This window comes from Arsenicibacter sp. R0_47, assembly GCF_057652235.1.
The window spans coordinates 173,014-230,684 of the sequence record NZ_JBYFCJ010000001.1; the positions used below are offsets into that span (position 1 = coordinate 173,014).

General features: G+C 52.9%; 47 protein-coding genes and 1 pseudogene (2 of these 48 only partly in view). 18 read left to right on the forward strand and 30 right to left on the reverse strand.

Going from position 1 to position 57,671, the window contains the following annotated elements:
* A protein-coding gene (locus AC23NW_RS00700) for a DUF4783 domain-containing protein (RefSeq protein ID WP_487447045.1) crosses the window boundary here: on the reverse strand, positions 1-147 show its 5' portion. Its footprint begins 228 nt before the window's first position; the window shows 147 of its 375 coding nt (coding positions 1-147); its start codon is at positions 145-147; the stop codon falls past the left edge of the window.
* Between the two features lie 283 nt (positions 148-430).
* Between AC23NW_RS00700 and AC23NW_RS00705 the strand changes: the two genes are divergently transcribed.
* On the forward strand, positions 431-940 hold the full coding sequence (locus AC23NW_RS00705) for a phosphoribosyltransferase family protein (RefSeq protein ID WP_487447046.1): 510 nt from the start codon (positions 431-433) through the stop codon (positions 938-940).
* Here the strand turns inward: AC23NW_RS00705 and AC23NW_RS00710 are convergent.
* Both AC23NW_RS00710 and AC23NW_RS00715 read right to left on the reverse strand, forming a co-directional pair.
* Positions 935-2,632: a DUF6044 family protein gene (locus AC23NW_RS00710; RefSeq protein WP_487447048.1), complete on the reverse strand. Its 1,698-nt coding sequence runs from the start codon at positions 2,630-2,632 to the stop codon at positions 935-937. The two genes, AC23NW_RS00705 and AC23NW_RS00710, sit on opposite strands and share 6 nt — an antisense overlap.
* Entirely contained in the window at positions 2,632-5,583 is a 2,952-nt protein-coding gene (locus tag AC23NW_RS00715; RefSeq protein WP_487447049.1) for a DEAD/DEAH box helicase, read from the reverse strand. The genes AC23NW_RS00710 and AC23NW_RS00715 overlap by 1 nt, the downstream gene beginning before the upstream one ends.
* Positions 5,584-5,794: 211 nt before the next feature.
* Here AC23NW_RS00715 and AC23NW_RS00720 point away from each other — a divergent pair, with 211 nt between their 5' ends.
* Entirely contained in the window at positions 5,795-6,406 is a 612-nt protein-coding gene (locus tag AC23NW_RS00720) for an IMPACT family protein (protein WP_487447050.1), read from the forward strand.
* 114 nt (positions 6,407-6,520) lie between these two features.
* On the forward strand, positions 6,521-7,978 hold the full coding sequence (locus tag AC23NW_RS00725; protein ID WP_487447052.1) for a leucyl aminopeptidase family protein: 1,458 nt from the start codon (positions 6,521-6,523) through the stop codon (positions 7,976-7,978).
* A gap of 122 nt (positions 7,979-8,100) precedes the next feature.
* Here the strand turns inward: AC23NW_RS00725 and AC23NW_RS00730 are convergent, their stop codons facing one another.
* The 4 genes from AC23NW_RS00730 to cysS are packed head-to-tail and all read right to left on the reverse strand — an operon-like array spanning position 8,101 to position 11,422.
* Complete coding sequence (locus AC23NW_RS00730; RefSeq protein ID WP_293838496.1) at positions 8,101-9,126, reverse strand: M28 family peptidase; 1,026 nt, start codon at positions 9,124-9,126, stop codon at positions 8,101-8,103.
* A 47-nt stretch (positions 9,127-9,173) separates the two neighbouring features.
* Positions 9,174-9,524, reverse strand: a complete 351-nt coding sequence (locus AC23NW_RS00735; protein ID WP_487447054.1) for an element excision factor XisI family protein — start codon at positions 9,522-9,524, stop codon at positions 9,174-9,176.
* On the reverse strand, positions 9,503-9,931 hold the full coding sequence (locus AC23NW_RS00740; RefSeq protein ID WP_487447056.1) for an element excision factor XisH family protein: 429 nt from the start codon (positions 9,929-9,931) through the stop codon (positions 9,503-9,505). Before AC23NW_RS00740 ends, AC23NW_RS00735 begins: the two co-directional genes overlap by 22 nt.
* Positions 9,932-9,934: 3 nt before the next feature.
* Positions 9,935-11,422 (reverse strand): cysteine--tRNA ligase, encoded by a 1,488-nt coding sequence (gene cysS / locus AC23NW_RS00745; protein WP_487447057.1) that lies wholly within the window; start codon positions 11,420-11,422, stop codon positions 9,935-9,937.
* A gap of 203 nt (positions 11,423-11,625) precedes the next feature.
* Here cysS and AC23NW_RS00750 point away from each other — a divergent pair, with 203 nt between their 5' ends.
* The 3 genes from AC23NW_RS00750 (at position 11,626) to AC23NW_RS00760 (ending at position 14,827) form a co-directional block, all read left to right on the forward strand.
* Positions 11,626-12,819 carry a hypothetical protein gene (locus AC23NW_RS00750; RefSeq protein WP_487447059.1) on the forward strand — a complete coding sequence of 398 codons (1,194 nt, stop codon included), beginning with the start codon at positions 11,626-11,628 and terminating at the stop codon, positions 12,817-12,819.
* A 55-nt stretch (positions 12,820-12,874) separates the two neighbouring features.
* Positions 12,875-13,795: a PfkB family carbohydrate kinase gene (locus AC23NW_RS00755; protein ID WP_293838511.1), complete on the forward strand. Its 921-nt coding sequence runs from the start codon at positions 12,875-12,877 to the stop codon at positions 13,793-13,795.
* A 204-nt stretch (positions 13,796-13,999) separates the two neighbouring features.
* Complete coding sequence (locus AC23NW_RS00760; RefSeq protein ID WP_487447061.1) at positions 14,000-14,827, forward strand: universal stress protein; 828 nt, start codon at positions 14,000-14,002, stop codon at positions 14,825-14,827.
* A gap of 66 nt (positions 14,828-14,893) precedes the next feature.
* Here AC23NW_RS00760 and AC23NW_RS00765 read toward each other — a convergent pair whose 3' ends face one another.
* The gene (locus tag AC23NW_RS00765) at positions 14,894-17,083 is read right to left on the reverse strand and encodes a xanthine dehydrogenase family protein molybdopterin-binding subunit (protein ID WP_487447062.1); all 2,190 of its coding nucleotides are present in this window, start codon (positions 17,081-17,083) and stop codon (positions 14,894-14,896) included.
* Positions 17,084-17,086: 3 nt separating this feature from the next.
* Entirely contained in the window at positions 17,087-17,596 is a 510-nt protein-coding gene (locus tag AC23NW_RS00770; RefSeq protein ID WP_293838523.1) for a (2Fe-2S)-binding protein, read from the reverse strand.
* A gap of 133 nt (positions 17,597-17,729) precedes the next feature.
* Between AC23NW_RS00770 and AC23NW_RS00775 the strand changes: the two are divergent.
* A pseudogene (locus AC23NW_RS00775) lies at positions 17,730-18,005 on the forward strand (helix-turn-helix domain-containing protein); the annotation flags it as partial.
* Here the strand turns inward: AC23NW_RS00775 and AC23NW_RS00780 are convergent.
* From AC23NW_RS00780 to AC23NW_RS00815, 8 genes are all read right to left on the reverse strand, one after another.
* On the reverse strand, positions 18,002-18,940 hold the full coding sequence (locus tag AC23NW_RS00780; protein WP_487447064.1) for a hypothetical protein: 939 nt from the start codon (positions 18,938-18,940) through the stop codon (positions 18,002-18,004). The pseudogene AC23NW_RS00775 and the gene AC23NW_RS00780 overlap by 4 nt on opposite strands.
* Positions 18,941-19,053: 113 nt before the next feature.
* Complete coding sequence (locus AC23NW_RS00785) at positions 19,054-19,473, reverse strand: DUF1353 domain-containing protein (protein WP_487447065.1); 420 nt, start codon at positions 19,471-19,473, stop codon at positions 19,054-19,056.
* On the reverse strand, positions 19,392-19,673 hold the full coding sequence (locus tag AC23NW_RS00790) for a hypothetical protein (RefSeq protein WP_487447725.1): 282 nt from the start codon (positions 19,671-19,673) through the stop codon (positions 19,392-19,394). Before AC23NW_RS00790 ends, AC23NW_RS00785 begins: the two co-directional genes overlap by 82 nt.
* A gap of 104 nt (positions 19,674-19,777) precedes the next feature.
* On the reverse strand, positions 19,778-20,341 hold the full coding sequence (locus tag AC23NW_RS00795) for a hypothetical protein (protein ID WP_487447067.1): 564 nt from the start codon (positions 20,339-20,341) through the stop codon (positions 19,778-19,780).
* Positions 20,342-20,516: 175 nt separating this feature from the next.
* Positions 20,517-20,963 carry a hypothetical protein gene (locus AC23NW_RS00800; RefSeq protein ID WP_487447068.1) on the reverse strand — a complete coding sequence of 149 codons (447 nt, stop codon included), beginning with the start codon at positions 20,961-20,963 and terminating at the stop codon, positions 20,517-20,519.
* A gap of 57 nt (positions 20,964-21,020) precedes the next feature.
* Positions 21,021-22,646 carry an acyl-CoA carboxylase subunit beta gene (locus AC23NW_RS00805; RefSeq protein ID WP_487447070.1) on the reverse strand — a complete coding sequence of 542 codons (1,626 nt, stop codon included), beginning with the start codon at positions 22,644-22,646 and terminating at the stop codon, positions 21,021-21,023.
* 68 nt (positions 22,647-22,714) lie between these two features.
* Positions 22,715-23,707: an MlaD family protein gene (locus tag AC23NW_RS00810; protein ID WP_487447071.1), complete on the reverse strand. Its 993-nt coding sequence runs from the start codon at positions 23,705-23,707 to the stop codon at positions 22,715-22,717.
* A gap of 199 nt (positions 23,708-23,906) precedes the next feature.
* Positions 23,907-24,716 (reverse strand): N-acetylmuramoyl-L-alanine amidase, encoded by an 810-nt coding sequence (locus AC23NW_RS00815; RefSeq protein ID WP_310587057.1) that lies wholly within the window; start codon positions 24,714-24,716, stop codon positions 23,907-23,909.
* Between the two features lie 131 nt (positions 24,717-24,847).
* On the opposite strand from AC23NW_RS00815, the gene AC23NW_RS00820 reads away from it, so the two are divergent.
* The gene (locus tag AC23NW_RS00820) at positions 24,848-27,781 is read left to right on the forward strand and encodes a putative LPS assembly protein LptD (protein ID WP_487447072.1); all 2,934 of its coding nucleotides are present in this window, start codon (positions 24,848-24,850) and stop codon (positions 27,779-27,781) included.
* A gap of 39 nt (positions 27,782-27,820) precedes the next feature.
* Here the strand turns inward: AC23NW_RS00820 and AC23NW_RS00825 are convergent, their stop codons facing one another.
* Both AC23NW_RS00825 and AC23NW_RS00830 read right to left on the reverse strand, forming a co-directional pair.
* On the reverse strand, positions 27,821-28,630 hold the full coding sequence (locus AC23NW_RS00825) for an SRPBCC family protein (protein ID WP_487447073.1): 810 nt from the start codon (positions 28,628-28,630) through the stop codon (positions 27,821-27,823).
* 142 nt (positions 28,631-28,772) lie between these two features.
* Positions 28,773-29,015 carry a type B 50S ribosomal protein L31 gene (locus AC23NW_RS00830; protein WP_293834550.1) on the reverse strand — a complete coding sequence of 81 codons (243 nt, stop codon included), beginning with the start codon at positions 29,013-29,015 and terminating at the stop codon, positions 28,773-28,775.
* A 468-nt stretch (positions 29,016-29,483) separates the two neighbouring features.
* Here AC23NW_RS00830 and AC23NW_RS00835 point away from each other — a divergent pair, with 468 nt between their 5' ends.
* Together AC23NW_RS00835 and AC23NW_RS00840 are read left to right on the forward strand one after the other, a co-directional pair.
* Positions 29,484-31,949, forward strand: coding sequence for a ribonucleoside-diphosphate reductase subunit alpha (locus tag AC23NW_RS00835; protein ID WP_487447074.1), 2,466 nt, complete (start codon positions 29,484-29,486; stop codon positions 31,947-31,949).
* A gap of 165 nt (positions 31,950-32,114) precedes the next feature.
* Complete coding sequence (locus AC23NW_RS00840) at positions 32,115-32,900, forward strand: LytTR family transcriptional regulator DNA-binding domain-containing protein (protein WP_487447076.1); 786 nt, start codon at positions 32,115-32,117, stop codon at positions 32,898-32,900.
* A 59-nt stretch (positions 32,901-32,959) separates the two neighbouring features.
* Here the strand turns inward: AC23NW_RS00840 and AC23NW_RS00845 are convergent, their stop codons facing one another.
* Positions 32,960-33,943, reverse strand: a complete 984-nt coding sequence (locus AC23NW_RS00845) for a phytanoyl-CoA dioxygenase family protein (RefSeq protein ID WP_487447077.1) — start codon at positions 33,941-33,943, stop codon at positions 32,960-32,962.
* A gap of 142 nt (positions 33,944-34,085) precedes the next feature.
* Between AC23NW_RS00845 and AC23NW_RS00850 the strand changes: the two genes are divergently transcribed.
* Positions 34,086-34,928: an AraC family transcriptional regulator gene (locus AC23NW_RS00850; RefSeq protein ID WP_293834561.1), complete on the forward strand. Its 843-nt coding sequence runs from the start codon at positions 34,086-34,088 to the stop codon at positions 34,926-34,928.
* Between the two features lie 48 nt (positions 34,929-34,976).
* On the opposite strand, the gene AC23NW_RS00855 is transcribed toward AC23NW_RS00850, so the two are convergent.
* Positions 34,977-35,981 (reverse strand): c-type cytochrome, encoded by a 1,005-nt coding sequence (locus AC23NW_RS00855; RefSeq protein ID WP_487447079.1) that lies wholly within the window; start codon positions 35,979-35,981, stop codon positions 34,977-34,979.
* 295 nt (positions 35,982-36,276) lie between these two features.
* Positions 36,277-37,776, reverse strand: a complete 1,500-nt coding sequence (locus AC23NW_RS00860) for a peptide MFS transporter (RefSeq protein ID WP_293834565.1) — start codon at positions 37,774-37,776, stop codon at positions 36,277-36,279.
* Positions 37,777-37,888: 112 nt separating this feature from the next.
* Here AC23NW_RS00860 and AC23NW_RS00865 point away from each other — a divergent pair, with 112 nt between their 5' ends.
* The 4 genes from AC23NW_RS00865 (at position 37,889) to AC23NW_RS00880 (ending at position 42,614) form a co-directional block, all read left to right on the forward strand.
* Positions 37,889-39,142, forward strand: coding sequence for an MFS transporter (locus AC23NW_RS00865; protein WP_487447081.1), 1,254 nt, complete (start codon positions 37,889-37,891; stop codon positions 39,140-39,142).
* A 230-nt stretch (positions 39,143-39,372) separates the two neighbouring features.
* Positions 39,373-40,998, forward strand: coding sequence for a phosphoenolpyruvate carboxykinase (ATP) (pckA, locus tag AC23NW_RS00870; RefSeq protein WP_487447083.1), 1,626 nt, complete (start codon positions 39,373-39,375; stop codon positions 40,996-40,998).
* A 73-nt stretch (positions 40,999-41,071) separates the two neighbouring features.
* Positions 41,072-41,710, forward strand: coding sequence for a peptidoglycan DD-metalloendopeptidase family protein (locus AC23NW_RS00875; RefSeq protein ID WP_487447721.1), 639 nt, complete (start codon positions 41,072-41,074; stop codon positions 41,708-41,710).
* Between the two features lie 31 nt (positions 41,711-41,741).
* A complete protein-coding gene (locus AC23NW_RS00880) occupies positions 41,742-42,614 on the forward strand; it encodes an Rpn family recombination-promoting nuclease/putative transposase (protein ID WP_487447085.1) in 873 nt (290 codons plus the stop codon).
* On the opposite strand, the gene truA is transcribed toward AC23NW_RS00880, so the two are convergent.
* A complete protein-coding gene (truA, locus tag AC23NW_RS00885; RefSeq protein ID WP_487447086.1) occupies positions 42,587-43,387 on the reverse strand; it encodes a tRNA pseudouridine(38-40) synthase TruA in 801 nt (266 codons plus the stop codon). The genes AC23NW_RS00880 and truA overlap by 28 nt on opposite strands.
* 51 nt (positions 43,388-43,438) lie before the next feature.
* A complete protein-coding gene (locus tag AC23NW_RS00890; protein ID WP_487447087.1) occupies positions 43,439-43,771 on the reverse strand; it encodes a winged helix-turn-helix domain-containing protein in 333 nt (110 codons plus the stop codon).
* Positions 43,772-44,185: 414 nt separating this feature from the next.
* Between AC23NW_RS00890 and recQ the strand changes: the two genes are divergently transcribed.
* A complete protein-coding gene (recQ, locus tag AC23NW_RS00895) occupies positions 44,186-46,318 on the forward strand; it encodes a DNA helicase RecQ (protein ID WP_487447088.1) in 2,133 nt (710 codons plus the stop codon).
* A gap of 228 nt (positions 46,319-46,546) precedes the next feature.
* Here the strand turns inward: recQ and AC23NW_RS00900 are convergent, their stop codons facing one another.
* The 5 genes from AC23NW_RS00900 to AC23NW_RS00920 form a co-directional block, all read right to left on the reverse strand.
* Entirely contained in the window at positions 46,547-47,074 is a 528-nt protein-coding gene (locus tag AC23NW_RS00900; RefSeq protein WP_293834576.1) for a hypothetical protein, read from the reverse strand.
* Positions 47,075-47,118: 44 nt separating this feature from the next.
* The gene (locus AC23NW_RS00905; RefSeq protein WP_293834578.1) at positions 47,119-47,475 is read right to left on the reverse strand and encodes a PadR family transcriptional regulator; all 357 of its coding nucleotides are present in this window, start codon (positions 47,473-47,475) and stop codon (positions 47,119-47,121) included.
* 163 nt (positions 47,476-47,638) lie between these two features.
* Complete coding sequence (locus AC23NW_RS00910; protein ID WP_487447090.1) at positions 47,639-48,157, reverse strand: hypothetical protein; 519 nt, start codon at positions 48,155-48,157, stop codon at positions 47,639-47,641.
* Positions 48,158-48,263: 106 nt separating this feature from the next.
* Positions 48,264-51,287 carry a S9 family peptidase gene (locus AC23NW_RS00915; RefSeq protein ID WP_487447091.1) on the reverse strand — a complete coding sequence of 1,008 codons (3,024 nt, stop codon included), beginning with the start codon at positions 51,285-51,287 and terminating at the stop codon, positions 48,264-48,266.
* 157 nt (positions 51,288-51,444) lie between these two features.
* Complete coding sequence (locus tag AC23NW_RS00920; RefSeq protein ID WP_487447092.1) at positions 51,445-52,908, reverse strand: hypothetical protein; 1,464 nt, start codon at positions 52,906-52,908, stop codon at positions 51,445-51,447.
* Between the two features lie 192 nt (positions 52,909-53,100).
* Here AC23NW_RS00920 and AC23NW_RS00925 point away from each other — a divergent pair, with 192 nt between their 5' ends.
* Positions 53,101-55,884, forward strand: coding sequence for a DUF1553 domain-containing protein (locus AC23NW_RS00925; protein ID WP_487447094.1), 2,784 nt, complete (start codon positions 53,101-53,103; stop codon positions 55,882-55,884).
* Between the two features lie 2 nt (positions 55,885-55,886).
* A complete protein-coding gene (locus AC23NW_RS00930) occupies positions 55,887-57,359 on the forward strand; it encodes a DUF1501 domain-containing protein (RefSeq protein WP_487447096.1) in 1,473 nt (490 codons plus the stop codon).
* A gap of 114 nt (positions 57,360-57,473) precedes the next feature.
* On the opposite strand, the gene AC23NW_RS00935 is transcribed toward AC23NW_RS00930, so the two are convergent.
* Positions 57,474-57,671, reverse strand: partial view of a TCR/Tet family MFS transporter gene (locus AC23NW_RS00935; protein ID WP_293834590.1) — the final stretch only. It continues 1,020 nt past the right edge of the window; only the last 198 of its 1,218 coding nucleotides appear in the window; the start codon falls outside the window, past its right edge; its stop codon occupies positions 57,474-57,476.

The window sequence follows — 57,671 nt, forward strand, 5'->3', positions numbered from 1 at the left end:
ATCAACTGTCTCAGATTCAATGACTAATTCAATCTGTTTGTCGAACAGCATGGAGAGCTGATGGGCCTGTCCTTTCTGGAGTGACTGTTTTAAGAGTTCAACGGTATTGCTGTCTGATGAATTACCAAGGGTAACAGTAAGAAACAACAGCGCTATAAAAGCTGTGTAACATTTTTTTGCAATACGGTTCATAAGCAATACAAAATTAATACTGACTTTGCTTTAGTGATAAATCAAATGAGATCTGGTGTTACTGTTAACTTGAAAATTATCATTTGATATACACTTCTGCTCGGCGAAAATTGTGCCAAAGGCTGTATCGTTTACGAGGATATTTTTTAGAATTTTGCGTCTCTGCACAGCCGGAGAGAAAAAACGCCGCTTTTTCCGGGGAAATTTCAGGCCCGTGATAAGCTAAACAAATTAAGAAATGACTACTTCTGCGCAATTGATATTAACAGCAGAGCAGCTTCGTCAGAAGATCCGGCGAATTGCTTTTCAGATTTACGAGAACAATTTTGAGGAATCTACCCTGGTGCTGGCCGGTATTTCGGGCGAAGGCTATGTATTTGCCCGCCGTTTGCAGGAAGCACTGGCCCATATTGCCCCTTTTGAGGTGTCGTTGTTACGGATTGATCTGGATAAGCAGCAGCGTGCCCAACCGCCGGTACAGCTGAGCGAAACGGCTGTTACGTTGGCGGATAAGGTGGTTATTGTGGTTGATGATGTTCTGAATACCGGCCGGACATTAACGTTTAGTCTGCAGCCGTTTCTGACCACTCCGGTACGGAAATTGCAGGTAGCCGTGCTCGTTGACCGGAACCACCCGCTTTATCCTGTTGCGGCTGATTACAAAGGGTATGCCTTAAGTACAACGCTTGCCGAACACGTGCAGGTGGTGCTGAGTGATACCGAACAGGAAGGCGTATATCTGCTATAAAACAGCATACAGGTAAATCCGCCAGTATGATGTACTGTCATTGAGTACCCGAACCAGTTTCAGGTGGTTCATCGCTGCATTCCGGATGGGTATACCGGCAATCAGGTAACGTCCGCCCAGCTCGCGGAAGGCCTGCATGTTGAGCGCAAGCGCATTAACCTGCCGTTTGCTGGTTTTCCCGCACAAAAATGCAGACTCATTCATGCCGAGTTCGGCCACGTAGGTGTAGCACCGGCAGGCGTAGGCATCGTAGTACGTGCGGATGCGGGGAGCCTTGTCCAGTTCGGCGGCAATCACCTTACGGAAGGCATGCTTGTAGCTGAGCAGATAATTATTCTGGTAGCTGTCGAGGGCATAAAAACCGTTGTAAAGCGAAACCGCCGGACTGATGCCGATACTGGCCACCCGGTACGCGGATTGCGGCCGCTGAATATAATCCCGGAGCCGGGCAAACTGGTCTGTGGCGTAAAACGACCGGTACGATATGGCACCCGGCGTTGGTAACCGGAGTAATGTACGCAGGTTTACCCGCCACTCCCGGTTGGCATCAACCATAACTGCGGCCTGACCCAGCACCAGGGCATACAGAAACCAGCGCGGCTGCCGGATAACCCGCAGGGCCATTGCAAAAAGACCCAGCCAGATAGCGGGCAATAGAAAATAAAACCGGTCAAACTGAAATGACTGGAGCAGATTGCCCTTCCCCAGCCAGATCGCCGGAAAGCGGTAAAACCCGCTGAAAAGACAAATACCGATGATCAGCAGCAGGTATGCCGTCAGTTGCCGAAGTGCTTTAAAATCCTTATAGAGAAAGGCATAGGTAGCGGCCACCATCACCGTACCCCGTATCCATCTGGTTGAATAGCCCCCGCAATGGTACTGAATATCGCTGAACAGCTGTACGCTCTTGCCCCAGCTGTGGACGAATGTTTTGGGTAGCAGCCGGGCATAATCGTATTCGGTGCGGTGCGACACATACAGTTTGGCGGCGAAGGAATAGATCATCTGCCATTCGCTGAGACCGTACCCTAGACCCAGCAGCACAAGGGCAAGTAATGACGGAAGATGAAACCGGCGTTGCACACTCATAAAATAGAGGGCCAGTGCACCCAGCGCAACGACAATGAACAGCCCCGCCCACACCAGAAAGGAGTAAAACGGGAAAAAGGCGATGATGAGCCAGTCTTTCCAGGTTTGCCGGTCCCGGGCAATGTTGAGAAACGCATACAGCAGCAAGGGCTGGCCACTCACCGAAATGCCATGGACGACATAGCCCGGCACGATGGCAAAACAAACCGCAATCCCGGTCCGGATAGCCGCCCACGCGGGGCCCGGCAGCAGGTACCGGCGTAGTAACAGCCACATGCCGACAAAACCGGTCAGGCGGATCAGCACCAGATTGACGACGTAGGCAGTGTAGGAGGGGAGAAAGTAAAACAACACCACTTCCAGATTCAGGCCCGACCGCAGGGCTGCGCGCGGAATGCCGTTCATCATGTTGGGCACAATCGCCATCGGATCCATGGCAAAGGCAGTCCGGGAAATTTTCAGAATGTGCAGATAGAGGAAATCACTGTCGAGGTTGTCGTGAATTGTTACATATGCATCCTCACCGAGCAGCAGGTAAGGTAAAAAATAAAGGCCCAGGAGGGCCAGTGCAATCATAAAATACGTTTTTTCGGACCGGAACATTATTCTAATAAAACCAGCAGATCTTCTTTTGTCAGCGATTTTACGAAACTTTCTTCAGTTGTAATTAAATCACTCGCCAATTTCTGTTTCGACCGCTGTAAGGCCAGAATTTTTTCCTCAACGGAATTCTTTGTGATGAATTTGTAAGTAAACACTGTTTTCTGCTGCCCGATGCGGTGCGCGCGGTCAACAGCCTGGGCCTCGCTGGCAGGGTTCCACCACGGGTCAAGGATAAAAACATAGTCGGCGGCGGTCAGGTTGTGGCCCTGTCCGCCCGCTTTGAGCGAGATCAGAAACAGCTTGATGCTTTCGTCTTTCTGGAAGAGTTCGATCTGCGATTTCCGGTCGGAGGTCGAGCCGTCCAGGTAAGCATACCGGATCTTTTTTTCCTTCAGGTATTGCTGAAAAACGTTCAGGTGTTTAATGAACTGGCTGAAAATAAGGATTTTGTGTCCTTCTGCCATCGCAATTTCCATCCGCATCAAAACGTCGGAGAGCTTACCGGAGTCGCCCTCGTAGGCTTCGTCAATCAGGCGCGGGTGGTTGGCAATCTGACGCAGTTTGGTCAGGCCCTGCAACACCACCATCTGCGATTTGGCCATACCATCTTCCTCGATCCGTTCCAGAATCAGGTTGCGGTAATACGACTTGGCTTCCTCGTACTGCTGCTCCTGTTCCGGCGTCATCTCGCAGAACAGCACACTTTCGACCTTTTCGGGCAAGTCCGTGGCCACCTGCCGTTTATTCCGGCGGAGCATAAACGGCTTGATGATGGTATACAACCGCTGTGTTTTCTGTTCATCGCTGCGCTTCTCGATCGGAATCTGGAACTCATTCCGGAAGAACGTCTGATTACCCAACAGTCCGGGGTTGATAAAGGTCATCTGCGACCACAAATCCATCGTGCTGTTTTCCAGCGGGGTGCCGGTCAGGATGAGCCGGTGTGCCGCATTGAGCTGCATCACTGCTTTGGTAATGTGCGAAGACGGATTCTTAATCGCCTGTGATTCGTCGAGAATGACATAATTGAACCGGTAGGTTTTCAGGATGTCAATATCGATACGGACAATACCGTAAGAGCTCAGAATCAGGTCGTAGCCGTCGAACTGGGCCGTATTTTTGTCGCGGTAGGTTCCGGTATAGAGCATCACCCGCAGGTCGGGTGTAAACTTACGGGCTTCCAGCTCCCAGTTGTAGAGCAGCGAGGTAGGCATGACCAGCAGCGTAGGTTCCTGCGCACCCAGTTCTTTCTGCTGTTGCAGCATGGCCAGGGTCATAACGGTTTTGCCCAGACCCATGTCATCGGCCAGGCAACCGCCGAACTGAAACTGCCGCAGAAAGTGCATCCAGTCATAGCCGGCCTTCTGGTAGGGGCGCAGGGTGCCTTTGAAACCGGCAGGCATCGGATAACTGTCGATCGACTCAAAATCGCGGAGGCCTTCCAGCCGCCGGCTCATCACGGCCGATGCCAGGCTGTCTTCTTCCAGTTGCTGTACCAGGGCCAGGTGGTGTTTGCGCAGAATCAGCTGATCCTGATCAAGCTGGTCGTTTTCCAGAAATGAAAACAGCTCAGAGTAGCGCGTAAACCAGACTTCCGGAATGACCGCTATTTCACCGTTCGGTAGGGCAAATTCCCGCTTTTTGTTCAGAATGAGCGACCGGAGCTTCACAAACGGGATCTCAAATTCCCCGAACCGGACGTTGGCGTAAATGTCGAACCAGTCGTTGCTCTCGCGGATCGTTACGTCGATCGAGGAATAGCCGAGGAAGTATCGTTTTGCATCGTCGGCACTCTGGCGGAGCACAAAGCCGTTATCTGTCAGAAACGACTGGTTGCCGGACAGCCAGCTGAAGGCTTCGGCTTTGGGCAGTGACAACCGCCCCTGCCGAAGGTCCAGGCCGTTGCTGTGAAGCTCGTTAAGCCGGTTCCGTTCGGTGCGCAGATCGCGGCGGATTTTATGAAACAGGTACTCATCGCCTTTTTTTTCCAGACTGACGTTGGACTGAGTCGAGAAGCTGTCGAACCGGAACGTGAAGTTGCCGTACTGAAACGCCAGATCAAACATAATCCGGCTATCGTCGTCATCGTCATCGGCCACGGCGGTGGCTGATTGGTTAAAAAGCGTCAGCGAAGCGGTCTGGCTGGTTGTCCGGTGTTCGGCCAGGGTAATGATTGGCACCGGTTCCATGGCCTCGCTCCGGATTTCAAAGCCTTTGGCAAACACATCGTAGTTGGCAATCAAGGGTACGACAAACTTGCTGTAGTACTGATCCTCAATATTTTTCGGGATAACGATATGGTTCTTGTTCAGAAATGGCCGCAGCTTTTTGCCGTCGACATTCTGCGCAAAGTGGTACAGCTTTTTGTCGATGAGCATCCAGGCGGGGTCGTCGCACAGGAGCATGGCATTTCTGAACTGAAACTGCACGCGTTCGCCGTTATGCCGGATAATCGGGAAATAATGGGTCGCGTCGGGGTTCCGGACAAAGTGAAAATGTACCCGTGCCGGTTCATCGACCCATTCGACGGGCATCCAGGCCGGATTGCTGTCGGAGCCCATGATGTAGAGCGGTTTGCCCCGCAGCCGTTCCAGAATCCGCGCCTTTATTTGTTCGAGGTATCCGGCAATGGCTTCCTGAATTACTTTGTCGCCTTTTTGCGGATCGTAGAGTTTCAGAAAGAAGTCAACAGAGGGTAATTTGCGGGTATTATATTTCTTAACAATTGTATCTTGCTGAATCGCATCGATGAGACGGATCAGTTCAAAGTCGCGTTCGTCGAGGCCTTTGGCAAACTCTCCGGCGTTCTGACTCGACAGCGTCTGGTTGAGCAGCGTCAGTTCGCCTTTGGAGTTGCGTTGTACCACAAAGGCTTCGATCAGGTAGCCCAGGAATTCGTGTTCGAGCAACGAATACACGAGTTGAAAGGGTTGGGTTGGCGAAACTTTCATGGTCTATGCGGTATTAGGATAGATCGCTTACAAGACCAAACCGGTCTGAAGGAAGTGAAACAAAAAAGCAGTTTATAACGCCGGAATCAGGCTATTTTGCAATAGGAACGGTTTCAAATATACGACTCCGGCCCAGAAACTCCAACCTTGCTCCGGCAGAAAGGGATTTTTTTATTGCCTGCCGGCGTTGGGTAAACATAGTTGCCAGATTATGCTTTTTGACGATACCTACCGAACCATTGCCAGACCTGCCGAAGGACTTTTCCGCGACAAAGGCAGTAAGTTTTTAGCGTTTGCCTATCCTGTCCGCAGTGAAAGTGAGGCCAAAACCTACCTGGATGCCCTGCGTAAAGTGCACCCTAAAGCCAATCACCATTGCTATGCCTACCGGTTGGGTCTGGACAAAAATAACTACCGTGCCAGCGACGACGGCGAACCCGGTGGTACGGCAGGCCGCCCGATTCTGAACACGTTGTATTCGCATGAGCTAACCAACATTCTGGTTGTGGTCGTCCGGTATTTTGGCGGAACCCTGCTGGGTGTTCCCGGCCTGATTAATGCCTATAAATCGTCGACGGTTGAGGTGCTGTCGGTCGCCGAGGTAATTGAGAAAACCGTAAACGAGCGTTACCGGATTGTCTTTGGTTTCGAACGGATGAACGATGTCATGAAAATTGTCAAAGACATGCAGCTGACGGTACTGGGCCAGACGTACGACAACGAATGTACCCTGCGGATTGAGCTCCGGAAATCGCTGGTGAATCAGGTGCTCGGGCGTTTCGAAAAACTGGACGACGTTACAACCAGGTGGATTGATGAATGAATAATGGTTAATGAATAATGTTAATCGATGACCCGGGCATCATTATTCATTTCACATTGTCCATCACTCATTGTCTGTTCTCCATTGTTCATTTTATATTATCCATTACAGAATATGCATATTACGATAAACCCGACAACGGCGGATACCTGGATTGTACCGCTGGTGCAGACCGATACACTGGCTGCCGCGCTGGAGGAGATTGCTGCTGAAACAGGGCTCTCTGCCGAGCGGTTGCAACAGGATTTTAAAGGTGATGCCAAAGAGGCCTTACCGCTTTATATGCCGGACGGGCAGAAAACCTATCTGCTTGGCCTCGGTAAATCGCCCGAAACGATGGACTGGCTGAAAACCTTCCGCGAGTTTTTCTTCCGGAATAAAGCCAAATTACCGGCTACGATAAGCATCGACCTGACCGGTTTCGGCAGCGATGTAGTCGAAGCGGTGGTTCTGGGAGTTCGGGCCGGCGGGTATGATCTGCGGCTTTACCAGACCGATAAGGGTGAGGCGCCGGTGTTTTACAGCGAAGCCGGTACGTTAGGCATCCGCGTTGATGAGTCTGCAGAGACCACAACAAAAACTGCCGTTGACCGGGCAGAAGCCATTGCGCAGACGCGGCACGAAATGCTTGATCTGATGAATGCGCCGGCCAACTACAAAAATCCGCAAACGTTGGCCGACTGGGCGCTGGCGTCGGGCCGGAAACACGGGTATGCCGTTACGGTTTTTGATAAGGCAGCTATTGAGCAGCACGGGATGCATGCCCTGCTGAGTGTCAATAAGGGTAGTGACTTACCACCGGCGTTCATTATCATGGAGTATAAACCGGCCGGTGTCGATAATGCCCGGAAGGTTGGGCTGGTCGGTAAAGGCATTACGTTCGACACGGGCGGGATTTCCATTAAACCGTCGGCCAGCATGCACCTCATGAAGAGCGACATGGGCGGGGCGGCGGCCGTGCTCGGAACGGTCGAAGCGGCGGCTAAGCTGAAACTGCCCGTGCACCTGATCGGTATTATTCCGACGACGGAAAACATGGTCGATGGCAGTGCGATGAAGCCGGGCGATGTGATCGGCTCCTATATCGGCAAGACCATTGAAGTGATTGATACCGATGCGGAAGGCCGGTTGATTCTGGCGGATGGCATCGGGTACATGGTCCGCAATTTTCAGCCCGATGTGCTGATTGACCTGGCGACCCTGACCGGTAGTGTAATCGGTACGTTCGGCTACCATGCCGCAGGTATGTTCACGCAGAACGATGCCCTGGCCGCCGAACTGGCACAGGCTGCTGACCGGACGGGCGAGCGGGTGTGGCGGTTGCCGTTATGGGATGTCTACAAGGAAGATATCAAGTCGGATGTGGCCGATCTGCGTAATTACAGCGGCAAGCCGTTTGCCGGTGCCATCAGTGCCGCGAAGTTTCTGGAGGTATTCACCGAAGGGCATACCGCCTGGGCCCACCTCGACATTGCCGGTACGGCGTTCTCCGACAACGAATTCGGCGCCCAGAAAAACGCCAGCGGCTACGGCATCCGGTTACTGATTGACTGGCTGGAGGGTAAAGCCTAGTTGAAGGCGCTTATTATAAATGATTTACCACATAGTCACACAAAAAATCTTTGTTTTCTATGTGACTATGTGGTAAAATAACATATTGATAATGAGGCGTATTATTTTGGAAATACAATGCCCTACTCATTATAAACCGCCTGCAGTAACGTCTGGCCGACGGCTTTCAGCGTGTTGCGGTCAATGTTACTCATGTCGTCATTATCGGTATGCCAGGCCGGAAAAAAGGCACCGGTCAGCACATTGGTATGGATAATGTCGATCATCGGGATTTTAGCGATAATATTCGGGGCAATGTGGTCGTCGGTAATGGCGCTGCCTGACTGATCTACGAAATACTGGCTGTAGCCCAACTGACTGGCTGTCTGCCAGATGGTCGTTACCACACTTGGGGCAAGCTCCACCGAATACCCTTCTCTGGCGAACGTAGCCCCTTTGGCACCAACCATGTCGAGCAAAACACCGTAATACGCCGAATAGCCGGGCTTGTGCGGATTACGCGCCCAGTAGCGGGAGCCCAGACAAAACCCTACGAAATCGACATTCGGGCTTTCTTTCTCGGTATCGCCGCTGGCCTTTTCGCCATTACCCCAGTCTTCGGCATCGAAGAAAATCAGATCGACACCGACCGTTGGTTTGTCTTTAGCCTGCTGAATGGCACGGGCCATTTCCAGCAAAACGCCTACACCGCTGGCACCGTCATTGGCAGCGGGTACCGGTTTTTTCTGATCGGCCACAACGCTGTCCTGATCGGCATGCGGGCGGCTGTCCCAGTGCGAGGCCAGCAGAATGCGTTTGGTGGCCTGCGGATTCAGGCTGCCGATGATGTTACGCGCATTCAGCTTTTTGCCGTCCCAGGTAGTCGCCACAAACGACTGTACGGTCACCTCAAAGCCAAACTGCTTCAGCTTTGCAATCATGTAATCCCCTGCCTTCTGGTGGGCCGGCGTATTGGGCACACGCGGTCCGAACGCGACCTGCTGCTCAATGTATTGATAAGCCGAATCGGCATTGAACGCCGGTGCCGGTGTCTGTGTCGTTTGCGTCTGACCTTCCGATTGAGACTGCTGCTTGCTGTTACAGGCAGCGATGAACAGGCTTGCACCCAGAAACAAGCTGAGTGCTATAGAAAAAGAGCGTTGTTGCATGAAAAAAAATGTTGTGTCAGCAAAGCGGGAATGAGCATTTGAGTTGTTTACGCAACGGCATAACCAGAAAGCGCGCGATACTGCGGCGGATGAAAGCCCAGTACAATATCTGTTTTAGCTATACCTCGCTTGACAAGCTCTTCTGCAACGTGTAATTCCGTACTGTTTTCAAGCAACCACACTTTGCCATCCCGTTTAATGTGCAGATGAATGAGCAAATTGTCGACGAACCGGCTTGGTGTAACCCAACCTATTGCCATTAACTGGTAGTGTCGATTTTCACGGTCAGTAATCAGCGTACGCTGATATACATCTGAGCTATCAGAAGCATCCTGATATTCTGCTAAATAATCGATAATTACACATTCATACCGGTTTATTTGCTGTGACGTATCCATTGAACAAGATGTTGAGTTATTGGATCGTATACTAAGAAATTAACACTATATCTTCTGGCTACAACTTCAAAAACCTGCTGACGTGTCATGCGCTCATAAGCCGGCTGCGGAATTGCCAGATAAAGAATGCGTTCAGGCTCCTGAATATCGATATTGACCTGATACACCAGTAGTTGCCCTAAAGCACCATGAAAATCATAAATCAGAGAGTCACCTAAAAAGCTTTTTACTTCAACAGCAATCTTTTCAGTACCTCGTTCGGCTGTAATCAATTTTTCGGCCGCCAGATCAATCGTTAAAGCGTCTTTCAGTAAGTGCGTAAACAGCCGGTAACCATCATGGGTTATTAGCCAGCCGTCTTTTTCGAGCGCTATCCGGACAATATTATGAAAAACGTCACGCGCCATGACTTACTCCTCGTAGGCCCAGTCGATCCGGTGTTTCATATCCTTAATCACCAGCCCCTGCTGTTTGAAATAAGAACGAACTTCGTCAATCTTATCGTATTGCTTCTGCTCTTTGTACTGCCGGTACAGCACCAGCATGCCTTCGACTACACCATTGCCTTCGCTCTTTTCCTCTTTCAGGCCAAGAGCATCTTCGATAAAGGTAACGAACGATTCTTTCAGCAGCGTAAAGAGCTCTTCGCCCAGCGCTGCCGGCTGCAGCTGATTCATGTACAGCATGTTGACGTACTTCAGCATGTTAAACAGGTTGGCGAGCGCTACCGCCGTATTCAGGTCGTCGTTCATAGCATCGTAGAAACCCTGAACGGATTTGCGGATGTCCTCCTGCTTTTTCGGATCGGCAGCGACCTCATCACCGGCGTTGTAGGTAAGTGTTTTTACCACCCGAAGGCCGTTGACCAGGCGTTTGTAGCCTTTCTGCGCGGCTTTGAGCGCCTCGTTCGAGAAGTCGAGCGTACTGCGGTAGTGTGACTGCAACATGAAGAAGCGCACCGTCATCGGTGAGTAAGCCTGCTCCAGAAGCGGGTGGCTGCCCGCAAACAGTTCGGCCGGCAGGAACGAGTTACCCAGCGATTTCGACATTTTCTGGCCGTTGACGGTCAGCATGTTCGAGTGCATCCAGTACCGGACCGGCTCCCGGCCGTTGAGGCCGCTGCCCTGCGCAATTTCGCATTCGTGGTGCGGGAATTTAAGGTCCATCCCGCCGCCGTGAATGTCAAACTGAGTGCCCAGGTATTTAGTGCTCATGCAGGTACACTCCAGATGCCAGCCCGGGAAGCCGTTGCCCCACGGCGACGGCCACCGCATGATGTGTTCGGGTGAGGCGTTTTTCCAGATGGCAAAATCCAGCGGATTCCGCTTCTCCGACTGCCCGTCGAGCTCGCGGGTTTCGTTCAGCAGGTCATCCAGAATCCGGCCCGAGAGCTTGCCGTAGTTGCCGCCCTTCTGGTTATACGACTGAATATCAAAATATACTGATCCGTTCGATTCATACGCCAGCCCCTGATCAATCAGCTGACTGACCGCTTCGATCTGCTCAACCATGTGGCCGGTTGCGGTCGGCTCAATGCTGGGCGACAGCGCGTTGAACGTTTCCATAACCTTGTGGAAATCGTTGGTATACCGCTGCACAATCTCCATCGGTTCCAGCTTCTCCAGCTTGGCCATCCGCCCGATTTTATCTTCGCCCTCGTCACCGTCGCCGACCAGGTGGCCGACATCCGTCAGGTTACGTACGTAGCGGACTTTGTAGCCGATATGCGTCAGGTAACGGAACAGCGTATCGAAGGTCAGAAACGTCCGGACATTGCCTAAGTGCACGTAATTGTATACGGTCGGGCCGCAGACATACATACCGACATACGGGGCATTAATCGGCTCGAACAGGTCTTTTTGGCGGGTAAGCGTATTGTAAAGCTTCAGTGGCTGCATTATCTCTTACTGGTTTGCGTTCCGATGGCTGTAAAACTCCCGTTATGCCGGAAAAGTGCGGTCTGCGGAGGACATTCGGCTACCGGAACGGCTCATTTTAACTGGTTGCGAAGTTACAGAATGTTAGTCTTAAAACGCTACCCTTCCGACTTTTCCGTATTTTTGCCGGTCTATTGGCCAAAAGATCCGTTTTTCTTCGTTTTATGCAACTTGTTGAAGTAGGTACAAATGCTGATTATCAGCGGGAATTTATCATGTTTCCGGTCCGGTTATATCAAAACGATCCTAAATGGACACGGCCGCTCGATAATGACGTTGCTGATGTCTTTGATCCCGAAAAAAACAAGTTTTTCCGGAACGGGGAATGTACCCGCTGGCTGTTGCTGAATGAGGCAAAGGAAACCATCGGGCGTGTTGCTGCCTTCATTAACCGGAAAACGGCTACGGTAGGCAATGACCAGCCAACCGGCGGCATGGGCTTTTTTGAGTGTATTGACGATCAGCAGGCAGCGGACCTGCTATTCGATACCTGCAAAAACTGGTTGGCTGAACGCGGTATGGAGGCCATGGACGGGCCGATCAACTTCGGGGAACGCGACCGCTGGTGGGGCGCCCTCGCCGAAGGCTACGACAGGGAACCCAACTATGGTATGCCCTACACCAAACCGTATTATATCCGGCTCTTTGAGCAGTACGGTTTTCAGGAATATTACCAGCAGCATACCTATTACATGCCGCTGGATGAGCAGGGGGTACGCAATGCGCTCCATCCGACGGTTTTTGAGCGGGCCAACCGGATTCTCAATGATCCGTCATTTACGTTCGAGCATATCCGGAAAACTCAGTTGGCTAAATATGCCGAAGACTTCCGGACTATCTATAACCAGGCCTGGTCGAATAACCTCAATGCCGGCGAAATGACCAAAGAACGGGCCCTCGCCCTGATGGAGCGTATGAAGCCGATTCTGGATGAAAAACTGATGTGGTTTGGTTACCACGGTCCTGAAAAAGAGCCGGTTGCTTTTTTCATCATGCTGCCGGAACTGACCCATTACTTTAAGCGCATGAACGGGAAACTTGACCTGATCGGGAAGCTTAAATTCCTGTATCATAAAGTGATGCGTACCAATAAACAGGCATTTGGTGTTATTTTTGGCGTAATCCCGTCCTTTCAGGGCCGGGGCGTTGAATCGGCCATTGCCATTGCGTTTCCGACGGAAGCGTGGAAGACCAAAGGATTTCAGTATGAGCACCTGGAACTGAACTGGATCGGGGATTTTAATCCGAAGATGCAGCGCTATGCCAAACTGCTGGGCGCCACCATTGCCAAGCGGCATATCACGTTCCGGTATCTGTTCGACCGGACTAAACCATTTAAACGGCATCCGAACATTTAAGCGGGCTGTCCGGAATACACAAACGTTGAAACTATACTAAATTATAGCACTAATAATGAGTCTGTTAACTGTCGGCTCCGTCGCATTTGATGCATTGGAGACTCCATTTGGCAAAACCGATAAAATCATCGGGGGAGCCGCCACATATATTACCCTGTCGGCGTCGTATTTCACGAAGGCAAACAACCTGGTTGCGGTCGTGGGCGATGACTTTCCGCAGAGCATGATCGACATTTTTAAAGATCACGGCATCAACACGGAAGGACTGGAAATCCGCCAGGGCGAAAAAACGTTTTTCTGGTCGGGTAAGTACCACAACGACATGAACAGCCGCGACACCGTAGAGGTGCAGCTGAACGTGATGGGCGACTTTAATCCGGTGATTCCGGATGCGTACCAGAACTGCGAATACCTGATGCTGGGTAACACGGCCCCGGCGGTGCAGCGGATGGTAATTGAGCGGCTGACAACGCGGCCGAAACTGGTCGTGCTCGACACGATGAACCTCTGGATCGACATTGCCAACGACGACCTGAAGGGTCTTTTACCGCTGGTGGACGTGCTGGTGCTGAACGATGAAGAAGCGCGGATGCTGACCGGCGACTATGCACTGGTACGGGCGGCGGCCACGATCCGGGCGATGGGACCGAAAACGGTGATTATCAAGAAAGGCGAGCATGGTGCGTTGTTGTTCCAGGACGAACACATCTTCTATGCCCCGGCCTTGCCGCTGGCCGAAGTCTTTGATCCGACCGGAGCGGGTGATACGTTCGCCGGTGGTTTTATTGGTTACCTGGCCAAAACCGGTGATCTGTCGTTCGATAACATGAAGCGGGCCGTGATCTACGGATCGGCCATGGCGTCGTTCTGCGTAGAGAAATTCGGCGCCGAGCGGATGCTGAACCTGAGTCAGGACGAAATTTACGACCGTGTGAAGCAGTTTGTCCGCCTGTCGGCGTTCAGTGTTGAGCTATAAGTAAGCGGTTGTCAAGATAGCAGGGGCGGTACAGGAGACATTATGTTCCTGTATCGCCCCTGATTTGTTAGAGACCGGCGAAAACTTCAGGTGGTGAAAACATCTGTCATGTGGCCGGATGACGGCGGTCATCCCCTGATAATCTGGTAGCTGTACCTTTACAACAGATTAACCAGCACAGCAGAGAGGGTGCTTTACATCATCATGAAAACAATTCTGGTTCCGGTCGATTTTTCGGAAAATGCCGCTAACGCCCTGCATTTTGCCATTCGCCTGTCGCAAAAACTTCAGGCGAACCTTGTTCTCTTTCACTCATTTCATACGTTTCACGTCAATCCATACGGGTCTGCCAGGGCACTGGATGACGAGATGCGCGGCGGAAAGCAGTATGCCGATGAGCAGCTACGGCAATTCTACCTGAAGGCAGGCGGCAATCCCCTCCATACGCCTGCGTTAATCAGCAGCCCCAACGAGCTGCGCGATGAAATCATGCAGCTCGTTACGGATAAACACATCGACCTGATCGTGATGGGGACGCAGGGGGCAGGCAGTAAGCTGGAAGGCATGCTGTTTGGCACCAACACCGCCTGGGTAATCGAAAAGGCGCCCTGTCCGGTCATTGCCATTCCGGAACGCCTGCATCTGGATACGCTGAGTGAGATTGTGTACGCCACTGACTACCTGCCGGGCGATGTCGTGAATCTGGGTTTGCTGGCTCCGGTCGCGGCCCTGTTCAACGCTCACATTACGGTTATTCACGTGGCGAAAGACGAGTCATGGGCGGCTGTGCAGGCATTGGCGGCGTTTGAACAGCAGGTTATGGCCAACACGGATTTTAGGGACATCAGCTTCCGGTTATGGAAAGGCAACGGCGTGGAACGGAGCCTTGACCAGTACCTGGAAACCAACCATGTGGATTTACTGGTGATGACAGCTCATCAGCGCACTACGACGGAAAAACTGTTCGGCAAAAGCATGACCAAAGCCATGACGCTGCACGCCGCTACCCCGCTGATGGTGTTTCATCAGTGAAATGTAGCCGCATTGTTCTCGCCTTAACGATGGCAGAGAACAATGCGGCTACATTAGCGAACAGGCCTAGGCGTTCAGGTTGTCAATATCAAACGGCATCTTCCGCACACGGATACCGGTAGCAGCGAAAATGGCGTTGGCCAGGGCAGGGGCTACCGGTGGTAAGCCCGGTTCACCAACCCCTTTGATGTTTTTGCCGCCTTCGGCCAGAATATGTACCTCGATGGCCGGCATTTCGTTGATGCGCAGGACCGGATTGTCGTGGAAATTGCTTTGTTCGGTCTTGCCGCCGGCAAACGTGATGCCGTTCTTGATGGCCGCTGTAATGCCCATCACAACTGCCCCTTCGACCTGTGCCTTTACGTTGTCCGGATTAACGACGGTTCCCAGATCAATAACGGCATAGACCTTGTCGATTTTAACCGAGTTATCCGACCGCCGCGATACCTCAATCACCTGACCACCTAAACCGGCGAAGAAATCCCACTGCGCCACGCCGCGTCCTTTTCCTTTCGGCAGCGGGGTGTCCCAGTTTGATACTTCTTTCAGTTTCTGCAACACCCGTTTGGTATCCGAATCTTTGGTGAGCATACTGAGCCGGAACGCCATCGGATCTTTACCGGCGGCATGAGCCAGTTCATCCAGAAAACATTCGTGCGAAAAGGCCAGGGTTGAGCTGGTTACCGAGCGCCACCAGAACATCGGTACGTGAATGTCGGCATAGACAAACAGGTTCTTCGTGTTCGGTATTTCGTAGGCCTGATGGCTGATGCCCTCGGTCATGGTCTGATCCAGTTTGGTTTTATCGTTGGCAGGATTCAGAAACGACATGATGGTCGGCGAAATCACCTTGTGCTGAAACGCCACCAGCTTGCCATCGGCCGAGATGCCGCCTTTCATTGCCGAGAAGGTTTGCGGGCGGAACGGGCCCAGTTGGGTATCGTCTTCGCGGGTCCAGATCAGTTTGACCGGCTTTTTAATGGCTTTGGTCAGGTTAACGGCTTCGATGATGAAATCAATCGCCAGCCGGCGGCCGAACCCGCCCCCGCTGAAGGCGGTGTGCAGTGTAACATCACTGGCTTTCAGACCGAATAGAGGCGGCAGATCGCGCAGAATGTCTGATGGCACCTGCGTCGATGTCCAGATTTCCAGCGTATTATCCGCTTTCCAGTGGGCGGTACAGTTCATGGCCTCCATCGGTGAATGTGCCACAAACGGTGTTTCGTAGAATGCTTCGATCTTTTTGCCTGCCTCACCGAAAGCCTTGTCAAAGTCGCCGGTACCGGCATCCAGGACGCCCTCTTTTTTGGCCAGATCACGCAGGCTTTGCGAATAACCGGCTGAGTTAAACGCCTCCTTGCCCTGATAGTCCCACGCAACGTTCAGCGCCTTACGGCCTTTGAGGGCAGCCCAGTAGTTTTTGGCAATTACCGCCACACCGGTGGATTTGTAGACGCCGAACACCCGCTCCACTTCCAGTACCTGTTCAACACCGGCAATCTTCATGGTGGCGGTTTTGTCGTAGGTTTTCAGGGTAGCACCGAAGACCGGACAGTGTTCCACCGAGGCATACACCATCCCCGGCACGTCGGCGTCGATACCAAACACGGCTTTGCCCGAAACTTTCAGCGGCACATCCTGCCGCTTGACGGACTTGCCGATCAGTTTAAAATCTTTCGGGTCTTTCAGGACCGGGCTTTTCGGCACCTCAAGTCTGGAGGCGGCTTCGGCCAGTTCGCCGTAAGAGATCCGTTTGCCGGATGGCTTGTGGACCACCGTTGCCTTTTCGGCATAACACTCCGATGCCGGAACGCCCCACTGCTTGCCGGCGGCGGTAATGAGCATTTCTTTGGCGGCAGCACCGGCCTTCCGCATGTCGTTGTAGCTCGACCGTACGGAAAAACTACCTCCCGAAAACTGGGCGTCCCCGAACGTACTTTCGCCTCCGGTCTGTAACACGGTATACTGGTCAGGAGCAAGCTCAAGCTCCTCCGCAATCAGGACGGGAATGGACTGGAACGTGCCCTGGCCAATCTCCGGTTTTGAATTAAACAGGGTGATTTTACCCGACTTTTCGATGATGATGTAGGGCGTAAACGTATAGCCCGGTGCCGGTGCCGTTGACCGCAGCGTCTGGACGGTAGCCATATCCGTGGCAGTGGCCGACGAAATCCCGAGCACAAATGCGGTGCCCGACAGCCCTGCATACCGCAGGAAGTCACGGCGGTTGACAGTAGTGTTTTTCTGAGCAGACATAGGTTAGCGGGACGCTTGTTTAGGTGATTTTTTTACGGTACCGGCTTCGGTCTTCAGCGTGGCCGCTGCCGAGTGAATCGCTTTCCGGATGCGGTTGTAGGTACCGCAGCGGCAGATGTTGCCGGCCATGTAGGTATCAATATCGTCGTCGGTCGGGTTAGGATTGCTTTTCAGCAACGCCACAGCGCTCATGATCTGCCCCGACTGGCAGTAGCCGCATTGAGGCACCTGCTCTTCGATCCAGGCTTTCTGGACGACATGGTCAACGTTTGCCGAAATGCCTTCAATCGTGGTGATTTTGCTGGTCGCCTTCACGGCCGAAACCGGTGTCTGGCAGGAGCGGACGGGCTGCCCGTCGAGGTGAATGGTACAGGCCCCGCAAAGGCCCATGCCGCAGCCAAACTTAGTGCCTTTCAGGCCCGCATAGTCGCGGATGACCCACAGCATCGGCGTATCCGGTTCGGCTTCGATGGTTGTTCGTTTGCCGTTGATGGTAAGCGTGTATGTTTTCACGGAAGTACGTGTTTATTATTCATCTAAGATAAGGCGTTTACGGAAATTATACGCTGGTATGACATTCCATGTAAAGTTTTTGTTTTTCGGAATGTCAGGTGTAACTGTTTGGCTGATAGTGGCGTCGTTCTTTGCCGCTGAATTACATCTGTCGCCGAACTACTTCGGGGATTTGATTAAGAAAGAAACCGGTAAAACAGCCCTGGAGTACATTCAGCTTCAGTTGCTGGATCTGGCAAAGGAGCGGATGTTTGACACAACCAAATCGGTCAGCGAAATTTCCTACGAGTTAGGCTTTAAATATCCGCAGCATTTTACGCGGTTTTTTAAGCAAAAAACGGGCCTCTCCCCGAACGAGTACCGGAGTAAGCGGGTAGCGATTGACCGGCTGGCCGCAGAACAAGGCTAGTCAATCAGCGTAGCCTTACCGGTTTTAAAGTCGAAGATCAGGATATGGTCGAGAAAAAGCTTGTTGCCAATCGCACCGGCGACGTTAGCTTCGTCGAAAATGGCTGATTCCCCTTTTTCGACGTACACCACGATGTTGCTGTAGGTCTTCCCGAGAATCTGCACCTTTTTGCTGATTTTACCGCCCAGTGCATTATAAACGGCTCCCGATTCACCGTTGTTGATGTTGTACAGGGTATCTGTCAGGGCCTTAGGCGCAAAAGAGACCGACGATTTGGGTGTTGTATTCAGGGTAAACATACTTGCTCCGCAATCATACATAAAGTCTTTCGACTCCGTACCGATTCTGACTGGCAGGATAATCCGGTTTTTGTAAAAACGGAAGGGCGATGTGTTAAGCTTCTGCCTGTAAAATCCGGCCGACAGCTTATCACAATAGCCGATTTTGCGGTGCTTAAAGTCGAGAATGAGGACCTTGTCCTTAAAGATATCGACCCCGATAGTTCCGACACTGAACCCTTTGTATTTATCGAGGTAATCCTGCGGGAAATTGCCGCCTATTTTGTCATTTTTCAGGATAACAGGCGGTAATACCGGAACGTCAAACCTGAACGGAGGCGTTGCAATTTTATACCAGTTGCCATTGCTGGCTGAATCAACCCGCCGGATCATTTGGCTCAGGTAAGGAAATTTCGTCTCGAATTTTTTGAATGTGCCCCCTTCCAGATACGTATATGGGCTGCCTGTGTCCAGCTGCCAGCGGAAAAAATAACTTAGGGTATCGAGGCGGGCCGTGACCAGCATCACATCGCGGGTATCGGGATCCGACCAATCAAAAGGAACCCACGTTATTTTCTCCTGATTAAATGTAGCCTGCCCGAAAGACAGTAAGGCGACGTGCAGACAGAGTAAGGTAGTAAGGATTGGCTTTTTCATGGAGGGTCCGGATCGGAGCTTTATTTTGTCACCCAATATACGAATCGGAGACAAAATAAACCAACAGGTTTTGCCTCTGCTCGCCGGTAAAAAGGCTAACCGGCCTGTCAATGTCAGCGCGTCCCCGTCCTGATGGCGGCAAAGGTGAGCTTTTCTTTGATCCGTGCGTCAATGGCTGTCAGCGATGGGTTTGTGTCATTTATCCATTGCCGGTCGTCCGCAAAAGCTGCTTCGGGGTAAAGCGTTTCATAAGTAGTAACGATGCGTTTCCGTACGCCTGCTTCATAGTCAATAACAAATTTTGTCTCCCAGCGCGGGCCATAGGCATACATGGCCGCATACATGGCTTTGGCCATGTGCTCATCTGCTCCGGTTGTTAAGCACGCTTCAAAAAACATGCGATGGACGGCCTGCCACGTTTCCTGTTTGTGGTCACAATGGTATTTATGAACTACAAATGCGTTCCGGTAAGCAGCAGTATAAGGTGATCCGGCAATTTGCCGGACCTGCTGTGGCAATGATGTGCTGTCCACCAGAACATTTTGCGGAACAACCCATATTTTTCCGGTACTGTCGATAAAGGCAAACGGAGCTTTACCCTCAGGACCTGTATAACGCCATTGTTGACCAGCGGTTCAATACGGATATCGTCGGAAAAATGGCGTTTCTGCCCGTGAAAAGCAGTTGCGCATAGCAAGAGGATTAAGCAGGAAAAGAAGGCATTGCGGGTCATGGATGGCTAAACAGATAAGATCAAAGAGTCAATTTGCAATATATGGCAGGTTGAGGTTCAGTAATCTGAACCTCAACGTTTTTTTTTCAGCCTCTGTGGCGCTGCTAAAAAAAAGCGCTTAGCCCGGCTTGTGGATAGCCCTGCCAATTTCGCTGGACTAGCGGCGCGGGAGAGAAGCGGTCCGCCTGGTAGTTATACGCCAGCTCAAGCCGGAAGGCCTGCGTCAGCCGGACGCCTAAACCACCGGTAAACGACAGGGTGTTGGCCGAATGACGGATTCCGGCTTGCCCCATGTTGTAGGGCGACGAGATCATAAACTGGCCGAACTGGTAACCGGCCTCGGCAAAGGGGGTAACACGGGATGAGGTCAGGTAATAGCGGATAAACGGACCTGTAAGCCAGGAGCTGACATGGCCTTCCACCGTATTGCTCCAGTCAGTAGCATATCCTCCGTTCAGACCGAGCAGCAGCTTATTGGCGATAAAATAGCCGCCGTACGCGCTGAACTCCAGCTGATTGCCGATGATTGGGCTGGAGCCATAGTTGGCGTAAATACCAACGGCACGGGTCTTTTTCTGCAGGGATCGGGTGGCTGTTTTCAGATTAGTTGATTGAGCAATGGCCTGGCAGGAGCAGATAAGGAACAGGAATAAGGTAGTGGTTTTCATACTGCTTTCGTTAATGGTGATATTTCGAAAACGTGAATGTCCCCGGATTCGTATACAGCAGATTGATTGTTTTTACGGATTGTTAATAGGAGGTAACCGGCACTCAGCAAAGCATAAAAAAAGCGGCAGGTCGCTGAGACTTTGCCGCTTCGTATACTGTACAGATACCTGTTTGTTATTGCTTCTTCAGGAACTGGTAGGCAACGCCGAAATGAGCGTAGAAAACGCCGCTCTTGAAGTTAGCGCGTGCATAGGGCGACAGTTCAAACGCAACCCGCAGGTTCGGTAGGCTGTGGATGGGCGCTACCCGGACACCGGCATGCAGTGAATAGCCTTCCAGAATGTCGGCATCGTTTAGCTGATTTAACGCATTGAACCGTACGCCAAGCCCCGTGTAATAGTTCACAAACTCCTTCCGGCTGACGTTGACCATCGGGGCTACCGTGGTGCTGAGCGAGCCGAAGAGGGTGTTAAACTGCATCCGGCCATCGAGCCAAACCGCTTTGTTGGGGTTGGTGCTGACCGTAAACAGGGAACTGAACGGATAATAGGCCACCGAAGCCTGACTAAAAGCCGCGAACGATAGCAGCACGCCGGCCGCTGACAAGACAATACGTTTCATGCTGCGAATAAGGCGTTTTTTAGCCATCCGTCCAATCTTTTTTAGGCAATGACCGCCCTAGGTCTGGATCACACCGACGTTGAACGGCCGGGTGATCGGGGCATGATTGGCGGCGGTAATACCTTCCGACAGGATCTGACGGGTTTGCAGCGGATCAATCACCGCATCGACCCACAACCGCGATGCCGCGTAGTAGGGCGATAGCTGGGCATTATACTGATCGGTGATTTTCTGCAACAGCGCCTGTTCTTCGTCCGGGGTCAGGGGCTGACCTTTGGCCTTCATCGTCGCGACCTGAATCTGTACCAGGGTTTTGGCCGCCGATGCCCCGCTCATGACTGCCATCTGTGCCGTAGGCCAGGCCAGCATCAGGCGCGGATCGTAGGCTTTGCCGCACATGGCGTAGTTGCCGGCTCCGTAGCTGTTGCCGACCACCACCGTAAATTTCGGCACTACCGAATTGGCCATCGCATTGACCATCTTGGCGCCGTCTTTGATAATCCCGCCCTGCTCCGAACGGCTGCCGACCATAAAGCCCGTTACGTCCTGCAAAAACACCAGCGGAATGCGTTTCTGATTGCAGTTCATGATAAACCGCGCTGCTTTATCGGCCGCATCGCCGTAAATCACACCGCCCATCTGCATTTCCTGTGCCTGACCGGTGCGCCCTTTGGCCTTAACGACTTTACGCTGGTTGGCCACAATGCCGACCGCCCAGCCGTCAATCCGGGCATAGCCGCACAGCAACGATTTGCCGTAGAGGGGTTTATATTCGTCGAATTCGGAGTTGTCGACCAGCCGCTCAATGAGCTCAAGCATGTCGTAGGGCTTTACCCGGTCGAGGGGCAGGAGCTGATAAATAGCTTCGGGGGCTTTGGCGGGAGGCACTGGCGCCGCGCGGTCGAAGCCGGCCGTTTCGGAATGGCCCAGTTTGTCAAACATGCGTTTGATCGCGTCGAGGCAGCTTTGGTCGTCGGGGTATTTGTTGTCGGTAACGCCCGAAATCTCGCAGTGCGTACTGGCTCCGCCCAGCGTTTCGGCGTCTACGTCTTCGCCGATGGACGCTTTGACCAGATAAGGACCTGCCAGAAAAATAGATCCGGTGCCTTCAACAATCAGCGCCTCGTCGGACATGATAGGCAGATAAGCGCCGCCGGCCACACAACTGCCCATGATCGCCGCAACCTGCAGAATGCCCATCGACGACATCATCGCATTGTTGCGGAAGGTACGGCCGAAATGCTCCTTATCGGCAAACACCTCATCCTGAAGCGGGAGATACACCCCGGCACTGTCGACAAGGTAGATGATGGGTAACCTGTTTTCCATGGCAATTTCCTGCGCACGGAGGTTTTTCTTGGCCGTAATCGGGAACCAGGCACCGGCTTTCACGGTAGCGTCATTCGCGACAACCACGCATTGCCGGCCCGACACATAGCCGATACCGGCCACCACGCCTGCCGACGGGCATCCGCCGTGCTCGGCATACATGCCCTCGCCGGCGAAAAGGCCGATTTCGACAAAAGGCCGGTCATCGTCGGTCAGGTATGCAATCCGTTCGCGGGCGGTCAGTTTGCCTTTGCGGTGCTGATCGTCAATTTTCTTTTGTCCGCCGCCCAGTTGGGTTTGGGCCGTTTTCTGGCGGAGCTGCTCCAGTAATGAGTCAAGTGATGAAGTGTACATAGCAGTAGCGCGGACGTTTCGGTCCGCATTAAACGTAAGCAGACAACCGGAAACGTGCGACAAAAACGCTACTTTGTGGTATCAGCGGTAGCCGTTGCCGTGCGGCCGGGTGTAACGGTCTGACTGGCAGGGGCGCCTTTGTCTTTCCGGCCAAACAGTGAAAAATGTACGTACCGCTTCGGGTTTTCGCGGAAGTCGGTCAGGAGCCGTTCCAGGCTGACGGTCGTGGCGTTGACGTTGGCATACAACGCTTCGTCAGACGTCAGTTTGCCGATAGAACCTTTGCCTTGCTGAATACCAGCCAGCAGTTTCTGCAGGTTGGCTACGGTCTGGTTGGCCGTTGCCAGCGTCTGCCGCAGTTGCAGGGCGTTCAGCGAATCCGCAAAGCTGCTGGCTTTAGCCAGAATCGGTTTTACCTGTTTTTCGGTCTCCGACAGTGATGCCGACAGGCGGTTGACGTTCGCGAGCGTGGCGCGCAGAGCGGCCCGGTTTTCCTGAACGGTCAGGTCGAGGGTGCCGGTTACCTTGTTCGCACCGGCCAGTGTCTGGTTCAGAATGGCGGCAGTTTTATCAAACGACAGCACAATCCGGTTCAGGTTGCGGGTCAGGGAGTCAACGTTGTTCAGTACCGGTGTGGCCTTGTTGCTGAGGGTTGCCACCATGCCCGATTCCTTGACGGCCACGAGCTTACCACCGTCTTCCATCGCCTGCGCCTTCTGGTTGAGGTCCAGTTTAATGAGCTTGCCACCCAGCAGGCCGTTGTCGGCCAGGATCGCTTTAGAGCCTTCGCCCACGGCCAGGTCCTTCCGGATGTCCATCGTTACCAGCATTTTATTCTGCTGATCCTGCAGGATTTTAATGGTCTTTACGCGGCCTACCGTAAATCCGTTTACCTGCACCGGATTGGAAACGGTTAAGCCGTCCACATTATCGTAAATAGCCTCGTATTGCCGGTTGCTTGAAAAGAAATCAGAGCCTTTTAAAAAATTAAAGCCAAAATAAAGCATCGCCAGCGCGACGACTGCCAGTATACCTACCTTCGTTTCCTGCGAAAATTTCATAACCAATAGTGAACGTGTGAAAGAGCGTTAGTGTGAGGTAACTATCCGGAAGTCTGCTGTTTGTCAGGCTCCGTTTTCGCTCAGTTCACGACCTCAATCTTCAGATTTGCTGCGAAAGTACAACATCCCGGAGAGTTTGAATAGTTTGATCCGAGTGAAACTTTCTTAACACTACAACCAAAACTGACCGGGGTACTGTTTAATCAGCCGATTCAATTTCCTGTTTATATTGGGCAAAGGCTTTGAAAAGGGCATAGGCAATCTCTTCCTGCCCTTCTTCAGAGGCCAGATAGGCTTCTTCATTCGGGTTGGTCAGGAAGCCCGTTTCGACCAGTACGCTCGGCATGGTAGTCCGCCACAGCACCACAAATCCGGCCTGTTTCACGCCCCGGCTATGCCGTTCCGCGTGGCTGTTGAAGCTGCGCTCCACCTTTTCGGCAAAGTTGATGCTGCTGCCCATAAAGGCGTGCTGGTAGTTGGCCAGCATAATGTGGGCCAGCGGCGAATTCGGGTTAAAGCCCTTGTAGGTCTGCTGGTAGTTCGCTTCCTGCAGGATAACGGAGTTCTCCCGTTTCGCTACTTCGAGGTTGCCTTCGGTTTTATGCAGACCCAGTGTATAGGTCTCTGTACCATACAGCCGGCTCGACTGGGCATTGGCATTGACGTGAATCGAAATAAACAAATCGGCGCGGTTGCGGTTGGCAATGGCGGAGCGTTCGGCAAGTTCGACAAAGTGGTCACTGGCCCTGGTCAGGATCACCCGCACGTTCGGCATCTCGGTTTTTATCTGGCGTGCCAGCTGTAATCCGATCTTCAGCACAATCCGTGACTCCCGGTTACGTTTTGTCATACAGCCGGGGTCTTTGCCGCCGTGGCCGGGGTCGATCACAACCGTGCGCAGCCGGTTCGGTCCGCCTTCGGTTGTCGCCGGCTGGCTGTTTGAGATGGTGTCCTGAAATACGGGCTGTTGCTGAACCGTGAGCGCCAGCAGCGGCCATACCAGGATCATAACTGGTCCGCCGATTGTGCCAAACAGGACTTTAATAATTTTTAACGGCACAATCTGTTTGAAAGTAATGATAGGAAAAGCCTTCGTCATAACTTTGCATAACCCGGGTTGTGGGTATTTTAGTAAATCTAATGTCTTTGACAAAACTGGTAAATACATACTTTATTATACGGACCATATCAAAACGCTTGTCGGGAGCGGTTTTGATGGGGCTGATGTTTCTGTTCCAGATCACTCAGGCACAGACGGTACCGCAGCAGCCGGCAAAAGGCGGCATTCCGGCGCCGCCCACACCGGCCCAGACGGTACCGGATAAACCAACCGGCTCGCCGGGCGTAATCCGTGCCCTCTCCGGCCGTGACTCATCGGCGGTTTCCCGCCGGGATTCCTTACAGCAGGACTCCCTTAAAACGGACGATAGTTTCCGGACAACGGTCACGTATTCTTCCCGTGATTCAACCATTTATTCGGCAGATGGTCAGATTATGGAATTATACGGCGATGCAAAGGTAACATACGGAGATATAGCACTCAACGCTGATTACATCCGGCTGAACTATACGACCAATGAAGTGTATGCCAAAGGCCGCTATGATTCAACGTCCCGGAAGATGGTTGGCCTGCCGGTTTTTAAGGACGGTTCCGAACAGTATGATACCAACGAAATCCGGTACAATTTTCGGACCAAAAAAGGAAAAATTCAGGGCGTTGTTACCCAGCAGGGCGAAGGCAATATCCGGGGGAAGGATGTTAAGAAAGATGCCGACGACAATATGTATATCCGGGGGGCTATCTATACCACCTGTAACCTGGCAACACCGCACTTCCACATTAACGCCACCAAGCTGAAAGTTGTTCACAATAAACAGGTGATTGCAGGGCCGTTTAATCTGGTTGTCAATCAGATACCGCTGCCGATCGGGTTGCCGTTCGGGTTCTTCCCGTTCCCGAAGAAAAAAGAAAACGGGGTGTCAGGGATTCTGATGCCGCAGTATGGCGAAGAGCCGAACGGACGCGGATATTACCTGCGCGACGGCGGGTATTACTGGGCCGTAAACGAGAACATCGGTTTACAGTTCCGCGGGCAGATTTATTCAAAGGGAAGCTGGGGTCTTGGCACGACGGCTGCCTACAACAAACGCTACTATTACAGCGGCGGCTTTGACCTGCGGTATGCCCGTAACCGCTCCGGCGACCGCGTCGATACAACGCAGAAACCACGGAACGATTTTTCGATTACATGGTCCCATTCTCCGGTGCCGCGCGGTCGGGGAACGTTCTCGGCCAACGTAAACGTAACCAGCAACAGCTACAATTCGACCAATTCGTATGATTTACAGCGGTATACATCAAACGTAGCGGGGTCATCGGTCCAGTACAACCGGACGTTCGGGCAGTATATCCGCTCGGGAGCAAGTTTCCGGGTGAATCAGCAGTTTGGAACCACTACTCCCGGATCAACCGTCAGACAAAATGGTAAAACGGATATATCGACGGATTTCAACCTCGGGATTAACCAGATTTCGCCGTTTGCGTTGAATGGTGGTTCGGGCCGGTGGTACGAAAGCTTCCGGGTGGGGTTTGATTTCCGGGGGCAGGCTACCATTAATAACACCCGCCGGACGCAGGTAGATACGACAGGGCTCGGTTTTAAAGTAATCCCTCCGAGCGGGGTGACACTGAAAAGCCGCGCAGAATACATTGCTGACAGTATCGCCCGGGCGCAGGCAATCCGCGATGGCCAGGTAATTGCCGACCCGAATATATTTGCCTTCAGCTGGGGGAACCGTGAAACAATCTGGCGGAATGGTACCATCCAGAGCTCGTACAGTATCCCGATTTCACTGCCAAACGTTAAACTCTTCAAGTACATCAACCTGACGCCGGGATTCTCGCTGGCCGGTGATCTGTACACTAAAAAGCTGAATTACACGTACATACCAGCCGAAAAAGGCGTTCGTATTGATACGCTGAAAGGCCTGTTCCCGACTTATAACTTTGCGGTCAATGCCAGCATGAACACGCGGGTGTATGGTACATTTTTCTTCAAAGGGAAACGCCTGCAGGCAATCCGGCATACGCTGGCACCGTCTATCGCGTTCAGCTACGTACCGGATTTTTCGAATCCATCGTTCGGAATGTTTCAGGAATTGCCGGAAGAACTGGGCCTGCCGTCGTATAAGCGCCGGATCTCGCGGTTCCGCGGGTTAGGTGGTGCCGCCGGTTCGGCTACGTCGGGGCAGTCGGCGTTTATCTCGTTCGGATTTGTCAACCAGCTCGAAATGAAAGTGCGGTCGCGCAGCGATTCGGCAGGCAGCGAGTTTAAGAAAATTCCGATTTTCGACAACATCAGCATGACCGGTAGCTACAACATGCTGGCAGCTGAGTATAAGCTGTCGAACATCAACGTGAGTGCGAATACCCAGATTTTTAAGAATATCAGCTTTAACTTCTCGGCGACCTTTGATCCGTATAGCTATGTGGAAGCTCCAACCAGCTCAACGGCATCTACCCCGGGTGTCCGGAATTTCGTCCGTGTCAACCGCTACGCCGTAACGGAAGGGCAGGGACTGGCTCATCTGCAAAGCGCGCAGGTCTTCCTGAGCGGCCGGCTGGCTCCTCCGGGTGCTGACAAAACGAAGCGGCCAGCACCGGGTGCATCCGAAGCAAACATGCGGGCCATCAATGCCAATCCAGACCTGTATGTCGATTTTAACATTCCATGGTCGTTGAATGCCAGTTATTCATTTGGGGTCAGTAATTATCCGGGGGCGCCGAGTGCCATCATCCAGACCCTCAACCTGACCGGCGATTTTAGCCTGACACCAAAGTGGAAATTTACGTTCAGCACCGGTTTCGACTTCCAGGCCAAACGCCCGTCGCTGACAACCGTCGGGGCCACGCGCGATTTACACTGCTGGGATATGTCGTTCAACTGGACGCCGTTTGCAGGCAGTGCCCAGCGGGTCAGCAACTACTCATTTGAGCTGCGGGCGCGGTCTTCTCTCTTACAGGAACTCAAGTTAAGCCGTCGCCGGAGCTTCTACGACCGGGGTGGTTTCTAAAAACAAAAAGCGGGTAAGGAGCACTTACCCGCTTTTTTATTAATGAACCGGCGTTTGCCACGAAGGAGCGGGTTCATCGAGCGATGGGTTGATGCGTTCCTGCACCGGGTTCATCGGCCCCGTGTTGGTTTCGAGATAGTGCTTGAAGCGCTTGATATCGTCCTTAATCATTTTCTTAAAGACCGGATTGAACAGGCTGGCCAGTGCTTCGCCAACCAATCCTTCCGGAGCCCGGTATTTGATGGTAACGATGATGGTTGTCCCGCCATTGGGTGCGTCAATAAACTGAACTTCGCCCGAGTTATCGACGGTTGCCCCCGGCACTGAGCGCCACATCAGCCGGTTATTAGTATCTTCTTCGGTGATTTCGGCATCCCACTCAATTTTTGACATCGACTGAACGGTCTGGTTCTGAACGTCAAGGCGCGCGACCCAATGTGAGCGTTTGGCATCCAGCTGTTCTACGCGTTCGAGGTGATGCATGAAGCGGGGCAGGTTTTCCAGCTGCCGCCAGTGCTGATATACGTCGGCGCGGGGCTGATCAACGGTGACGGTCTGATTGATCTCCATCACCCTGGTTTCGGTTTTACCGTCGGCCGTATCGCGGCCAATCGCCTCGTTGACCGGACAGTGGCCGGTTGCCCCGCGAAAGGCGAGGGCCCCGCCGATAGCGGCCAGTAATGCGCCGCCAATGCCGCCACGACGCAGCCCGATGGTGGCCAGCAGCGCTCCACCGCCCATGGAGGCCCATCGTTCATTTTTTCCAATATTAATCCGGCTTGAGCCACTTGCAATCGGATCGACCGGTACTGTCCGCAGCACCAGTGCGTTTTTGTTGTTCGTTGCCATAGTCGTCAGGTTATGTATTACTCTATTTGTTAACTTGACTACTGGCAAAATGTTGGCGTTAAATCAGGGAGCGGGATTGGGGTAAAACTAAAACGCCCCGCTACAGGTCATGCAGCGGGGCGTTTTGTAAGCTGAGTACGTGTTATTTCTTGCCGTATTTCTTACGGAACTTGTCAACACGACCAGTGATGTCAAGAAGAACGTTCTTACCGGTATAGAAAGGGTGCGACTGTGAGCTAACCTCGATCTTTACCAATGGATACGTCTGACCTTCGAATTCGATCGAGTCTTTTGTCTGGACTGTCGAACGAGTTACGAATTTATAATCACTCGACAGATCGTGGAATACCACGTCGCGATACTCCGGGTGAATGCCTTTTTTCATAGTATTTCTTTGATTTTCTTGCCTTTGCTCGGTTGCCGACCGAAAAGGACTGCAAAAATAACTAGTTTTGGGCTGGTTTACAACAAATTGCCGCCGGATTTCTTTTTTATACCGCTGAGTAGAATTCAAGTCAGCTTATTTTGGGCCAAACCGGATTATTTTTTAATTTTCGATAACAGTTTACGGCACCTGCCGGCATACTTTCAGCCTCTTCCGGAAATTATACTATTCGAAGTTTTTACGATTTCGATATGATATTCATCACAGCCTTCCTTAAGTGGCTAGTGATTAGCACTTACTAGTTGTCAGATAAATGCACTAGAGTTTGATTTTTCGAAGGAATTGCAAAAACATGACACCTTTTCGTTTGCTTTTGCGTCTATCGGAATAGTACCTTTAATGAATTTTCCATTTTGGCGGGGAGCCACTTTGCGATAAACAGATCACTTACGATAAATAACAATCACCATGTACGTTATTAAACGGGATGGCCGGCGCGAATCGGTAAAATTTGACAAAATTACGGCTCGGATTGAGCGACTCTGCTACGGGCTCGACCCGGTTCATGTGCAGCCCATTGAGGTAGCCATGAAGGTTGTTAATGGCTTGTATGACGGGGTTAAAACAACCGAATTAGACAACCTGGCCGCTGAGACAGCGGCCTCGATGACCACCAAACACCCGGATTATGCCATCCTGGCGGCACGGCTGGCCATCTCAAACCTCCACAAGGAAACCCAGAAGTCGTTCTCCGGAACGATTAAGCGGCTCTACAACTACGTGGACCCGAAAACCGGCGAAAGCGCAGCCCTCATTTCAAAAGAGGTGTATGACGTAATCCGGAAAAATGCTTCCCTGCTTGATTCGTCGATCATCTATGACCGCGACTATGGCTATGATTATTTCGGCTACAAAACGCTGGAAAAATCATACCTGCTGAAAATGGAAGGTAAGATTGCCGAGCGTCCGCAGCACATGCTGATGCGGGTGGCTGTCGGCATTCACCAGGATGATATTGATGCGGCCATTGAGACGTATAACCTACTGAGTGAGAGATGGTTTACGCATGCTACGCCAACTCTTTTCAATGCCGGTACGCCGAAACCGCAGATGTCAAGCTGCTTCCTGCTGACGATGAAAGACGACAGCATCGAAGGAATTTACGACACGCTGAAGCAAACGGCCAAGATTTCGCAGTCGGCCGGTGGTATCGGGTTGAGCATCCATAATGTGCGGGCCACCGGAACCTACATTAAAGGCACCAACGGTACGTCGAACGGAATTGTGCCGATGCTGCGTGTCTTCAACGACACGGCGCGGTACGTTGACCAGGGCGGCGGAAAACGGAAAGGTTCATTCGCTATTTACCTTGAGCCATGGCATGCCGATATCTTCGACTTTTTGGATTTGAAGAAGAATCACGGTAAGGAAGAACTCCGTGCCCGCGATTTATTCTTTGCCCTTTGGGTACCTGATCTGTTCATGAAGCGCGTAGAAGACAACGACACCTGGTCGCTGTTCTGTCCGCACGAATGCCCTGGTCTGGCCGATACATACGGCGACGAATTTGAGGCATTGTATACGCGTTACGAGCGCGAAGGCAAAGCCCGGAAAGTAGTGAAGGCGCAGGACCTGTGGTTCGAAATTCTGGAATCACAGACCGAAACCGGCACACCATACATGCTGTACAAAGATGCAGCAAACCAGAAATCGAACCAGAAAAATCTCGGTACCATCAAGTCGTCGAACCTGTGTACTGAGATCATCGAATATACATCACCGGATGAGGTGGCGGTTTGTAACCTGGCCTCAATCGCGCTGCCTAAATTTGTCGTTGCCGGCCCTGACGGCGTGCTTCGGTTCGATCATCAGAAATTGTACGAAATCACGAAAGTGGCTACGCGCAACCTGAACAAAATTATCGACCTGAACTACTATCCTGTCGAAGAAGCCCGTCGCTCAAATATGCGCCACCGGCCGATCGGTTTGGGCGTGCAGGGGCTGGCTGATGCCTTCATTCTGCTCCGTATGCCGTTTGAATCGGATGAAGCCCGCCGCCTGAACGAAGAGATTTTCGAGACAATCTACTTCGGTGCCATGACGGCGTCGATGGAACTGGCGAAAGTCGACGGTGCGTACGAAACCTGGAAGGGCTCACCTATTTCGCAGGGTATTTTCCAGTTCGATATGTGGGGGGTAACGCCGCAATCGAACCGCTGGGACTGGGAAGAGCTGCGTAAGGACGTTGTGGAACACGGTGTCCGGAACTCCCTGCTGCTGGCACCGATGCCAACGGCATCAACCAGCCAGATTCTGGGCAACAACGAGTGCTTCGAGCCGTATACCAGCAACATTTATACCCGCCGGGTATTGTCAGGGGAATTCGTGGTGGTGAACAAACACCTGCTGCGCGATCTGGTGAAACTGGGCTTATGGAACGATAGCATGAAGAACATGCTGATCGCAGCCAACGGTTCGGTACAGGCGATCCCGACGATTCCGCAGCACATCAAGGACCTGTACAAAACCGTTTGGGAGATCAAGCAGAAACATATCATCGATATGGCTGCTGACCGCGGGGCATACATCTGCCAGTCACAGTCGCTGAACATTCACATTCAGGATCCGAACTTCGGTAAGCTGACGTCGATGCACTTCTACGCCTGGAAGCGTGGCCTGAAAACAGGTATGTACTACCTGCGTACGAAGGCTGCTGCGGATGCCGTTAAGTTCACCGTTGAGAAGCAAGCCGAAGCGCAGATTAATCCGGCGGTTGTTGCTGTTCACGAGCAGCCGCTGAACTACCAGCAGTATGCGCAGGAGCACGCGGCTCAGGCAGTAGCCGCGCCTGTCGTTACGGATCTGGAGCAGCAATATGCCGCCATCGCCTGTTCGCTCGACGATCCGGAAGGCTGCGAAATGTGCGGAAGTTAACAGAGTATCATGTTTATATCCCAAACCCCAGCCTGTCAAGGCCGGGTTTTTTTGTGCCCACAGGATAGACAAATCAGTTTATTCCGGAATCCGCTAATCTAAAGATGTACCTTTGTTGTTAATGAATAATTGTAATTAGTAACAACATGGCAAGTGATAAACGGTATGAGCTTTATTAATGACGTTATTCGGCATCCTGTACTAATCAGTCATTTATCCGGAGCAAACAACTATACCTGGGTTCATTTCAGAGCGGCGTCGAAACTGTTAATCAGCAAGCCGTTACGCTATTTCGAAGAGCGGTTTCCTGATTTTGTCAGGCTTCATAAAGTAGTGCTGGCCAATCCCCGGTGCATTAAACAGGTTATACCACCGCCAACGCTGAAAAAAAGCGGAGAAGTAGAACTGGAGGACGGTACGAGGCTGCCCATTAGCCGTCGCCGCTGGAAAGAAATCGCTGAGACCATTACGTCCGATACCGGGCACATGCAGAACCCGGACGATGATCCCGTGATTTTGTTTGTTTCCGCCGACCGGCACAAAGGGCTGTTGCTGCAGCAGGTAATCGAAAGCACGTACAGTCCGTACCGTGTCCATATCATGCCCCATGCCAGCCTGGTTTGCGGCTTGCTTCGGGAACTGCCTCCCGCCGACCTTCCGGTGCTGATGATCGTAGATGCGCGTCAATCGTTTCAGGAGCCGCTTAATGTGCTGCGGCAGCTAAAAAACAATAAACACACGTCATACCTGCCGATTGTGGTTCTGGTGCGCGAAGAAGAAAAAGAAACGGTTTATCAGCATTATGTACGCTATGCCAACTCGGTCGTATCGGTTCCTGAGTCGAATACATCGTTTGTGGAAACGATTAAGTGGCTATGCCAATACTGGCTCAGATTCAACAGATTACCAGGCAGGGTAGTGCTTGAAGAATGGGGGATGGTAAGCGAATAGGTGTTAACATGCGTAAACGGCGGGCCACATGTGGCCCGCCGTTTACGCATGTGTGAGGATCACCACGGAGTACTGCCCAGCAGTTTTTCGCCCAGCGGCGATAATGATGCCGTTTCTTGACGGGTTTTCTCCCAGTTACGCGGGTCGCCCGGAAAAGCGTAACCGTCCGGAGCAATGCGGTCTTTCCATGACCGGATGCGCCATTGCCGGAGTGCTTCGTTGTCTTCTTCGGCTGGCATCATCGAAATGTACTGCGCAATCCGCACCTTATTGCCCGAATGGTTGGGACGGATACCGTGGGGCTGGGTGCTGTTGAAAATCAGCAGGTCACCGGCTTCCAGTTTTACTTTCACGATCTTATCCTCAAAACCGGTTGTGTCGGGCCGGAAACGGTTGCGGTCTTCGGGCTGGGTGAGTTTCCAGGTATCATAAGTACGGAACAACTCCGGAATGCACTGAAAACCGCCCATGTTTTCGTCGGTCTGGTCGGCAAGGGCCAGCACGCCCTGCACATTCTGCGGGCGGGTTTCCGGATCATAATCCCAGTGAATAAATCCTTTGAATGTATCCTGGGGCCGCAATGGCATATTGAGGTTGCAGCGGTCGATGGTTACCCAGAGTTTTTCGGTACCCCAGATGTCCACAAAAGCATCGTAGACCCGTTGCGTCTGGCGGTTATCCCACAGATACTGATGGTTATAGAGTTCGACCATGCCGCTGCCGATCAGCTCTTTCATCTGCATATCGGCCCGTGGCGGCGCATACCATGTCTCCGGGTCATTCGGATTTTTTTCTTCAAAGTCCCAGATAAACCGGGCCAGACGTTCGGCCTGTTCTTTCGGAACCGCCTGTTTAATAACAATATAACCATTATCAATCCAGAACTGCCAGTCTTCTTCCGACAATACCCGCAACGGTACGCCGTTTGACCGGTCATTTAATTGCTGGCGGCTGCTGGTTGCAGTCGAGGGATTGCCTGGAATATCCTTATGAGCCTGATTAGGGCTCATCGTCGGTGCCATTGTCGGGGTCATTGTTTGCATCGGAATAGTAATTTATCATTATTGGATAAGACAAAAGTAGGCGGACTACTAACGGATTACTACACCGGTAATGGCTGGTATTTGAACAATATTGATAATTTTGACGAAAAATCAGCGTATATAAAAGCAAGTACGGACAAAAATGAAGCTAATCCGTGAAGATGTCCAGCCCGATCTGAACAGTTCGTTCAAGCTCTTTACACCCAGACTGAACGATTTTTACTATTGGCATTTCCATCCGGAATATGAGCTGGTTTACATTGAGGGAGCTGACGGACCGCGGCATGTGGGGGATCATCTATCGCGCTACAGCGGCAGTGATCTGGTCCTGATCGGACCCTACATCCCGCACCTGAATTTTGATTACGGCGTGCGGACGGCGTACCGGAAAGTGGTCGTACAGATGCTGCCTGACTTTATGGGCATGGCCTTTGGCCAGACACCTGAGCTTTCGGACATTGCCCGGCTGCTTCAGCTGGCCCGGCAAGGCATTGCCTTTGCCGGCAAAACAAAGCAGGAAGCCGGTGAAAGGCTGCTGGCGTTGCATACGCTCAGCCATTTCCGGCAGTTGATGGAGCTGCTGGCTATTTTTCAGTTGCTGGCCACGTCGGCAGAGACAGAGCTGCTCCACAGCCGGCCGGTTGAACAGGCTTACAACCAGCGGCAACAAGACCGAATTCAGCAGATTTATCAGTTTATTGACCAGCATTATCAGCGCCGGATGGAGGTAAGCGAAGCCGCCGATCTGACCAACCTGACGCCGGCCGCCTTTTGTCGTTATTTCCGGCAAATGACGCGGATGACCTTTACGGAGTATGTCAATCAGTACCGGGTGGCACAGGCTAAGAAAGGGCTGCTACAGGGGCAGTCGGTAACGGAAGCTTGTTTTGAGAGCGGTTTCGAGAGTCTGTCGTATTTCAACCGCGTTTTCCGGCGGGTAACGGGCCAGAATCCGCTGCAGTTTAAAAAGGAAATGCGGCGTTAGCACATTAACCTTCCAGGAAGTTCAAAACTTCCTGGAAGGTTGACATTATTAGTTCGCCGCTACAGCCGGCGCCGCTCCGTTAAACACAACTACTTTGTTTTTGATCGGCTTTACGGTTCTGAGGTAGGCATAAATCGCACCCAGATCGCGCTCGCTCATGCCGGCATACATCGTCCAGGGCATAATCGTCTGCATTTCGCCCTTATTAACTTTGTGCGGCTGGTAGCCCTTCGACAGGTCGTATGACTTGAAGCGGGCAATAAACGCTTCTTTGGTCCAGCGGCCGATACCGGTTTCCGGATCCGGCGTGATGTTGGCCGTTTGCAGCGGTCCCATCGGGCTCGCCATCGGATTGCCGCCGGCAAAATCCATCCCCGGTACCGGTTTCCCTTGCTCGGCTTTCGTATGACAATCGCCGCAGGCTGCTGCATTGGTCAGGTAACGGCCCAGCGCCACCTCGTCGGTAGTATCTGGCATGGCTTCAAACGCTGGTTTCTGCGGAATGGTGTTCACGATAAAATTCAGCGGGAAGTCAAGGTGCGAATCCGGAACGGGGTTCTGGATCGGTTGCAGGCTACGCACGTACGCCACAATCGATTCCACATCGTTGCGGTCCATGTGGCCATAGCGCGGGTGCGGCATGATCGGGAACAGGGCGCGGCCGTCTTTGTTGACACCTGACGTTACGGCCCGCAGAATTTCGCCGTCAGTCCAGTTTGTTAAACCGGCTGGCGTAATGTTGCGGGAGTACACTTCGCCGGGAACGCCGGCTTCGGGGCCGAACCGCTCACCGCCTTTGCCCAGGCTACCCGGTATCAACGGCGCGGAATACAAGGACCAGTCGCGGGTACTGTGGCAGTCCATACAAACACTGACGTGGTTGGCCAGGTATTTCCCGCGTTCAATTTTAGCAGCAGTAGCCTGGATTTTTACGTCTTCGGCCGCACCAACCGAGGCACCCGGCAGTCCTACCTTGACAAACGTCAGCACCCCGGCGACACCAACGAGCAAAACGCCCAGGCCAATACCGGCATAGCGGATAATTTTTTTCATGTTCTGAGTACTTATTGAGGTTACAAAAGGAGGTATTTATTGAATTAAATAGTGTTTCAGTGACAAGTAGTAAAATGGACTGATTTACTGATTAATAGCTTGGTTTTACCTCCGTTTTTTTATGGTCAATTCAAAATAAATGCCCCATCCGGCGGTTATCAATCGTAAAGGCAGTGAACCGGAAAAGTGGGTAGGTAAACCGTGGTAAGTCCGGAATCAATTGTATGGCTGAATAGTCATAAAAAAGCCCCGGTCGATCAGGATCGCCGGGGCTGTATATTTATGTATGAATAGTTTACTGAATGCCGCCCATCCACTTCTTCAGTGGTTTGGCAAAAAGCAGCATCAGGATGCCGAATGCGAGACTGAAATAAGCTACATTCTGGAACATAGCCGGCATTTGCTGTACATTTTCTTCGTCGAAACCGCCCGCAAACAGACCGGCAATCAGGTTACCCAGCGACGCGCCTACAAACCAGATACCCATCAGCTGGCTGACATACCGTTTTGGCGAAAGTTTGGTAAATGCACTCAGCCCTACCGGACTCAGACACAGCTCGCCGAGGGTATGGAACAGGTACGTAAACGTCAGGAATACCGGCGAGGTCAGCTGACCGGTCACCGCAATTTTAGATGCTACCACCATGATCAGGTAGCCAAGTCCTAACAGGAGCAGACCGGTTGCCAGCTTGGCCGGTGCCGGGAAGCTGATGTTGCGGTTGGCCAGGAAAATCCAGAGGCCGGCCATTACTGGCGAAAAGGTCAGGATAAACGCAGGGTTAAAGTTCTGAAACCAGCTCGACGGCATTTGCCAGCCAAACAGGTTCAGGTCCGTATGCCGGTCGGCAAAAATCTGAAGCGAAGACCCCTGCTGCTCAAAACCGGCCCAGAACAGGGCAGCGGCCAGGAAGAACGTAAACAGCACGGCCACCCGTTTTTTCTCTACCGGGGTCAGACCACCGGCGGCCAGGATGTAAATAAAGTAGCTGACGGCCACCAGCGAAATAATGGTGCCCATGGCTTTGGCCAGCCCCTGCGCAGTCGACATGTCGATTACACCTGAAAACTGTAGAATCACCAGAATGCCGGCCAGACCAACCAGAAATCCAATCAGTGATTTGTTACCGCCGCTTGCGGCGGCTTCGTCGCTGCTGCCGGTCTTTTTCGGTTCGTTACCGTACTGGCCGAGGTATTTCTGGCCCAGCGTACGGAAGGTGATCATACCGAGTCCCATGCCTACAGCCGCTGCACCAAATCCATAATGCCAGCCTACTTTCTGGCCCAGATACCCGACAATGGTAATGCCGAGGAACGAACCCAGGTTGATGCCCATGTAGAAGATCGAGAAGGCCGCATCGCGCCGCGCGCCGCCTTCAGGGTACAATTCGCCGACAATCGAACTGATGTTTGGTTTGAGCAGTCCGGTACCGAGGGCTACCACACAGAGGCCAAGGTAGAAGATAGCCGTTCCGGCCGGAAAGGCCAGAATGATGTGGCCCAGCATAATGATCAGGCCACCGTACCAGATGGATTTGCGCTGACCCAGAATGTTATCGGCGATCCAGCCGCCTGGCAGCGACAGCAGGTAAACGGATGCCGTGTATAAGCCATAGATGGCTGCACCTTCTGATTCGTTGAGGCCCATGCCACCGCTGATTTTGTCGAGCAGGAAAAGCAGCAGAATGGCACGCATGCCATAGTAGCTGAAACGTTCCCACATCTCGGTGAAAAACAGCACGTAAAGCCCCGGTGGGTGACCCTGTTTACGGGCAGGTGCATTGAGAGTTGATTCCATCAAAAAAAATTGGGTTTTAGTCGTGTTGTAAACGATAAAGTTTGGTAATTAACGACGATATAATCCCTAAAGATACAGTTCGGCCCTAAATCTGCCAAAACCCGACCTTGCTATGAAATACCGGTACCGTGTTCTCGGCTTTCTTTTTCTGCTGTCGATCATTACCTATCTCGACCGTGTCTGCATCTCGGTGGTAGGGCCGCGGATGAAAAAAGAGCTGGACCTCACCAATGAGCAGTTTGGCTATGTGCTCAGTGCGTTTGCGCTGGCGTATGCCCTTTTCGAAGTGCCGACCGGTACACTCGGCGACCGGATTGGTCCGCGCCGGGTGCTGGCACGGGTCGTGAGCTGGTGGTCGGCCTTTACGATGCTGACCGGTACGGCTTTCAATCTTGCTTATCTAGTGGTGATCCGGTTTTTGTTTGGTATGGGCGAGGCCGGTGCCTATCCCAACAGCTCCATCGTCATTGCGCGCTGGTTCCCCAAAACCGAAACGGGGCGGGCCCAGTCGTTCATCTGGGGCGCAGGCCGGATCGGCGGTGCGTTGTCTCCGCTGATCGTCGTACCGGTGGCAGCGGCGTTTGGCTGGCGGGCTTCGTTCTGGGTCATGGGCGGAATCGGTCTGGTCTGGGCGCTGGCCTGGTATATCTGGTTCCGCGATTTCCCGCACGAAAAACCTGACCTCTCGCCGGAGGAACTAACCGAAATTGAAGCTACCCGCAGCTATCAGGTACATGGGGCCGCCCGCAGCCACCGCATTCCGTGGGGGGCTATTTTCCGCAACCGGAATATGTGGGCCATCATGCTGATGTTTCACTTTTACATGTACGGGGCGTATTTCTTTACCGGTTGGCTGCCAACCTATTTGCAGGAAGGTCGTCAGTTTTCGGAGAAGGACATGACACTGTTTGCCACCCTGCCGTTTCTGCTGGGCGCACTGGGGTGTTTTACCGGCGGCTACGCCAGCGACTGGCTGTCCAAACGCTATGGCCTGCGCTTCGGCCGGCGGGTGGTCGGGCTCGTGGGCATGTTTGCGTCGAGTATGGTGATGCTGTCGGCAGCAATGGCCACCAGTAACCAGACGGCGGCCCTGTTGCTGGCGCTGGGTATGGCGTTCAAAGACCTGACCCTGCCGGTTTCGTTTGCAGTTTGTGTGGATGTCGGCCGGAGCAAATCCGGTACGGTGTCCGGTGCGATGAATATGGCCGGGCAGCTGGGGGCGTTTTTCCTGGGCATTCTGTTCGGCAAAATCGTGGACGCTACCGGTGACTACAACTACCCGCTCTACCTCATTGCTTTTCTGCTCTTGTGCAGCAGCCTGCTCTGGCTGATCATTGACCCTACCCGGGAAGTGGAACTGGAGTAAAGAGTGAAAGGGTGAAAGAGTGAAAGAGCGAAAAATGGTGATAGCCGGCAGGTAAAGAATTAGCCCGTGGCAATGGATAAAGAACGGATGATTGGTACGCATTAGCCAGATCAACGCTATGCGGGTCGCTCTTTCGCTCTTTAAAATTTAGATCAGTTTTCGGGGTGATTGTCGGCATAGGGTGCCGAAAGAGGTTATACTTATTTCGCCCTTAACAAACGACTCCGACTATGACAATCGCCTATGCTGCCGACGTGACCGATACACGCACCGGCACTCCCCAACCCGATGCTGTTTCATTTTCGTGCAAACAGCGGTTTGATAATCTGAGCGCAGCCGAACTGGTTGAACAGGCCATCCGCAATGGCGAAGGCACGCTGACGGCTACCGGTGCGCTGGCCTGCGATACCGGTGAGTTTACCGGACGGTCGCCGAAGGACCGGTATATTGTGAACGATGAGACAACGGCCGATGAGGTGTGGTGGGGCGAGGTGAACATTCCGTTTAAGGCGGATAAATTTGAAGGACTCTATCAGAAAATGCTGGCCAATCTGGCCGATAAGACGGTATACACCCGGTCGGCATACGTCTGCGCCCTGCCCGAATACCGGCTCAATGTGGAGGTGATCAACACAAAGGCGTATCATAACCTGTTTTGCTATAACATGTTCCTGCGGCCAACGGCGGAGGAGCTGAAAGACTTTACCCCTGATTTTACCATCATCTGCGATCCCGACTTTCTGGCTGACCCGGCGGTTGACGGGACAAAAAGCGCCAACTTTGCCATCCTGAACCTTACCCGTCACATGATTCTGATTGGCGGAACGGGGTATACCGGCGAAATGAAAAAAGGCATTTTCTCGGTGCTGAATTTTAAACTGCCCGTTGAGCGGCATACGCTGTCGATGCACAGCTCGGCCAACGAAGGCGAGGCCGGTGATGTGGCGGTATTCTTCGGCTTATCGGGGACGGGTAAAACCACGCTGTCGGCTGACCCGCACCGCTCGCTGATCGGTGACGATGAGCACGGCTGGGCACCCGAAGGCGTCTTCAATTTCGAAGGCGGCTGTTATGCCAAAGTCATTGACCTGTCGGCCGAAAAAGAACCGGAAATTTACGGGGCAATCCAGTTCGGAGCCATTCTGGAAAACACGCGATACAACGAAAATACCCGCAAAGTAGATTACACCGACCGGTCAGTTACGGAAAATACAAGGGTTTCGTACCCGATTCACTTCATCAACAATGCCAAAGCGCCGTCGGCCGGCGGGGTACCGAAAAACATCTTTTTCCTGACGGCCGATGCATTTGGCGTGCTGCCGCCCATTGCTAAACTGACGACCGGACAGGCGATGTACCATTTTATTTCGGGTTATACGGCGAAAGTGGCGGGTACCGAAGTGGGTGTTACAGAGCCTAAAGCTACATTTTCGGCCTGCTTTGGCGCAGCCTTTATGCCGCTCCATCCGACCCGATACGCCGAAATGCTGGGTGAGAAAATGAACGAACACGAGACCAATGTCTGGCTCATCAACACGGGCTGGACCGGCGGGGCGTATGGTACGGGCGAACGCATGAAGCTCCGATACACCCGCGCCATGATTACCGCCGCCCTGAACGGTGAGCTGGCCGATGTCGCCTATACCCATCATCCGGTATTCGGCGTGGCGATTCCCCAAAGCTGCCCGAACGTCCCGGCTGAGATCCTGAATCCACGGGATACGTGGCAGGACAAAGATCAGTACGATGCGACGGCGCAGAAACTGGCCGGCTTGTTCCGCGATAACTTCGGCAAGTACGAAGAATTTGCCAATGACGAAATCCGGGCGGGTGGGCCTGTGCGTCCGCAGGCATAACCGGTGGCGGTAATCGTTGTGAAAACGCGGATTGTTTGGCAACTTTGGCTGGCTAAACAATCCGCGTTTTTTGATGCATCATCCTGTGGTTATTTCGATCCCCTCGTACCTCATTCTCGACTTTTCGGCCACCAATCCGGACCTGGCTACGCTTGAGCTGACCGATACCGCCGTGTTTTCGGACTATGTGTTCGACAAGCTCCGGAAGTCGGGGGCAGCCGTCGGCGTGGGTGGGTATAATGAGCATCGGGTAATTTACCGGCGGAGTGCGCATTTCCAGCGAACTGCCGACCCCCGTGAAATTCATCTGGGTATTGATTTGTGGGCCGAAGCCGGTACGCCGGTGTATGCGCCGTTGGATGGCGTTGTGCACAGTTTTCAGGACAACAACAACTTCGGCGACTATGGCCCGACGATTATTCTGGCGCATCAGTATGAAGGCAAGCCGCTGTATAGCCTCTATGGACACCTGAGCCGCACGTCGCTCGAAGGGCTGTATGAAGGTAAGCCGGTGCAGGCAGGGGAGACGATTGCGGCGATCGGGCCGTATCCGGAGAACGGCAACTGGCCGCCGCACCTCCATTTCCAGCTCATGACCGATATGCTTGGCCTGAAAGGTGATTTCCCCGGCGTGTGCAGCCTGCGCGACCGTGACCGCTACCTCGCCATATGCCCCGACCCGAACAGGTTTCTGGGAATTGACGGGCTCTGACAGTTGTTTTCCTCCAAACCGTTATTGAATCATGACTGAATTCAGCGAGAAATACGTCAATCCATTTACTGATTTTGGCTTCAAGAAACTGTTCGGCGAAGAACCTAATAAGGACTTGCTGCTGGATTTTCTGAACGAACTTCTGCGGGAGCAGGAGGGTACTATTACCTCACTGACTTACCTCAAATCCGAGCATCTTGGGGCCGATGCGCTCGACCGCAAGGCTATTTTTGACCTTTACTGCGAAAATGAGCGGGGAGAGAAGTTTATTGTAGAGCTACAGAAGTCAAAGCAAAACTTCTTCAAAGACAGGACGCTTTATTATGCTACATTTCCGATTCGTGAGCAAGCCAAACGAGCTGACTGGAATTATGAATTAAAGGCGGTATACACCATTGCTATTCTTGACTTTGTTTTTGATGATGACAAAACAGACATGGCTAAATATCGCTACGATGTCAAGCTGACTGATGTTGAGACCTGTAAGGTTTTCTATGATAAACTAACGTTTATCTATCTGGAAATGCCTAAGTTCCGGAAGCAGATTCATGAACTGACAACGCGCTTTGAGAAGTGGCTTTACGTAATCAAAAACCTGAACCGGCTTGAGCGGATACCTGATGCACTGCGGGAAAAAATCTTTGAGCGACTTTTTGAAGTGGCGGAGATTGCCAAACTGAGCCACCGCGAGCTAATGTCCTATGAGGATAGCCTGAAATATTATCGGGACCTAAAAAATTCACTCGACACTGCACGTTTGGAGGGGCGCATAGAAGGTGAAACAGAAGCTAAGCTGGACGTAATCCGTAATGGATTGGCAGCGGGTTTGGCAGTAGATGTACTGGCCAAACTCACCGGAATGACCGAACACGATATTCAGGCACTAATCAGAAAAGGGCTCTGACCCATATCTTCCCGTGCCGGGCGGTTGGTTAATACGCCGTCGGGATAACTTACTTCGACCAGATACAGCCCGTTGGCGGGGGCCGGCGCACCCAGCTGGCTGCGGTCTCTGGCAAGAATCAGCTCGTCAAACCGGTCGAGCGACAGGCGCCCTTGCCCGATTTCCAGCATCGTTCCAACGATGGTCCGCACCATACCCCACAGAAACCGGTTGGCTTTGATGTGAAATGTCAGACAGCCGGGCGTGGTATACTGCCAGTACGCAAAGGCCAGGTCGCATTCGTAATGCATCACATCGGGCCGGAACTTGCTGAACGACCGGAAATTACGGTGTCGCAGCAATACGGCGCAGGCCTCATTCATTAGCTCAACGTTTACTTCCGGCCGGAAATGGAGGGTCTGCTGCTGAAGGAAAGCGTCTTTCCGCCGCGTGATGTGGTATTGGTAATAGCGGGATCGGGCCGAAAAACGGGCGTGATCCGTATCCCGGACCGGAAAAATTGCGTGGATGGCAATGTCAGGCGGTAACATGCAGTTCAGCGAATACAGAAAATCATCACTCAACGGCAGCGGGCTCTCCGTGTCAAGATGCACAAACTGCTGCCGGGCATGTACGCCCGCGTCGGTGCGTCCGCTGGCAACGACATATACCTGCCTGCCCAGCCGTTTCGACAAAACATCACTGAGCGTGGTCTGAATACTGGTGCCGTTCGACTGGGTTTGCCAGCCGCTGTAGTTTGTGCCCTGATAGGAAAGCTCAATGAAATAACGCATGGGGCAAAGGTACAACTTCTGCCGGTGCAGGATGCTCCGCCGAAGACTACGTTAGTCGGGCAACTGCCGGGTTTCCTGCTCCAGAAAGGCCCGGAAACGCTCTTGCAGGCCCCGGAAATGATCAAGGTATTTAAGCCCTTCCTCCGTTACGATGGCACCGCCGCCTTTCTCGCCGCCGGTCTGGGTCGACACCAGCGGGGTTGCTGCCTGGGTGTTCATGGACTGAACAAGGTCCCAGGCCCGTTTATATGACATCTTCATGGCTTTAGCGGCCTGATTAATGGAGCCTGTCTGCTGGATATGTTCCAGCAGTTCCATGCGGCCGACACCAAAAAAGCGGTCGTCGGCTTCGAGCCAGATGCGGCCGTTAATACGTAAGTTCATAGCCATTGTGCGGCTAAGTTAAAAAAAGAAAGCGTACCGGCATCCTGTGCACCGGTACGCTTTCCGTTAATGCGTTGTTTACTGTTAACTACCTGATAGTAAGTGACAATGTGATCGACGGAGATTTGATGTTTACTGATACTGCTGGTGGTATAGTTGTGGAACCATATCCTTTATAGGCCATTAAAAGACTAACAATCAGCGCAATTAATGTGATACGTTTATTCATGATCAGTGTTTGTGTGAGTCGCTTTACTGGATTTATTCTTGTGACGGAGGGAGGTTCAGAAAATAACGCAGGGGTACAGCGTTCCGCGCAAAATTTTGTAAATTTGACTAGCCGATATGCAGTAACGAAACTTCTGAACAGACCATTCGTCTAATAAACTGCATACACTTTTTACTCTTTTCAGCATGATTGCCAGTGCACCGCTTACGTCTGATAATCCTACCGACTATCTCAAACGCTACTACGGTTACGACCGCTTCCGCCCGATGCAGGAAGACATTATCCGCTCGGTTCTGTCGGGACGGGATACGGTGGTGTTAATGCCGACGGGGGGCGGTAAATCGGTTTGTTTTCAGATTCCGGCCGTCATGAAGCCGGGGGTATGCGTGGTGGTTTCACCGCTGATTGCCCTGATGAAAGATCAGGTCGAGGCGCTGCATCTGAATGGTATTTCTGCCGCATACCTCAACAGTACGCAATCGTCCAAAGAGCAGCGGCAGATTGAAACCGATGCGCTGGCGGGTAAGATCAAGCTGTTATATGTCTCTCCCGAGAAACTGCTGAGTGAAAGCATGTTTATCTTTCTCCAGCAATTACAGCTGTCCCTGTTCGCAATCGACGAAGCCCATTGTATTTCGTCCTGGGGGCATGATTTCCGGCCGGAATACACACAGCTGAATGTGCTGAAAAAACATTTTCCACATGTAACAACAGTGGCGCTGACGGCCACGGCCGATAAACTGACGCGGCAGGACATTGCCCAGCGCCTCAACATGAACGATCCGGCCGTATTTATTGCTTCGTTCAACCGCCCGAACCTGAGCCTGCAGGTATTGCCGGGGACCAACCGCTTCCAGCAGATTGTGCGGCTGCTGAATATGAAACCTGATACGTCGGGGGTGATCTACTGCCTGAGCCGGAAATCAACGGAGTCACTGGCGGCGAAGCTGCAGGAAAAAGGGTTTATGGCGGGGTTCTACCATGCCGGTATGAGTGCACAGGAGCGGTCGATGGTGCAGGAGATGTTCCTGAAAGACGATATCCGGATCATGTGCGCGACCATTGCCTTCGGGATGGGGATTGATAAGTCGAATGTGCGGTGGGTAATCCACTATAACATGCCCAAAAACATCGAAAGCTTTTATCAGGAAATCGGACGGGCCGGCCGCGATGGGCTTAACTCGGATACGGTCCTGTTTTACAGCTTTGCCGATGTGGCGACGTACAAGGAGATGCTGACCGAAAACAATCCGGCGAACCTCGGGCTACAGCTCGCCAAGCTCGAACGGATGCAGCAATATGCCGATGCGCATACCTGTCGCCGGCAGATTCTGCTGAGTTACTTTTCGGAAGAACTGACCGAGCCGTGCGGCAACTGTGATGTCTGCCGGAATCCGCGGGTTACCTTCGATGGCACCATCATTGCCCAAAAGGCGCTTTCGGCCATTCTGCGGCTGAAGGAACGGGTACCGATGAACCTGCTGATTGATGTCTTGCGGGGTTCCCGCAGCCAGCAGGTGCTCATGAACGGCTACGATAAAATTAAAACCTACGGGGCCGGTGCGGATCTCAAATTCGACGAGTGGCGGAATTATCTTCAGCAACTGATCAATGTCGGGGTTATTGAAATTGCCTATGACCAGCATTATGCCCTGAAAAAAGGCATTCTGGGCGACGGGGTGCTGTTTCAGGGGAAAAAGGTAGACCTTGTCCGGCCCGACGATGCGCCGAAGGTGGTGGTTGAGAAGCCGAAAACCAAAACCGAGCAGGCCAAAGACGAACTGCTCGACCGCCTCAAAGCGCTCCGGAAACAAATTGCCGACGAGCAGAATGTGCCGCCGTATGTGGTCTTTACCGATACGACCCTCGAAGACATGGCCCGGCTGCGGCCGACTACGCCCGATGGCCTGCGCAATGTCAGCGGGGTGGGTGAGCGGAAGCTCCAGTTATTTGGCCCTCGCTTCCTGAAGGAAATCGTCGGCTACGTAACCGGCAAGGCCAAAGACGGCAACACCCTCCGTGGTTCCACGCAGCTGCTGACGCTGGAACTCTATAACCAGGGAATGAGTATGGAAGAGATTGCTGCCGAACGAAAGCTGACAACCGGCTCGATTGCCAACCACCTTGTTCACCTCTTCAAGGCAGGGTATAGCATTGATATTGAAGCGCTCATCAGCCAGCAGGATGCGCTCGAAATCGAAGCGGCCATTAACGAGGTCGGGCTTGCCGAGGGGCGGCTGAAGCCGGTATACGACTACCTGAACGGCCGCTATGATTACGGCAAAATTCAGCTTGTTGCCGGGTTGATGGAAGGGTGATTCTTGGGTTCTGGTGGTTGTTATGTTCTGATTTACTGGTTGTTGCTGTGTTCTGAGTTACTGTTGGTTCTAATGGTTCTGCTGGTAACTAACAACAACCAGTAACCACCAGCAACCAAAAAACTACCAGTAACCACCAGAACCACCAGCAACAAAAAAACTATCAGTAACCAAAAAAAAACCAGTAACCGGCAGAATGAATTGGGCTGTTAGTGCTTTTGTATTGGTTCAGTCGTTAACGACCATATATTTCTGCTTCATGTTCTGGATAAACCAGGAGAAGCCGCTGAAGGCGACACACGAAATGCCCACCAGCCACATAGCTCCGCTCAGAGTCATATACGACCATTTCCCCTGATTCAGGCCGGAAATCAAACCGATCAGCATCAGGAAAAAACCAGCACCGCCCAGCAGCGCATCACGCAGGCTGTTGCCGTAGTTCTGGCGGAGGTAATACGCCCCGTACGCCTTGTTACGCGTTTCGAACACAATATCATCCAGACTCGCCTGGGCCATATTCTCCTGCTTAAGGGTCAGGGCATCGCGGTAGGTCTCCTGCAAAGTACCGACGGCATCAGAGCTGGCTTCCAGCATGGCCTTGTCGATAGCGGTTTCGAACGGCAGGCCAATCCACATATAGTATTCGACCTCACAGGCCATATGGTCCACTAGTTCGCTGAGCAGCGATTCATCAGAACCATTCTGGATGAGGTGATGGCGTAACCGGGTGATTTGTTGGGAAGAAAGCTTTTCCATAAGGCTACTTCATTTTTGTGTGCGTATGAAAAGGTCGTTTGGAATCAGGAATGCCCCAGCGATAAGGATGAGGGCGGAAAGAGGAGCGCACGCATGGCGTCCATAAAACGTTCAAAATCAGAAACTTTTTGAATGGCAGTTTCAGTGCCACGCGGGGTAAGCGAATAGTACTTCCGCAAACGGCCATCGACTTCTACGGATTTGGTAACCAGCAGACCGTCCTGTTCCAGTTTGTGGAGCACCGGATAAAGCGCGCCGAATGTGAGCGTAATCTGCCCCTTGGTACGTTCTTTAACCGCTTGCGTGATTTCATAACCATACATTGTACCCCGCTCGGCCAGAAGCTTCAAGACGATGGTCTTGAGTACCCCGCGTAAAAATTCACTGGTCGAAGATTCCATATGGCATTGTCTAGTTTGGTACAAATATATATAGTTAAATTATATATGCAAGAAAAAGTGTGGATATGTCAGCTATAGCTTACCGGCTTGTATGGAATAGATACAAAAACGCCGGTAAATGCACAAAGCATACCGGCGTTTTTTACAAAAAACAGTATCAGGCTTATGAAACCTGTTTAAAGTCCTCCACGGTAAGGTGTTGTCCCTTATCACTGGTAAACGACAGTGAATAAAGGCTGTTATTTTGATTCTGCTGGGATACACCCGTCAGGCGATGCGGAGCAACCGAATAGGTAGTGACCGTACCGCGCTGATTGTCAGTAATGACCAGCAACGACTTTTCCCGATAGTAGTTGACCGTCAGGTGATTCTGGGTGGAAACGATACTTGGTTTACCCAGTCCGTCTGTTTCCGATTTTGCGTCAATGGTCTCCGGTGCCCCTTGCTGTGTGTATAGCTGAACAAGGTCAGCAAAAACACCGGTCAGTTTTGCTTTCAGGGCATGATTCGAAAAGTCGGAAATCATCAGCATTCCGTTCTGCCACTGGCCCATACCACCCAGCGCGGGGTGATTAAACTGGGCCTGTTTACCGTGCCCCAGCGAGAGCTGGTTAAACAAATGTGTTACCACTTCTTCGCTGAGCGTATGGGTCTGCGCAATCTGCGCGATGGATGTTGCCATAGCATTGTTGTTTATAGTATAACCGCCTGAAAACGAAAAACGTTTTCGGGACCGGCTACAGAGCTGTCATGAAAAAGCCCTCCTGATGATCAGAAGGGCTTTTTCTTTAATTCGTTTCGCTGTCCGAAAGCGTGGCAATCCGCTTTTCGATGTGCTCATCGAGGTCGAGCTTCTGAACCCCTTTCAGCCACCATTCAGGCGCTGGTTTGCCTTTCAGGTGGTAGTCAAAAAACTCCATCATCCGCAGTGCGTAATCCTTACGGTTCGGCAGTTTGGCCAGACCGTGGTTTTCGCCTTTGTACTGGACCATCACGACGGGCTTTTTCTGACGGCGCAGGGCGTTATAGAATTCAATGCCCTGGGTAAAGTCAACAGCACCGTCCTTGTCATTGTGCAGCATCAGCAACGGCGTCTGTACATTTTTGACATGGTACATCGGCGAGTTACGGTGGTAGGCTTCCCAGTTTTCCCACGGAGCCACCAAACGACCCTGTGAACCCTCGAAAATGGCCCCGTTACCGCCACCGGAGTTCCAGTAGATCAGGTTGTACATCGAAATCATGTCGGTCAGCGGCGCACCGGCCGCGGCAGCCTTGAACATGTTGGTCTGGGTAATCAGGAAGCTCGTCTGATAACCGCCCCACGAGTGACCGTGAACACCAATTTTGGTCTCGTCGATAACGCCGGTTTTCAGTGCCGCCTTCACCCCCGGCAATACGCACCAGACTGCCGACATGCCCGGGTCGTTCATTTTGTAGACGATATCCGGAATAAACACCGCGTAGCCGTTTGAGGTATACAGGCTTGGGTTCCAGCCCGTTCCTGAATAAGCAGGGTTCGCAAAGCTGTGCAGTGTCTGCGACAGTTTTTCGTAGTAATATACCACAGTCGGGTATTTTTTGCCTGTTTCGTAGCCCGCCGGCAGGAATAAAGCTCCCTGCAATGAATCGCCTTTGTCGCTCACGTAGTTAACCAGCTGCACGCCTGGTGACCAGGCATACTTATCGAAGGCCGGTGCATTTTTTGAGACTTGTTTGCCGGCTGCCAGGTCAGCACTGGACGATACGAAATACTGACGGGGCTGGGTAAAGCTCTCCCGGCCGAATACATACACACCGGCTTTCTTGGCTTTGTTCAGGCTGCCGATAGAGGCATCTTCCCACAACAAGCGCGTTACCTTACCGTTTTCGATGCGGCTGATACCGCTTTTCTTGGTCCATTCACCGTAGGTCCGGACGTAGACAGGCTGCTTCAGATCGATGCCTTTTTCGTCCGGGTCAAGCGAGAAGCGATTCTGGAACCGGATTTTCTCGCGTTTGCCGGTTTGGGTCAGGTTCAGGGCGGTCAGTGGTTTGCCTTTGGCATCCTTGCCGTCCATAGCCGGTACCTGCCAGATATCCCAGCCGTCGCTCAGCAGCACGTATTTGCTGTCGCTCGACCAGCCGATGGGCGACTGAGGCGGGGTTGTCTGGTTGTGATCGTCGTCGGTATCGACAAATGATGTTGGCAGGCCTTTGGTAATATTCCGGCTGGTGCGGGTTGCCATGTCATACACAAAGAAGTGAATGCCTTCCCAGTACAGAAACTTTGTGCCATCCGGTGAGGGCTGCGGACTTGCCGCAAAGCCAGGCAGGTAGTGCTTTTCGCGGATTTTCTCGCGTTTGCCGGTTTTCAGGTCAATCAGGTAATAGTCGGCGTAGTTATGGCCGTCGAGATTGGCGTCAAGTTCGTAGTTGCTGTTGTCGCTGCCAAGGGCGTATAGCTCTTTCGGTGCAACGCTTACGGTGCGGAGGCTGCTGTCGGCCAGACGCGTAAAGGTTTTCGTGGCGGCGTTGTACATGGCCAGGTAGCTGTAGTTTTTATCCTGCGCTTCCTGCACCTGCTGCCGTGATTGCAGGCGCTTGTCCTGCCAGTGCCAGATCGTTACCTCCGGTTTGTCGGCATCGTCTTTTTTGTCGGCTATCGCGACCGGAGCCGTTTTGGTCGAGTCGGCCGGTTTTAGCCGGGCAAGCGCTTTCTGTAGGTCTTCGAGTGACTTGATGGTTGTGTCCGCCTTGATTTTCGCCCAGGGCTCGGTTGGATTCGGCTTCGCGGCTTTAGTAGTATCCTTCTTTGCGGTTGCAACCGGTTTCTTATCGTCTTTTCTAGCCGGTTCCAGCTTATGAATGCCGAAGAACACACGGCTCAGGTCTTCCGACCAATAAGGTGTACGGTTCGGGCTGATGGTCATGCCTTTGGGGAATGCCAGGCTATCTGTCTTAGGATTATAAACCACCAGTTCAGGCAGGCCGGTCAGGTTCTTTACCCCCAGTACGCTCGTAAGCTCTGCCTTGAACTTCTCGTCTTTTACGCTTTTGAGCAGCGCCAGGGCGTCGCCTTTGTCGGTCCAGTTCAGAGACTGGTAACGGGCCTTATCACTGTCCATGGTCAGCACCACACCCGACTGCATGTTGCGCAGCTGCAGGCCGTTGCCTGCCCGCTCGCCGGCATCAACAGCGAGGGCCAGCCAGTCGCCTTTCTTCGAAAACGACATTTCGGCGATGTTGCCGATATTCTGGGTTTTGGCCGTGCTGAGGTCATACAGCAGCAGGTCGCTTCCTTTGGCAGCATCCGCTGAGGCACCACCAGGGCCTGCCGGTGCACCGCCCATGGCCGGTGTGCCGGTCAGCAGAATGGCCAGGTGCGAGGCTTTTTCGCCGTTAAAGGCAAAGCTTTTCACGCGGTCAAATTCCGTTTTTTTATTACCGCTCAGGTCTACAAGAAAGAGCTTGTCGGGTACCGGTTTGCTGCCGGGTTTGGCCGCCGCTTTTTTGTCCTTGTCTTTCGCAAAAACCTTGAACGCAATCCACTTACTGTCGTCCGAAAAAGTGATTTGCGGCATCGTTACCGAGCCAATCGGGTAGGAGTACCGCGTGGTATCGGCGGTTTTCTGGATGACCAGATCGGCGTCGCCTTCGTTGGGGGCCAGTACGTAGGCAAACCACTGTCCGTCAGGCGATAGCTGGGTGCTGCCGAAGGAGCCGATGGCCTTCCAGGCGGCGACTTCTTTCCAGGATAACGCAGGTTTGGGTTTGGGCTGAGCCATTGCCACTGACGAAATCAGCAGCAGGAGGAGGTAAAATGATCGCATAGCGAATAGGTTTGATTGATGATTGGACGGTTAACCGGTTGCTGGTGAACCATTCAGCTACGAAAGATACTAAAAAGTGGAAAGAGTTAATTGATGGCTACAAAAAAGCCCTGCCGGCAAGCGCAGGCAGGGCTGAGACAGAAGGGATCAGGTGCGTCTACTGACTGATTTTGAGGGTTGCTTTGACCTCATACACCAGCCGCCCGCCATTGCCGTAGCCAAGGCTTTTAACGGATGCCGTATAGGTCGCCGGAATGATCAGGCTATGCCCCACCAGCACGCTGTCGGTCGCCGTTGGGACGCGCCCCAATGACCAGACGGCGGGGTCATTCCATAGACCGGATTGAACAGTGAAAAAGGCAGGTGATCCGGAAGGTTCGGGTGCAAATTTCATGAGCCAGCCTGCTTTTGAGCCGGATGTTTGCCCCTGTCTTTCAGACAGCTGTCCGTCGGTAGAGGTTGTCAGGCCGGCAACCAGATAACCACCGTCCGGCGTTGCGACCAGCGAGGTGATATCTTCCTGCCGGCTACCACCAAATGACTGCGTCCAGACCAGCGTACCATCATCTTTAACCTTCGTAAGGCGTATATCTGATGCATTATCGGCAGCGTTGTCTCCCACGATGTAGGTATCTGCCCGGGTAATGATCGCGTACATCGGGCTGAATTGCTGACGGTTGTTTATCGGTAATTCCCAGATCTTCTGCCCAGTGAGGTCTGTTTTGGCAAGTACCGCGTTGTTGGGCGTGGAATAGGCATTGCTGCCGCTGCCGACCAGATACCCGTTTTGAGCCGGTGCCGGTAGTATACACCGCACTGCGTTTATAAAGGCATACGTTTCAAAGGGAATCGAACCGGATGTCTGATTATCGGTCAGTTTGGCAATACCGCCAAAGTTCGGACCGTATGAGAGGCCGTTAAATGAGTAGGAATACAATTCGCTGGTCAGCATGTATCCGCCATCGGGAGCATTTACCGCCGCATAGGCGTACGGTCCCGGAACGCGCCGGTCCACATCGCGGTAGAATTTCCATTGTACCTGACCCGTCGCATTAAGCCTGTATATCGATCGCGAAAGCAGTCCGCTGGCAAAACTATATTCATTACCGGCCAGCAGAAATCCACCGTCGGGCGTTTCCAGAACACTTGTTAACGCATAATAACCACTCGTAACCTTGATCGTTGATAGCAGCGACAGGCAACCTGACTGAGCGAGTTGCATCAGAAAAAAATGATAGTCATTCCTGCCGTAAAAGGTGTATTGGCCGATGATAAATACCTCGCCACGACGGGTCCGGATTAACTTCCGGGCAAAAACGGCGGTTACCGAATCCCCGTTGACTTTGTCAGGTAATGCGATGGCCGTTGACCATGCCAGCGTATTCGGGGACGTCAGTTTAGAGATAGAAGACAACCCGCTGTTAAACGACTGCATGACAAAATAACCGTCATCCGAAGCCGGTACGGCCTGAATGTCTGAAATGGTACGCCCGGAGGATTCAAAAACGGATTGCCACTGGCGTGTTGGTGCCTGTGCCCGCAGGCTGACCGACGTACAGAAAAACAGGTGAATGAGGATCAGGCAAGTCCGTTGGTGTGCAAATGAGTACATACGTTTCATGAGTTTGTAAGTCTGGATGTGTGAAAGACGTTTACCGCTTCGTTATTGCTTAATCCGGCGACAGGGCAGAAGGTAAGTCAGTAATGGTAAATTTGTTCAGAAACAGGGCGGAAGCAGCCTGACTGAACAGGGATTGAAATGGGTAATTCCGGACCGGTTTGTGCTTTTACACCTATAGTTTCATCGCGGATTATGAAGCCAAAAGCCATTGTTCTTGCCGGGTTGATTGCCGTTTTGGCCTTGTCGTCTTTTTCGCTGCTCGACGTCTTTGACCAGAAGGTTGACTTCAACACGCAGATTAAGCCCATTCTGAATAAAAACTGCATTGCCTGTCACGGCGGCGTTAAAAAAACGGCCGACTACAGCCTGCTGTTCCGGCATGAAGCGCTGAAACCGGGCAAGTCGGGCAAGCCGTCGATTGTGCCGGGCGATGCCGGTGCCAGCGAACTGATCCGCCGGTTAACGCTGTCGGACCCCGAGGAGCGCATGCCGCTGGAAGCTGCCCCGCTGAAAGACGAAGAAATCGAGCTGCTGCGTACGTGGATTGATCAGGGTGCCGAATGGGGAAATCACTGGGCCTATACGCGTGCAGAAAAGCCTGAATTGCCGGCCATTGGCTCGTTCTGGAGCCGTCTGGGAATTGTTAAAGACGAAACAACAGCCTGGGTCAAAAATGAAATCGATTACTTCATTGCCGATAAATTAACGCCGATGGGGTTGCAACCGTCGGCGGAGGCCGGTAAGGCAACTCTCCTGCGGCGCGTAAGCCTCGACCTGACGGGCCTGCCACCGACCGAAGCACAGACCGCCCGTTTTCTGGCCGATAAATCACCGAATGCCTATGAAAAGCTGGTAGACAGTTTGCTGGCAACGCCCGCGTACGGCGAACGATGGGCTGGTATGTGGCTCGATTTAGCCCGGTATGCCGATACCAAGGGTTATGAGCGCGACCCCGGCCGGAAAATCTGGCGTTACCGCGACTGGCTCATCAAAGCGTTTAACAGCGACAAACCGTATAACCAGTTTGTGACCGAACAGCTGGCCGGTGACCTGCTGCCGGTGGCGGAAGGCGATACGACCTGGGAGTCTAAGCTGATTGCCACAGGGTTCCACCGCAACACCATGACCAACGACGAGGGCGGTACGCAGGACGAAGAGTTCCGGACGGCGGCCGTTATAGACCGGGTTAATACAACCTGGGATGTGTTTCAGGGAACCACCTTCGGGTGTGTGCAGTGCCACAGCCATCCGTATGATCCGTTTGTGCACGAAGATTATTACAAATATCTGGCCTTCTTCAACAATACCCGCGACGAAGACGTAACGACTGACACGCCTAAACTCCGGTTCTACACCGGCCCTGATTCGGCGAAGGTGCAGGCGTTGTCGCGCTGGGTAAAGCAGCATGCCACCACCCCGCAACAAGCGCAGGTCCGCAACCGTGAGCTAATGCAGCTGCTGCGGGTGATGGAGCCCAAAATTAACTCACACGATTTCGATCAGTACGTCAATGCATCGCTGCTGGATGCTAAATACTTTGGTTTTCAGCACGGTGGTTCGGCCAGGGTCAAACAGGTGACCATGACCAATAAACGCCGGCTGTATCTGGCGTGGGGGACCAATGCGCCTGATGCGGTGGTTACCTTCCGCGACGGCAGTCTGAGCGGGCCGGTACTGCTACAACTAAAGGTACCCAAAACGGGGAATGCCTGGAAGGATTCCGTTATGATTTTCCCGTTTCCGGCCTTGTCGGGCAAACACGATATACACATGTCGGTGCAAAGCCCCGCCAACCCGAAAGAATGGACGATGATCAAATGGGTGTCGTTTCTGGAAACGTTGCCCGGGCAGAAGCCGGAACTACCGGATTCGCTGGACCGGAACATTGCCGGTTTGCTGAATGCGAAGCCGGACGATACGCCGGTCTTCTGGGAAGGCTCAGGCGATCTGAAGCGGAAAACGCAGGTCTTTGACCGTGGCAACTGGCTGGTCAAGGGGAAGGAAGTCCAGCCGGATGTGCCGTCGTCCTTACCGCCACTGCCCAAACAGGCACCGAAAAACCGGCTGGGGCTGGCACAGTGGATGGTCAGCCGCGAGCACCCGCTGACGGCACGGGTGGCGGTTAACCGCTTCTGGGAACAGCTCTTCGGGACGGGAATCGTTGAAACCGTCGAAGACTTCGGAACCCAGGGCATTGCTCCGACCCACCGCGAGCTGCTCGACTACCTGGCCGTCACCTTCATGGAAGATGACCATTGGAGCGTCAAGAAAATGCTGAAGCGGATGGTCTTGTCGGCGACCTACCGGCAGCGTTCGGAGGCCTCCGCTGATATGCTGGAGAAGGATCCGTTTAACCGTTATTTTGCCCGTGGCCCGCGTGTCCGGCTCTCAGCCGAGCAGGTGCGCGACCAGGCGCTGGCCGTCAGCGGCTTGCTGAGCGGGAAAATGTTCGGCCCCAGTGTGATGCCGCCGCAGCCGGATGGTATCTGGCAGTCACCCTACAACGGCGATTCCTGGAATCAGAGCCAGGGCGATGACCGTTACCGGCGGGCACTGTACACCTACTGGAAACGAACAGCGCCGTACCCGTCGATGATTACCTTTGACAGCCCGAGCCGTGAGTTTTGCCAGCTCCGCCGCCTGCGTACCAACACGCCGTTGCAGGCATTGGTAACGCTCAACGATCCGGTGTATGTCGAAGCGGCCGAGCAGCTGGCCTGCTACATGCTCGACCACGGTCAGACCCCGGAGCAGCGGATTCAGTCGGCGTTCCGGCGGGTGATGCTGCGCGATCTGGCCCCGAAGCGGCTGGGCGTATTGACACGGCTATACCGGACCACGGAAGCGCATTACCGGCAGTATCCCGACGAGGCCCGCAAGCTGCTGGCCCGCGCCGATGCCACGCCCCAGCAAGCTGCCCTGACCGTAACGGCCAACACATTACTGAATCTGGATGAGGTGATTACGAAGGAATAACCATGGAAAAACTCATAAAAGAACTCCAGGCAGCGGCGTTGCAGCGCGAAACACGGCGGCATTTCCTGCACACCTGTTCAATGGGGCTGGGCGCTATGGCACTCGGCGCGTTTATGGGAAGCTGCGGGCCGGAGAAGCAGAAACCGGTGGCTGATGCCGGTGCGGGCGATAGAGTGCCTCAGTTTGTACCCAAAGCCAAACGGGTTATTTATATCCACATGGCCGGTTCACCGAGTCAGCTGGAGTTGTTCGACTACAAACCGGAACTGGTTAAATACAACGGTAAGGACTGTCCGCAGGCGTTACTCGAAGGCAAGAAGTTTGCCTTTATCCGTGGTGTGCCGAAGATGCTCGGTCCGCAGGGCAAGTTTGCGCAGTATGGCCAATCGGGGGCATGGGTGTCGGATTACATGCCGCACTTTCAGCGCGCCGTCGATGAGGTTACGTTCCTGAAAGCGATGCATACGGATCAGTTCAACCATGCGCCGGCGCAGTTGCTGATGCACACGGGCAGCGCCCGCTTGGGCCGGCCAAGCATCGGGTCATGGGTAACGTATGGACTTGGTACAGAAAATAATGACTTGCCGGGGTTTATCGTGCTGGCCTCGGGTGGCAAACAGCCGGACGCCGGTAAATCGATTTGGGGAAGCGGCTTCCTGCCAACGGTGTATCAGGGTGTGCAGTGCCGGACGGAAGGCGATCCGGTCTTGTATGTGTCGGATCCGGCGGGCATGAACCGCGATATCCGGAAGCAGACCATTGACGCAATCAGTGAGATCAACCGGCAGGCATACGACGAGGTGAAAGATCCGGAGATTCTGACGCGGATCAGCCAGTATGAGCTGGCGTTCCGGATGCAGATGTCGGTGCCGGATGCCATGGATATCAAAGGCGAACCGCAATATATGCTGGATATGTACGGTGTTCAGCCTGAAAAAGGGTCATTTGCCCGTAACTGCCTGCTGGCTCGCCGCCTGGTTGAGCGGGGTGTGCGGTTTGTCCAGTTGTTCGATTGGGGCTGGGATACCCACGGCACAGGCCCCGACGGTGCTATTGACATTGGGCTGCGCGATAAATGCCGCGAATCCGACCAGGCCGTTACTGCCCTGCTGACTGACCTGAAACAGCGCGGTTTGCTGGAGGACACGCTGGTCGTCTGGGGCGGCGAGTTTGGCCGCACACCGATGCAGGAAAACCGCGATGGGCAGACCCTGCCGTTCATGGGCCGTGATCACCATTTAGATGCCTTTACCGTCTGGATGGCCGGCGGGGGTGTCAAACAGGGCTTTACCTTCGGTGAGACCGATGATATTGGCTACTACGGGGTCAAAGACAAAGTCCATGTGCATGACCTGCAGGCCACCATCCTGCACTTGCTTGGTTTCGACCACACCAAACTAACCTATCAGTTTCAGGGTCGCCCGTTCCGCCTGACCGATGTAGCCGGTGAGGTCGTCCGGCCGATTCTGGCGTAAATTATTGAGTGACTGAGTGATTAAATTATTGAGTGAATGAATAATTGCTTCTTGGTTCGGTATATCAGGCTTTGGGGCCTTAGTGGCAACTCATTTTGTTCTTTTTAGTTGACCTCAATGCTGCTTCGACAGGGTTCGCCGGGCGAGGATGAGGCTGATCACGGTCAGGACCGCACCGGCGGCAAATGGCGCGCCGGGGAAATAAAACGGGGTTGCCGGAGCGGTGAAGTACGAAAACAGGTAGGTCATCACCAGCGGGCCAACAATTGACGTAAGGCTGATCAGACTCGTCAGTGCCCCTTGCAGCTCACC

Excerpts from the sequence above, each read along its gene's own strand:
- AC23NW_RS00705 (WP_487447046.1), top strand. The coding sequence starts at position 431 with ATGACTACTTCTGCGCAATTGATATTAACAGCAGAGCAGCTTCGTCAG.
- AC23NW_RS00710 (WP_487447048.1), bottom strand. The coding sequence starts at position 2,632 with ATGTTCCGGTCCGAAAAAACGTATTTTATGATTGCACTGGCCCTCCTG.
- AC23NW_RS00715 (WP_487447049.1), bottom strand. The coding sequence starts at position 5,583 with ATGAAAGTTTCGCCAACCCAACCCTTTCAACTCGTGTATTCGTTGCTC.
- AC23NW_RS00720 (WP_487447050.1), top strand. The coding sequence starts at position 5,795 with ATGCTTTTTGACGATACCTACCGAACCATTGCCAGACCTGCCGAAGGA.
- AC23NW_RS00725 (WP_487447052.1), top strand. The coding sequence starts at position 6,521 with ATGCATATTACGATAAACCCGACAACGGCGGATACCTGGATTGTACCG.
- AC23NW_RS00730 (WP_293838496.1), bottom strand. The coding sequence starts at position 9,126 with ATGCAACAACGCTCTTTTTCTATAGCACTCAGCTTGTTTCTGGGTGCA.
- AC23NW_RS00735 (WP_487447054.1), bottom strand. The coding sequence starts at position 9,524 with ATGGATACGTCACAGCAAATAAACCGGTATGAATGTGTAATTATCGAT.
- AC23NW_RS00740 (WP_487447056.1), bottom strand. The coding sequence starts at position 9,931 with ATGGCGCGTGACGTTTTTCATAATATTGTCCGGATAGCGCTCGAAAAA.
- cysS (WP_487447057.1), bottom strand. The coding sequence starts at position 11,422 with ATGCAGCCACTGAAGCTTTACAATACGCTTACCCGCCAAAAAGACCTG.
- AC23NW_RS00750 (WP_487447059.1), top strand. The coding sequence starts at position 11,626 with ATGCAACTTGTTGAAGTAGGTACAAATGCTGATTATCAGCGGGAATTT.
- AC23NW_RS00755 (WP_293838511.1), top strand. The coding sequence starts at position 12,875 with ATGAGTCTGTTAACTGTCGGCTCCGTCGCATTTGATGCATTGGAGACT.
- AC23NW_RS00760 (WP_487447061.1), top strand. The coding sequence starts at position 14,000 with ATGAAAACAATTCTGGTTCCGGTCGATTTTTCGGAAAATGCCGCTAAC.
- AC23NW_RS00765 (WP_487447062.1), bottom strand. The coding sequence starts at position 17,083 with ATGTCTGCTCAGAAAAACACTACTGTCAACCGCCGTGACTTCCTGCGG.
- AC23NW_RS00780 (WP_487447064.1), bottom strand. The coding sequence starts at position 18,940 with ATGAAAAAGCCAATCCTTACTACCTTACTCTGTCTGCACGTCGCCTTA.
- AC23NW_RS00790 (WP_487447725.1), bottom strand. The coding sequence starts at position 19,673 with ATGACCCGCAATGCCTTCTTTTCCTGCTTAATCCTCTTGCTATGCGCA.
- AC23NW_RS00795 (WP_487447067.1), bottom strand. The coding sequence starts at position 20,341 with ATGAAAACCACTACCTTATTCCTGTTCCTTATCTGCTCCTGCCAGGCC.
- AC23NW_RS00800 (WP_487447068.1), bottom strand. The coding sequence starts at position 20,963 with ATGAAACGTATTGTCTTGTCAGCGGCCGGCGTGCTGCTATCGTTCGCG.
- AC23NW_RS00805 (WP_487447070.1), bottom strand. The coding sequence starts at position 22,646 with ATGTACACTTCATCACTTGACTCATTACTGGAGCAGCTCCGCCAGAAA.
- AC23NW_RS00810 (WP_487447071.1), bottom strand. The coding sequence starts at position 23,707 with ATGAAATTTTCGCAGGAAACGAAGGTAGGTATACTGGCAGTCGTCGCG.
- AC23NW_RS00815 (WP_310587057.1), bottom strand. The coding sequence starts at position 24,716 with ATGATCCTGGTATGGCCGCTGCTGGCGCTCACGGTTCAGCAACAGCCC.
- AC23NW_RS00820 (WP_487447072.1), top strand. The coding sequence starts at position 24,848 with ATGTCTTTGACAAAACTGGTAAATACATACTTTATTATACGGACCATA.
- AC23NW_RS00825 (WP_487447073.1), bottom strand. The coding sequence starts at position 28,630 with ATGGCAACGAACAACAAAAACGCACTGGTGCTGCGGACAGTACCGGTC.
- AC23NW_RS00830 (WP_293834550.1), bottom strand. The coding sequence starts at position 29,015 with ATGAAAAAAGGCATTCACCCGGAGTATCGCGACGTGGTATTCCACGAT.
- AC23NW_RS00835 (WP_487447074.1), top strand. The coding sequence starts at position 29,484 with ATGTACGTTATTAAACGGGATGGCCGGCGCGAATCGGTAAAATTTGAC.
- AC23NW_RS00840 (WP_487447076.1), top strand. The coding sequence starts at position 32,115 with ATGAGCTTTATTAATGACGTTATTCGGCATCCTGTACTAATCAGTCAT.
- AC23NW_RS00845 (WP_487447077.1), bottom strand. The coding sequence starts at position 33,943 with ATGCAAACAATGACCCCGACAATGGCACCGACGATGAGCCCTAATCAG.
- AC23NW_RS00850 (WP_293834561.1), top strand. The coding sequence starts at position 34,086 with ATGAAGCTAATCCGTGAAGATGTCCAGCCCGATCTGAACAGTTCGTTC.
- AC23NW_RS00855 (WP_487447079.1), bottom strand. The coding sequence starts at position 35,981 with ATGAAAAAAATTATCCGCTATGCCGGTATTGGCCTGGGCGTTTTGCTC.
- AC23NW_RS00860 (WP_293834565.1), bottom strand. The coding sequence starts at position 37,776 with ATGGAATCAACTCTCAATGCACCTGCCCGTAAACAGGGTCACCCACCG.
- AC23NW_RS00865 (WP_487447081.1), top strand. The coding sequence starts at position 37,889 with ATGAAATACCGGTACCGTGTTCTCGGCTTTCTTTTTCTGCTGTCGATC.
- pckA (WP_487447083.1), top strand. The coding sequence starts at position 39,373 with ATGACAATCGCCTATGCTGCCGACGTGACCGATACACGCACCGGCACT.
- AC23NW_RS00875 (WP_487447721.1), top strand. The coding sequence starts at position 41,072 with ATGCATCATCCTGTGGTTATTTCGATCCCCTCGTACCTCATTCTCGAC.
- AC23NW_RS00880 (WP_487447085.1), top strand. The coding sequence starts at position 41,742 with ATGACTGAATTCAGCGAGAAATACGTCAATCCATTTACTGATTTTGGC.
- truA (WP_487447086.1), bottom strand. The coding sequence starts at position 43,387 with ATGCGTTATTTCATTGAGCTTTCCTATCAGGGCACAAACTACAGCGGC.
- AC23NW_RS00890 (WP_487447087.1), bottom strand. The coding sequence starts at position 43,771 with ATGAACTTACGTATTAACGGCCGCATCTGGCTCGAAGCCGACGACCGC.
- recQ (WP_487447088.1), top strand. The coding sequence starts at position 44,186 with ATGATTGCCAGTGCACCGCTTACGTCTGATAATCCTACCGACTATCTC.
- AC23NW_RS00900 (WP_293834576.1), bottom strand. The coding sequence starts at position 47,074 with ATGGAAAAGCTTTCTTCCCAACAAATCACCCGGTTACGCCATCACCTC.
- AC23NW_RS00905 (WP_293834578.1), bottom strand. The coding sequence starts at position 47,475 with ATGGAATCTTCGACCAGTGAATTTTTACGCGGGGTACTCAAGACCATC.
- AC23NW_RS00910 (WP_487447090.1), bottom strand. The coding sequence starts at position 48,157 with ATGGCAACATCCATCGCGCAGATTGCGCAGACCCATACGCTCAGCGAA.
- AC23NW_RS00915 (WP_487447091.1), bottom strand. The coding sequence starts at position 51,287 with ATGCGATCATTTTACCTCCTCCTGCTGCTGATTTCGTCAGTGGCAATG.
- AC23NW_RS00920 (WP_487447092.1), bottom strand. The coding sequence starts at position 52,908 with ATGAAACGTATGTACTCATTTGCACACCAACGGACTTGCCTGATCCTC.
- AC23NW_RS00925 (WP_487447094.1), top strand. The coding sequence starts at position 53,101 with ATGAAGCCAAAAGCCATTGTTCTTGCCGGGTTGATTGCCGTTTTGGCC.
- AC23NW_RS00930 (WP_487447096.1), top strand. The coding sequence starts at position 55,887 with ATGGAAAAACTCATAAAAGAACTCCAGGCAGCGGCGTTGCAGCGCGAA.